Source organism: Pedobacter heparinus, assembly GCF_032678725.1.
GTDB classification, from domain to species: Bacteria; Bacteroidota; Bacteroidia; order Sphingobacteriales; family Sphingobacteriaceae; genus Pedobacter; species Pedobacter heparinus_A.
In genome coordinates this window covers 1-57,671 of sequence record NZ_JAVTSC010000001.1, presented here as the reverse complement: position 1 = coordinate 57,671, position 57,671 = coordinate 1, and the positions used below count along the sequence as shown (strand labels likewise).

The following is a 57,671-nucleotide window of genomic DNA, read 5'->3' as shown; positions in this document are numbered from 1 at the left end:
TGCAAAACCCAGGGTCAATGAAGTGAACAGTAAAAAGAAGAGGCTATAACCCAATGTTTTTTCTATTGCAAATATCTTAACCTTGAACAACAGCCGGTAACCGATTACAAAAAAGACGAAAATGAACAGGAATGAGGCTAAACCAAACCATTCATAAATGAACTGGTGCGCCAGTAAAGCGCCTATTTTTCCCAGCCAGTTTTGCACAACCGGAGGAATATTTACCTGCTGAAGCTCTTCATAAGTTTTAAAAAGATTTTTCCAGCCGCCATTTGCATCAATAACATAGCTGTAATCCTCCTGCCAGGTAAATAAATAAGACGTAAAGGCAATCAAAAAGTATAAGGACAGGACGATAAACAACAGGCCTATGATCTTAAATAACCTGCCATCCTGAAAATTAAACCGGGGCAGAATTTCTGTTCTTTCCTTGAAGGGCCTGGTAGCAGATGATCTTGTGCTTTGCTTATCTCCTGGTTCATTTTTGAATGAATTGGACTTAAATTGGTTTCCCCTTACCGACATCTTTCGTTACTAATATTAATAATTAACAAACTTAGATAAATTTGTTTTATATACAATTTGCATCCTGCATATAAAACAAATTTATCGATCTAAGTTATCATAAATTCGCTCCTGAAAAAACTTTTATAACGAATAACTTTCCCATCACTGATTTGCCATTATTAAATAATTTAACCAATTTTAACCGAAATTTAACATTAAAAATGGCGGATCTTGAGACACTAATCGAAACAGGTAACAAACCGGAGATCTTTGACCTTTTGACCAAAGACCCCGCGCTGGCCAGTAAAACTACCAGCCACGGCATATCGCCCGTCTTGTTGGCTTGCTATTACAGGAAACCTGAGATTGCTGCCCTGATAGCTAATTTTTCTACCTCAATCGATCTTTTTGAGGCTAGTGCTTTAGGTAAACTGCCCGAAGCCACTTTATTAGCTGAAAAAAATCCTGAACTAGTCAACTCTTTTTCCAGGGACGGCTTTACCGCATTGGGTTTGGCCGCCTATTTTGGGAATGAAGAAATAGCCAGATTATTGATCTCAAAAGGCGCTGAAGTAAACATCCCTGCCAATAACGGATTTAATGTGTTTCCGATCCACTCGGCGGTTGCCGCTAAAAACTATAACATTACCAAAATGCTGATCAATGCCGGGGCCAAGGTAAACGTGACGCAGCAGGCGGGTTTTACACCTTTACATGCGGCTGCACAACTGGGTGAAATTGAGCTGATCATCTTATTACTTGAAAATGGTGCGGAGGTAGACATGCGAATGGAAGGTGGCAAGCTACCTGCAGATTTAGCAAAGGAAAAAGGTTTTATGGAAATTGCAGACATCCTTGGCATCAATTAAACATCCCAGATCCGCATCCTGATCTTCTTAACGTAATGCCGCACATCAAGTACCAGTGCTGCCAGTACATAAAATACAATTGGAAAACCTACTGCCAAAAAAGAGGAATAGATAAAAAACAGCCTGATTTTACTAATGGATATATTTAGCCGCTCTGCTAAGTAAGTACATACACCAAAGCTCCGTTTTTCAAAAAAAGTAATGATCCGCTGAAACATGTTATGTTTTAAAGATTATCATACTACAATTTAAGCATTTTTTTTGACTTGCGGTGCAACAATCTATATATCTTTAAATTAAGCTGGCAGATGCAAGTATTTGTTCCATTTCCTGCTGCAATTTCAAAGCTTCAGCACGTGCCTTTTCGGCAAAGTCTTCATCCTTGCCGGCATAGATAATTGATCTGGCCGAGTTGACGAGTAAGCCGCATGTTGCATTTAATCCATATTCGCAAACATCTGCAAGGCTTCCGCCCTGCGCACCAACACCGGGCACCAATAAAAAATTATCTGGTGCAAGCCTCCTGATGTTTTTAAACTCTGCCCCTCTTGTAGCGCCTACCACATACATCAGCTGCTCGCTATCAGCCCATTGCGAGGAGATGCGGATGACTTCTTCATATAATTTCCCATCGGGAGTTTGATGCAGCTGAAAATCACTATGCCCGGCGTTTGAGGTTAAGGCTAAAAGAATGACCCATTTGTCTTTATGGTTTAAAAATGGCCCTACAGAATCTTTACCCATATAGGGAGCAACGGTAATGGCGTCAAAACTCATTCCCGATTTTTCCTGGTTGAAAAATGCATCGGCATACATAGCTGAAGTATTGCCGATATCCCCTCGTTTTGCATCAGCAATGGTAAAGATATCTTTAGGAATATATGCCCAGGTCCTGATCAGGGTTTCCCAGCCCTTTAATCCCATTGATTCAAAAAAAGCAGTATTGGGTTTATAAGCAACACACAGATCTTTTGTAGCATCAATGATTTGTTTGTTAAATTCCAGTACCGGGTTATCGTACCTGAGCAGGTGTTTTGGAATCTGGTCCATAACGGGGTCGAGGCCAACACATAAAAAAGATTTCTTGGTTTTGATTTGCTCAAATAGTTGTTTCTTATTCATCTGGGGGTAATTTTGGACACAAAGATGTTAATTTTCAGCCTGATTTAAGCTGGTGTTTAAAAGTTTTAATGTAAATTATTACAAACAATTTTAACTTTTTCTTGGAGATTAGATTTCAAATACATACAATTGCACCATAATTCTCTAAAGTTTATCTGACCATTCCAGAAAATCTCATAAAATTTTGTGCTATAACACCTTTTATAATTGCATTTTTTGCACTGTTCAGTTGGTATCATTCTGTGCTATCAATCATAAAAATTTAGAAAAACAACACATTTAAAATTTCTCTACATCCATATAATGTTTAATAAAACAGAATTAAATGAAAAACTCACTGCTGAATTGCGTGAGATAGCAAAAACTCAGGGCATTCTAAATGCAGACGAATTGCGTAAGGCTGAACTGGTTGAAATCATTGCCCAGATAACTGAGCAGCAAGCAGAAGCGGAAGCTGAAACTACACCAAAAGCAGCTCCTGTAAAAGCTGCAAAAACAAAAGCTGTAAAGGAAAGTGCTGTAAAGAACAGTCCTGCTAAAGAAAACACCCATAAAGAGCGCATTGGTAAAGAGCGTAAAGCACCGGTAGCCAAAGAACAACCGGATCTGGAAAGCGAATTGTCCGGGAATCCGGTAAAGGAAGCACGCTCAGACGATAGTTCTGCAAAAGATATCCAAGGCGATAAACCAGCCAGGAAAAGAATCCGCATTTCTCCTAAAGAAGCTGCTGAAGAGAAAATGCAAAGACCTTTTAACAGGGCTTCTTTGTTTGAGCCTAAGCCTGCTGGCGAAGCTTATAAGCAGGAAACCTTTTTTGAAGCACCTGCAGAAGTTTTAACGGAAGAGGCACCGGCAGCAGTACCAGCTGAAGTAGCATCACCTTCTTTTCCGAATGAGCCTAAAAGCCCTGCTGCCCCTTTGAACCCGGATCAAAAAAAGCAGAGGCCACAACAGGAAAACAAACCAAAAAACCAAAATGCCAACGGCAACCATAAACAAAACGAAAACAGTTACTCCAATCTTGATTTTGACAATACCATCACCAATGAAGGGGTATTGGAAATTATGCCCGATGGATACGGCTTTTTAAGGTCTGCAGACTACAATTACCTGTCCTCACCAGATGATATTTATGTATCGCAGTCACAGATCAAATTGTTTGGCCTGAAAACAGGTGATACCGTAAAGGGAAGCATCCGTCCACCAAAAGAAGGCGAAAAATATTTCCCTTTAGTAAGGGTTGAAACCATTAACGGCCGTTTACCTGCCGATGTCCGGGATCGTGTGCCTTTTGATTACCTGACTCCGTTATTCCCTACCGAAAGATTAAATCTTTTTACAGAAACCAATAACTATTCTACCCGTATTATAGACTTGTTTACCCCTATTGGTAAAGGTCAGCGTGGTCTAATTGTTGCACAACCTAAAACCGGTAAAACCAATTTGCTGAAAGAGGTAGCCAATGCTATTGCTAAAAATCATCCTGAAGTTTACCTGATCATTTTATTGATTGATGAACGTCCGGAAGAGGTAACTGATATGGCCAGGAGCGTAAGGGCTGAAGTAATTGCCTCTACTTTTGATGAGCCGGCAGAACGCCATGTTAAAATAGCCAATATTGTTCTGGAAAAAGCCAAACGTTTAGTAGAATGTGGACACGATGTAGTCATTCTGTTAGATTCCATTACCAGGCTGGCCAGAGCTTATAATACGACTGCCCCAGCTTCCGGGAAGATCTTATCTGGTGGTGTTGATGCCAATGCCCTGCATAAGCCTAAGCGTTTCTTTGGTGCAGCACGTAACATTGAAAGAGGCGGATCCTTAACTATTCTGGCTACTGCATTAACAGACACCGGATCAAAAATGGATGAGGTGATCTTTGAAGAGTTTAAAGGAACCGGTAACATGGAACTGCAGTTAGACCGTAAATTATCTAACAAACGTATCTTCCCTGCGATCGATATTACTGCTTCAAGCACACGGAGAGACGACCTCCTGCATGACAGAGATACCTTACAACGTGTATGGATCCTGCGTAACCACCTGGCAGACATGAACGCCCAGGAAGCCATGGAGTTTGTCCAGGCTCAAATAAAAGGTACTAAATCCAATGAAGAGTTCTTAATTTCAATGAATAGTTAATTGAAAGAAAGGATTTCTTTTCCATGATCAAAAAACATATTCCAAATGCCATTACCTGTGCCAACCTGTTTTCAGGTTGCATAGGTATTGTTTATGCCTTCAATGGCGCGCTGGAAATGGCAGCCTATTTTGTACTGCTTTCGGGAATATTCGATTTTTTTGACGGTTTTGCAGCGAGATTACTACAGGTAAAATCCGACATAGGAAAAGAACTGGATTCTCTGGCTGATATGGTCAGTTTTGGTTTTTTGCCGGGAGTGGTCATGTTTCAATTGCTGGCAAAGAGCAACCCTGCTGCTACGTATTTGCCTTACCTGGGATTTATCATCACTGTGTTTTCAGCACTGAGGTTGGCTAAATTTAATATTGACAAGCGGCAAACTGAAGATTTTATTGGTTTGAATACACCAATGAATACCATATTCATCGTAGCCTTACCATTTATCCAAAAAGACTATCCGTTAATTATTGGTTCTGCCCCTTTACTGATCGGGCTTACCTTTTTACTCAGCTGGCTACTGGTTAGTGAAATAAAGATCTTCTCGCTTAAATTCAATTCAGCCGCCTGGGAAAAGAACCGTGTCAAGTATGTTTTCCTGATCTTGTCGGCATTATTGATCGTTTTTTTGCAGTTTACTGCTGTACCATTGATACTGGTGCTCTACATTGGACTATCTTTTGTCCATTTCAGGAATGTTCCTGAATAAAAGCAATTTACCAATTCAGCCCTAAATCTGCTTCTCCAGGTCTGCTTTAGCCTCATCAAGCTGGGTATATAAATGTTCTACAAAAGCACTGATCTGCTGAAATGCCAACGGCAGCTCGGCTATGTTTTTAAGGTCTCTCGCATTGTTTTCCATCATTTGCATGTGTTCTTTTGCATCCTCACGGCCAACGTAGGCAAATGTGGGCTTTATTTTATGGGCACAGTTTGATGCTCTCGGCCAATCCTCATCTGCAATTGCCTGCCCAAGATCAGAGATATACAAAGGCGTTTGAAGCTTAAACATATCTATCATCTCTATGATAAATTCCGCGCTGTCTCCAGACATATCTCTTAAATAAGACAGGTCCAAAGGATCATTATTTTTCTGTAAGTTTATCATCATAGACAAAAATAACGAATTTATACTTTTGATACATTCAAATTATCACTTAATCTTTCTAATATTTCAGATACAGTGCGTTTAAACACCGGATGAACACTATCCGGGGCGATTTCTGCCAGTGGTACCAGCACAAATTTCCGGTGCTCCATCTGCGGATGCGGGATCTGTAACTGCTCACCGGCATCTACAATCTGATCACCAAAAAGTATAATATCAATGTCAATTAACCTGGAACCCCATTTTTCCTTTCTTACCCTTCCCATATCAAGTTCAATCTGCAAAACCCTTTCTAATACCTGCAAAGGATCGAGAACCGTAGTAACAGCAACGGCAACATTAAGAAAACCAGGCTGATCTTCTTTTCCCCATGCTGCTGTCTCATAAAAAGACGAGGTCAGCAATATTTTCCCTATCCGGTTTCCGATCTGCTCCAGCGCTTCGTTTATCAGCAACTTTCTATCCCCTAAATTACTTCCCAGTAACAAATAAACATTTTCACTATCCAATTGCATATAAAGATCCGAGGCTTTTTTTTATTTACCTTTACAAATTAAATATTTACCTGGCACATGAGAGAATTTTTTAAATATGTTTTTGCAACAGTTGTAGGCGTAGTTATTTCACTGGCCTTGTTTTTAATATTTATTGTGGTGCTGATCGTTGGGGTGGTTAAAACCTCTCTGAAGGAAGAGAGAGTTAATGTCAGTAACAATTCTGTACTTCTCCTCAACCTGGATCAGGCCATAACTGAACGTACCGCCGAGGATCCTTTGTCCAGATTACCAATAGTTGGCTCTGACGGCGATAAAAGCATCGGTTTTAATGATATGATCCGGGCTTTAAAAAAAGCCAGAACAGATGACAACATCAAATGTATTTACCTCAGTGTAAGTTCTCCCCAGGCTGGCTTTGCTACCATGCGGGAAATCAGGGATGCGCTGATTGATTTTAAAACAAGCAAAAAGAAAATCATCGCTTACAGCGAGGTTTATACGCAGGGTGCTTATTACCTGGCTTCAGTAGCCGATAAAGTCTATTTAAATCCCGAAGGTGCATTAGAGTTTAAAGGATTAAAATCTGAGACCATGTTTTTTAAAGGTGCCCTGGATAAATTAGGCATTGAAGCTCAGATTGTAAGAGTTGGCAATTATAAAAGTGCTGTTGAACCTTTCTTTGCAGAGAAAATGAGCGACAAAAACCGCGAACAGGTAACCGCTTATCTGCATGGTTTATACTCTACCTTTTTAGATGGCATAGCCAAAAGCAGGAACATCAGTACCGAAACGCTTTTCCAGATCGCAGATGACTATAAGATTCAGCAGCCCAAAGATGCGCTTGCTTATAAAATGGTAGACGAACTGAAGTATAAAGACCAGATTATAGAAGAACTGAAAGCCCTTAGCGGAACAGTTAAAAAAAATAACCTGACTACCATTTCCATTAACGATTATGCCAGAAATGTGGCGAAAGATCAAAACACCTCAGGTGACCGCAAGGTGGCTGTAATTTATGCCAACGGCGACATTACAGGAGGAGAAGGCTCTGATGAGCAGATTGGTTCAGAGCGCATCTCCAAAGCAATCCGGAAAGCACGCCTGGATGAAAACATCAAGGCCATTGTTTTACGGGTAAATTCCCCGGGGGGCAGCGCGCTTGCCTCTGATGTGATCTGGCGGGAAATTGTACTTACTAAAAAAGTAAAACCTGTGATTGCTTCTTTTGGAGATGTAGCAGCCTCTGGTGGATATTACATTGCCTGTGCGGCCGACTCTATATTTGTCCAGCCAAATACCATAACCGGTTCTATTGGTGTGTTTGGAGTCATCCCAAATTTCCAAAAGTTGTTTAACGATAAACTCGGGATTACCTTTGACGGTGTTAAAACCGGGAAATATGCGGATATCATGAGTGTAGACCGGCCCATGACAGCCGGCGAAAGGCTTATTGTTCAGAATGACGTGAACCGGGTATACGATAGCTTCATTACCCGGGTAGCAGATGGACGTAAGAAAACAAAAGCTTATATTGACAGCATTGGCGGCGGCCGGGTTTGGGTTGGCACTGATGCCGTCAGGATCGGGCTGGCTGATAGAACAGGTAGCTTTAACGATGCCATAACTGCTGCTGCTAAAAAAGCGAAAATCAAAGATTACACTGTAGTTGAGTACCCTGAAATGCGCGATCCTTTTAAATCATTGATGGAAAACACGACTGACAAAGTAAGAACCTATTATACCAAACAGGAACTTGGTGCCAGTTACCAGGTTTTTCAGCAAATAAAATCGGCGATATCCAGATCTGGTATTCAGACCAGGATGCCATTTGAAATTAAAGTTCAATAAAACTTCCTGATTAAATGGAAAATAAAACCATTGCCCGCAACCTGCGACTGCTTTCTCAATTGATGGAATTACACAATGAGAATCCTTTTAAAATCAAATCTGTTGCCAATGCCGCATTTAAAGTGGACAAACTCCCCTATGCAGTGTCTGGAAAAACTTTGGAGGAGATTGCCCAGATTGATGGCCTGGGAAAAAGCATTTCAGCCAAGGTCTGTGAACTCCTGGAAACGGGTTCAATGATCGAACTGCAGCAAATCCTTTCCCAAACACCAGACGGGATTGTGGAAATGCTGGGCATTAAAGGCATAGGGCCAAAAAAAATTGCAGTCATCTGGAAAGACCTGGCTATAGAGCACATCGGTGAACTTTACTATGCCTGTAATGAAAACAGACTGATCGAAGCCAAAGGTTTCGGGTTAAAAACCCAGGAAGAGATCAAAAAGATCATTGAATTTAAAATGGCCGCCCAGGGTAAGTTCTTATATGCACAAACTGAAAACCTGGTCAATACACTCTATGCAGACCTGGCCATATGGTTAAATACAGTCAGTGGAGAACCTTTGCTGGGCATTGCCGGGGCCTACCGGCGATGCGCTGAGATCGTAGAGGAAATTGAACTGCTTATCGGTGCTGAAGATCAGGCAGAAATACAAGACAAGATCAGCGCTTTCGAGGCCTTGTTGTTTGAACAACAGGCCGATGGAAATTACCTGGCCAACAGCCCGTTTGGCTTAAAAATAAAGCTTTACGTAACTCCAAAATCAAATTTTTACCTGGACTGGTTTAAGCGCACAGGTAATGAACAACATGTAAATGAGGTACTCAAACTGGCAGGTCCGGGCCCATTTGAAAGCGAAATCGAAATCTATCAAAAAGCGGGATTGGCGTTTGTGGAACCCGAATTGAGAGAGGGGCTCAACGAAATCCAGCTGGCAAAAGAAAATAAGCTGCCATTGCTGATTACTGATGCTGATCTGAAAGGCAGCCTGCACAACCACTCTACCTGGAGCGATGGAGTGCACAGCCTCGAAGAAATGGCTGTTTTCTGTAAAGAGCAGCTGCAACTCGAATACCTCGGTATCTGCGACCACTCCCGGTCAGCATTTTATGCAAACGGACTAAATGAACAGCGCGTATATGCCCAGCATCAGGAAATTGAAGCCTTAAATGTCAAGCTTGCCCCTTTCCGGATTTTCAAAGGGATAGAAAGTGATATCCTGAATGATGGATCCCTGGATTACAGTGAAGAGATCCTGAAAACATTCGACTTTGTAGTGGCCTCTGTACACAGCAATCTCCGCATGGACGAGGAGAAAGCCACTGCCCGTCTGATCAAAGCTATAGAAAATCCTTATACCACCATTTTAGGCCATCCCACAGGCAGGTTGCTGCTCAGCAGAAAAGGCTACCCCATTAACTATACCAAAGTTATTGATGCCTGTGCTGCCAATAACGTGGTGATCGAGATCAACGCCAATCCACTACGTCTTGATCTCGACTGGCGCTGGCACCACTACGCCCTGGAAAAAGGTGTATTGCTTTCTGTAAATCCCGATGCCCATAGAAAAGAGGGTTTTCATGACATGCACTACGGAATTCTGGTAGGCAGAAAAGGTGGTTTAAGCGCGAAGCAATGTTTGAATGCGTTATCCTTAGCAAATATCTCCCAATACTTCGGTAATAAAAAATAGTTATCCTTACCTTTGAGTTATGATTAGTAAGCTTTGCAACAAAATATTCGGAGAGGCAATTAATGATTATCACATCCACAACAATATAGATCAACCCATAGCAAATCCATACCGCATCAGTTCTATTGAGCACCTGCTCTATTTAAAATGCTGGATAGATACGGTGCAATGGCATATGGAAGATGTGGTCCGGAATCCGGAGATCAATCCTGTTGAAGGCTTGCAATGGAAAAGACGGATTGATGCCTCCAACCAGGAAAGGACAGATGTTGTGGAATACATAGACAGTTATTTCCTGGAAGAATATAAAAATGTTCAGGCCAGACCTGATGCCAGGATCAATTCTGAAAGCCCGGCATGGGTAATTGACCGCCTATCGATCCTGGCCTTAAAGGTATACCACATGGCAGCCGAAACCGTAAGGACGGATGCTACTGAAGAACATCAAAACCTTTGTAAACAAAAACTTAACATCTTGCTAAACCAGAGAACCGATCTTTCCAATAGCTTAGATGAATTGATACGGGATATTGAAAACGGTTCAAAGTATATGAAAGTATACAAGCAGATGAAAATGTATAACGACCCGAATCTTAACCCGGTACTCTACAATACAAATAATGAATGAGGGGCAGCAATAAAATACTGGTGATTCGTTTCTCTGCCATGGGAGATGTAGCGATGACTGCCCCGGTATTAAAAGAGCTGATGCGGAATTATCCGGATACAGCATTGGTGGTAGTGAGCCGTACTTTATTTAAACCTTTCTTTAATGACATTGCCAATCTAAGTTTTCACCCATTTGAACCCGGGCATCAGCACAAAGGCTTTTGGGGTCTGATCAAACTTTTTCTGGAACTCAGAAAGCATCAGATTACGGCCGTTGCCGATCTGCACAATAACCTCAGGAGCAAAATATTGTGCCTGTTGTTTTTTCTTACAGGCATAAAAACTGCCAAGATAGATAAGGGCAGGCAGGAAAAAGCAGCGTTAACCCGCAAACACCATAAAATACTCAGGCCTATTCAACTAACTGTGGTGCGCTACGCAGCAGTATTTAAAGCATTAGGCTTCCCATTTGAACTTAAAAATACCATAAAAGAAAGGCAACCTGAAACATTAAAACCCGAGCGCTTTCCCTTTATCCCTTTACCCAAAACAAAAAAATGGATTGGGGTCAGTCCATTTGCACAGCATAAACAGAAAGTATATCCCCTGCAAAAAACAGAGATCGTATTGCTTGCCCTGGCCAATTCCGGACATCAGCTCTTTATATTTGGCGGTTCGGCAGGGGAAGCCGAAACAGCCAGGCAATGGGAACAAAAACATGAAAATATCATTTCCGCAGTTGGCAAAATCAACCTGGAAGAAGAATTAAAACTCATTTCAAATCTGGATGTAATGCTGAGTATGGATTCATCCGGTATGCACCTTGCCTCCTTAAAAAACGTACCGGTAGTTTCTGTATGGGGTGCAACCCATCCTTATGCCGGTTTTTTAGGCTATGGGCAATCCATAAATGATGCAGTACAAACAGATCTCTATTGCCGTCCCTGCGCTGTCTACGGCAATGTTCCATGCTACCGGGGAGACTTTGCCTGTATGAACAATTTACAAGAATCAGTTGTTATAAATAGTGTACTCAATAAAATCAGCGATGGGGAAAAAAATACTATTAGTCAGACACGGTAAATCAGAATGGGGAAATGCACATCTTGCAGATTTTGACAGACCACTGAATCCAAGGGGGCATAGAAATGCACCCGAAATGGCAGCCAGGTTACTTCAAAAAGACCTGGTTCCACAACAGATCGTCAGCAGTCCGGCGCTGAGGGCAATAACTACGGCCAAACATTTTGTACAAGCCTGGAAAAAATCAGTGGCACAGATCAGGGAAGAACCTTTAATCTATGAAGCAAATGTCAAAACCCTGATGAAGGTGGTCAACAACCTCGACAACAAATACGATTACATTGCAATTTTTGGGCACAATCCCGGATTTACAGACCTGGCCAACTACCTCAGTGATGCCGACATTTACAACATCCCTACCTGTGGTACTGTATTGATCAGCTTCCCTGATGACAATTGGGAACTGATCAGTCACCATACCGGCAGGTTACTCCAGTTTGACTATCCTAAAAGTCTTAACGACGATTAAAAATGCAGGTGCTTAACCGTAAGCCCATTATTGATCAGTTGTTTCAAGGAATCGATCCCTATCCTGAGGTGGGTCTCCACATAGTTCGAAGTCACTTTACTATCACTTTCTGACGTTTTTACCCCTTCAGGGATCATGGGCTGATCTGAAACCAGCAATAAAGCACCTGTCGGTATCTTATTGGCAAAGCCTGTGGTAAAGATCGTTGCTGTTTCCATATCTACAGCCATCGCCCTTAGCGTTTTCAGGTATTTTTTAAAGGCCTTATCGTGCTCCCAAACCCTGCGGTTGGTGGTATAACAGGTCCCTGTCCAATAATCTCTGGAATAATCACGTATCGTGGTTGATATGGCTTTCTGCAGCGCAAAAGCCGGTAAAGCCGGTACCTCAGCAGGTAAATAATCGTTAGATGTTCCCTCCCCTCTTATGGCCGCAATAGGCAGGATCAGGTCGCCAAGCTGGCTCTTCTTTTTCAATCCGCCACATTTTCCCAAAAATAAAACAGCCTTTGGGCTGATTGCCGTTAACAAATCCATCATCGTTGCAGCCATTGGACTGCCCATGCCAAAATTTATAATGGTAATTCCGTTGGCTGTTACACTTTGCATCGGTTTATCCAGTCCCATGATCGGAGCGTTGTCGTTCCAATCCGAAAACATCTGTACGTACTGGCTAAAGTTAGTCAGCAATATATACTGGCCAAATGCTTCCAGTGGCCTTCCTGTATACCTCGGCAGCCAGTTTTGTACAATATCTCCCTTTGATTTCAAACCCGATTTTACCGGAGATTCCACTTCTTTTACCTTCTTCGCCCTTCCAGTTTTTACTTCCTCTTTTTTTACATCTTTTTCTTCGTTCATGGCTATTCTCCTTTTTAGGTTAAAAAAAAATCCCCGGTTAACCGGGGATTAAATTTCTAAGCAGCTTTTAACTTTTTAAAGTCGGCCTTTTCAAATTTCTCCACCGCATAATCGAGTGTAATGCTCAATTCCTTGACACTCGTATCAGATGGGATCTCAAACATGGCATCCAGCATAATGGCCTCGCAAATGGAGCGTAAGCCCCTTGCACCAAGCTTATATTCCATCGCCTTGTCTACTATAAAATCCAAAACCTCATTGTCGAAGGTCAGTTTTACATTTTCCAGTTCAAACAGTTTGACATACTGACGGAACAAAGAGTTTTTAGGCTCCGTGAGGATATTCCGCAAAGCCTGCTTGTCAAGGGGGTTAAGATGCGTTAAAACCGGCACACGGCCAATCAATTCAGGTATCAGCCCGAAAGATTTTAAATCCTGGGGAGTGATGTATTTATAAAGGTTTTTAAGATCCAGTTCAGCATCATCTTTTTTAACCTTATAACCTACTGCCTGCGTGCGTAGCCTGTTGGCTATTTTACGTTCTATGCCATCAAAAGCACCACCGCAGATGAACAGGATGTTATTCGTGTTCACCGGGATCATTTTCTGGTCCGGATGTTTACGTCCTCCCTGAGGCGGAACATTAACTACCGTACCCTCCAGTATCTTTAGCAGGGCCTGTTGTACACCTTCGCCTGACACATCCCGGGTAATAGAAGGATTATCACTTTTGCGGGCCACCTTATCTACCTCATCAATGTATACAATTCCACGTTCTGCAGAAGCCACATCATAGTCCGCTGCCTGCAGCAAACGCGTGAGGATACTTTCCACGTCTTCACCTACATAACCTGCCTCAGTAAGCACGGTCGCATCGCAAATACAAAAAGGAACATGCAATATTTTAGCTATCGTTTTAGCCAGTAAAGTTTTACCTGTACCGGTTTCTCCTACCAGCATAATATTGGATTTTTCAATCTCCACTTCATCCCCTTTATCTACTTTCTGGCTTAACCTTTTATAATGGTTATATACCGCTACAGAAAGTACCTTCTTGGCATCATCCTGACCAATTACATATTGGTCAATATGCGCCTTAATTTCAAGGGGCTTTAGCAAGGTGATCGAGGTATCCAATGCTTTCGATTTTTTACTCCCAAGCTCCTGTACCAGCAACTGATTGGCCTGGGTTACACATTTATCACAAATAAATGCATCCAGTCCTTCGATAAGCATTAAGGTATCCTGCTTACCTGAGCCGCAAAAAGAGCAACGGGATTCTTTGTTTTGTTTAGCCATCTTTTAGTCTTTGTTGCTGGCACCCAGCACTTCATCAATCATTCCGAAGCTTTTTGCTTCATCGGCCTTCATCCAGTAATCACGGTCTGAAGCCTTTTCTACCCACTCATAGGATTGTCCTGAATGGCTAGAAATAATATCGTACAATTCTTTCTTCAATTTAAGCATCTCCCTCAGGTTGATCTCCATATCTGAAGCCACACCTTGTGCGCCCCCTGAAGGCTGGTGAATCATCACACGGGAATGTGGCAACGCTGCACGCTTTCCTTTGGCACCGGCTACCAGCAATACTGCACCCATTGATGCTGCCATACCGGTACAGATCGTAGCTACGTCAGGTGAGATGTACTGCATGGTATCGTAGATGCCCAAACCAGCATATACCGACCCACCTGGTGAATTGATGTAGATCTGAATGTCCCTGTTGTTGTCTGTTGACTGTAAAAATAACAGCTGTGCCTGGATGATGTTTGCATTTCCATCATAAATGGCATCACCTAAAAAGATGATACGGTCCATCATCAAACGGGAAAACACATCCATTTGCGCAACATTTAACTGACGTTCCTCAATGATATAAGGTGTCATTGCTTTTGGTGAATTATTGGTAGCACCGATATAACGATCTACACTTAAACCATTTATACGGTGATGTTTAACTGCGTATTTTCTAAATTCGTCTTTATCTATCTTCATGATTTCTAATTGTTACTGTCATCATTCTGAAGTATTTCTTCAGTCTAAAACTTTAATTCTCTTTTGCTTCACCAATAGTAATAAAACTAAATTGGTAATTTATTGTGGTATTGTAAAATTTGAATTCGTTTTTATATAAATAAGGCGGCCTTTTATAAAGCCGCCTTATCCATTATATGCTATTATTAAAACTTTTTTTGCGAAAAACTCGTTTTATTTCAATTCTATAAACTTATTATAAGCTATTTCTTTTTGGTCCAAAGTAGCAACCGACTGAATATATTCAAAAACCTTAAGGGCTTTAACTTCATCAAAAATGCGGTTTGCATTGTCTTTCTCTTTCAGGAAGGTAGCCGTGTATTGCGCCAGCTGGTCTTCAGGCATCGGGCTAGGGCTATACATTCTGAACTGTGCGTCTAAACGTTGCTTTGCGGTCTGAAAAACATCTTCATATTTAATTTCGATGCTGTTGTCTTTAATCAGTTTATTTTCGATTAAAGTCCATTTCAGGTTTTTGGCAAAATCATCATAACCTTCTGCCAGTTCCTCCTCAGTTAATTTTTCGTTGGTAGCTTTTAACCACTTCCGTAAAAATTCATCAGGCAGCTCCATTTTTACACTTTCAATCAGCTTGGTATAGATGTCGTTCTGCAGTTTGCGGTCAGCATCCTGCTTAAACATACTTTCAATTTCCTCAGTGATTTTAGCAGTAAATCCAGCCTCATCAGTTACTACACCTGCACCAAACAATTTATCAAAGAACTCCTGGTTTAAATCAGCTTCGGCTAAACGGTTCACATTTTTAACCGTTACCTGGAATTTAGACTGTAAATCTTTCGCATCCTCTTCACTAATATTTAACAATTTGGCAACAATTACCTCATTCTTATCAAAAGCTTTTTGAACATCCAGCTCTACAACATCATCTTTCTTTAAACCGATTAAAGATTTTAATATCTTTTTATCAGTAACCTGATCTAAACGAATAGATCCGGTTGCAGTAATACCTCCTTCAAAAACTGAACCATCTACCGAAAGTTGTGCTAATTCGGCATAAAGTACATCATCACCTGCCGAAACTTCAGGATTTGTCATTTTGCCATAGCTTTTGCGGATATTTTTGATCCTCGCAGCCAGCGTTTCCTCATCAGCCTTTACCACATACTGTGTAAATTTATCTTTTGAAGTGATGGCTACATCAATCGCCGGCGCAAGCCCCAGTTCGTAATCAAACTCAAATTCATCTGTATAGTCCCATTTGAATTCTTTGGTATCATCCATTACAGGTAAAGGCTGGCCAAGAATTTCTACTTTATTATCAGTAAGGTGCTTATTTAAGGTTTCACTTAACAAATTATTGATCTCTTCTACAAGAATGCTTCTGCCATACATCTTTTTAATGTGGGCTGCAGGAACCATTCCCTTACGAAAACCCGGAAGGTTAGCCTTTTTAGCTTGTTCTTTTATAGATTTATCAACCTTTTCAGTATAATCTTCAGGCGCAATCTTAATTTTTACAACTGCATTTAAGTCGTTAATTTTTTCCTGTGTAATGTTCATCTTTCTGAATCAATATTTGTATTAATGTCTTTATATAAAAATTCCCCCGTGTTGCGGGGGAATCTTTGTTGTGCGGAAGAAGGGACTCGAACCCCCACGCCGTGAAGCGCCAGATCCTAAGTCTGGTGCGGCTACCAATTACGCCACTTCCGCAGTTAGGATTTATTAAGGACTGCAAAGATAGAGATTGTTATCAAAAGTCAAAAGGGTTTTTAAATTATTTTACGACGCTTCGGTTAACCTACTGGTTTACAGCAAAAACATTTTCAATTCCATCGGTCTGAATTTTCAGCGTTGTATCGGTATAGTTTCATCCGTTTGCTAACTGATATTGACCAGCTCTTGTTCGGATATTGACCAGATACTACCAGATACTATAGGAATATTGCAGGGGTAATTTCCCCGAACATCCGTTGAGCAGCCGCACGATTGCCAAAAAATAACCAAACGCAAGTCCAGATCTTAGAGTCTTAATCAACGAAAAGCCGTATAAATAGCTAAAAACAGCAAATTCGGTTACATAATTTAATTATAACAATATTATACATATAATTTTGTTAATTATTTATATTTGACATCATGGATAACGACAAATATTTAATAAGTACCAAAGGTATCTTTGAAAGTTACAGCGAAGAAGAAATGAGGGCGCTGCTTTGGGATATGTATAAAGGTTGGTTCTTGCACAATGCTACAGAAGTTGACAGCGACAGAATGATCGACATGCTCTTGTTTTACGATGAGCTAAAAGACTTAATTGCTCAAATTAACCATCCGCAAATTACACCTTCTCTAGATTCCGAATAAACAACCGATCAGTAAAGTTCCTGTTGAAGCTGGAACAGATACTGTACAGCTTTTACCAAACGGCTTCCATACCAGGAAAACATCTCGCCGTCTACCAGCATAACTTTGGCAGCGGGAATTGCAGCGCTGATCTCTTCAACATGCTTTTCTCTGAAAGGATAAGGTTCAGAAGAAAGAAAAACCAGATCTGGCTTTAATGAAGTCAGGCCTTCTAAATCAATTTCAGGATACCTGCTTTGTTTAACCACGTTCCGCAATCCATTCAGGGTTAACATACGGTCTATAAAAGTATGCGGACCTGCCAGCATATAAGGTTCCCGCCAGATCAGGTATGCAACAGATTTATCGATACCATGCTGCAATGCCAAGGTCTGCAGGTCATTAAATCCAGCACTGATCAGATGCACCAGGTAAGCCGCTTCCGGTTCCCTGTTTACCAGTTCTCCTATCTGTACAATGGTTTTACAGGCATCTTCCAAAGTGTAAATATCGCTCATCCACACCGGAAATTCCGCCATCAGCACTTCGATCTGCCCGCGTTCATTTTCCTCTTTGTTTCCAATAATCAGGTCCGGCCTCAGCTCCCGGATCAATTCAAGGTTTAGCTTTTTAGTTCCTCCAACCTTGGCCAGGGAAGCAAACTTATCGATTGGATGAATACAAAATTTAGTAATTCCAACAACTTCAGCATCCAGGCCAAGATCAAACAATAATTCTGTTTGCGAAGGCACCAATGAAATGATTCTTCTTGGTGGATAGTTGATTTCAATATCCCGGTTAAGCTGGTCGGTAAAACTGCGCTGCACCTAAATCACGGTTCCGTTTGGTATCACTGCTCCTTTTTTAACCACTACAATTCCATCTTTAACGGTATATAAAGGATGGTCACCATCGGGCAAATGATCGCCCCCAATGATCTGTACATCATTACCTATCCTGCAGTTCTTATCGACCAGCGCATTTACAATTTTACACCTGTCTCCAATACCGATCAGCGGTTTTTGTTTTTCCGTTTCCTCAGCTATCTCCGTTAGGGTCTGGTATCTGTCGCTGCCCATCACATATACGTTTTCAATAACAGTACCTATCCCGATTCTCGAACGTATACCAATCACCGAATGTGAGATCTCCGCGGCCTGCAGAATACAGCCTTCAGCAATTACCGCCTTATTTAAGGTAGTACCTAGTATTTTAGAAGGTGGCAGCATCCTGGCCCTGGTAAATATGCTTTGATGGCTATCAAACAGGTTAAACTTCGGAATGTCATCAGTCAGGCCCAGGTTAGCCTCAAAGAATGAAGAGATGTTACCTATATCCGTCCAGTAGCCTTCATACTGAAAACTCAGCACCTTATTGTGCGCCATAGCCCTTGGGATGATCTCCTTGCCAAAATCCTTTTCTTCAGGATTATCGATCAGGATTTTCACCAGCAAATCCCTGTTAAAAATATAAATACCCATAGAAGCCAGGTAATCCCTGCCTTCTGCCTGCATCTCCTCACCGGTATCTGAAGACCAGTCTGGTAATAAGCCCGCAGCAGGTTTTTCAATAAACGAAGTGATGAAACTATCCTCGTTCACCTTTAAAATTCCAAAATCAGTAGCATCTTTGGCTGTTACCGGAATGGTGGCAATACTTACCTCAGCTCCTTTTTCCACATGGGCTTGCACCATTTTATTAAAATCCATCTGATACAGCTGGTCTCCTGACAGGATCAGTGCGTATTCAAACTCATGGTTTAACAGATGATGCATCGTTTGCCTAACCGCATCTGCCGTTCCCTGAAACCAGGTCGGGTTCTCAGGTGTTTGTTCAGCAGCAAGAATATCTACAAACGCCGCACTGAAATGACTAAAATGGTAGGTGTTTTTAATGTGTTTATTTAAGGATGCCGAATTGAACTGTGTTAAAACGAACATCCTGTGTATCCCCGAATTCAGGCAGTTAGAGATTGGAATATCTACTAAACGGTATTTCCCTCCTATCGGTACCGCTGGTTTAGAGCGTGTTTGCGTTAATGGTGCCAGCCTTGAACCCTGGCCACCGCCAAGGATCACTCCCAATACTTTGTCAGTCATGTTCATTCCTATTTAAATTTGGTATAGATCAATATATTCCTGCGCTGCCCTATCCCATGAGTGGTCCAGCTGCATTATAAACTTACGTATTTCTTTTACACTTTTTTCATTTCCGTACAAGTCATGTGCACGTCCGATGGCATGCCCAACATCCCATACACTGGTCTGGTCGTGACAAATACCAAAACCACCATCACCAATGTCAATCACCGTATCTTTAAGCCCGCCAATTCTTCTTACAATCGGAATGGTACCATACCTTAAAGCATACATCTGGTTTAAACCACAAGGCTCTACCCTGCTTGGCATCAGCAAAAAGTCTGCCGCAGCATAAATCTGATGCGACAATTGTTCATTATAACCAATGTAAGCATTATAATTCCCGGGAAAAGCTTCCTTTAAATGTGATAACCGGCCTTCCACCTGCGGATCTCCCGAGCCCAGCACCAATATATTAATTTCTCCAGGAAAGGTGATCAGCGCATTATAAAAGATATCAGGCAACAGATCTGCACCTTTTTCTCCTACCAGGCGGCCTATAAAAGTAAACAGGGGCTTGGCCGGATCCAAGTTGAATACCGCACAAAGTGCCGCCTTGTTTGCCTTTTTACCGGCATCAACTGTACGCAAGGTGAATTTCTTCTCCAACATCGGATCCGTTTGCGGATTCCAGACCTCATTGTCAATTCCATTTAAGATACCTGCAGATTTACCACGCTCCTGCGCCAGCAGGTCTTCCAGGCCATTGGCTTTGAAACTGATCTCGTCCAGGTAGCTGGGTGAAACCGTAGTTACCCTCCATGCGCATTTTATGGCTGATGCCAAAGGATTGATGGCACCCTTCCAATCCAGCTGTCCGGATTTCCAGATGTCAAAAGCAGGAATATAATACAATTTGTCCCAGCCAAATTGTCCCTGGTACTGCGCGTTGTGTATGGTTAAAACGGTTGGAATCTGACTAAGCGATCTGAATTGCTGGCAATAAGCCATCATAAAAGGTACCAGACCAGTATGATGATCGTGACAATGCACTACATCAGGACGATGCTCCCATTGGGCGACCCAGTCCAATACGGCAATCTGGTAGGCCAGGAAACGTTCCGTATCGTCAGTATATCCATACACATTTGGCCTGTCCAGCAAGCCTGCAATATGAACCAGAAACAGATCGAAGCCCAGTTTATTGGTTTTTTCCCTGAATATCCTTACCGTAAAATCCTGAAAACCCAGTTTACCCCATCCATCATAAACTACTTCAAACTCATTCTCCTGCATAAACTTCGTCTGGTACGCAGGCATCACTACCTTAGCAACATGGCCGAGCTTATTCTGATACTTCGGCAAGGCACCTACAACGTCGCCCAAACCGCCAACTTTGGCAATAGGATAACATTCCGCACTAAGGTGTATAATCTCCATAATCTGAGGGTTTAAAAGTATCTCAAAATAGGGATTAAGAAACGTAAAGCAAATATTTGAGCAGAAAATAATTTACAAGCCGCTTAGTTTTAAAAAAAAGCAGGCTATTCCTAAACTGGCTCAAGATTATTGGCACCATACAGGTATGCGCCCAACAAAAAAGGATATCCTATGAAGCGGCCTAGGATTAACTCATAGAATCTATTGCTTTTAATGAATTCGTTGAACTCGCAAGCTCGGTTCATTTACTTTTCCCAAAAGGGAAAAGTAAATTATTCCAGCCGCAGAATAGGGTATCCTTTTTTGTAGAAAATATAAAAATATCTTTCTTATAAAAAACTATTCCGCAATAGCCCTGAACATCAAAGCCGCTGCTGTCAGATTGGTCCTGCTATCTATCAGTATTGCCGCACCATTTGCCTTATTATCCGTATAAAAATCAAACGCAAGTTCATCAGCAGTCTTCAAAATCACCCTGCCTATGTCATTCAAGCGGAAATCATGAGCTTCCTGTTTTTCCAGTGTATTGATATCCACTTTGTAAACAATTTCGCGAATCTTACATTTGGTGATCTTGCTGTTGTGCTGTAGCAAATAAGTAATATTCTCATCAAGCGGACGCGCATCCATCCAGCAAACATCGGCTTCAATTAACTTAGCGTTCTGTGGCAAATGGTCTGAATTCACCAAAACGTCGCCCCTGCTGATGTCAATATTATCTTTCAGGTGAAGCGTTACCGACTGTCCCGCATAGGCTACCGCCGGATGCTGGTCAAATATTTCTATTCTTTCAATTACAGAACTACTGCCTGATGGCAATACGGTAACCTTATCGTTCACATTAAATTCGCCACTCAAAATCCTGCCGGCATAACCCCTGTAATCGTGCAGTTCATCCGTTTGCGGCCTTACTACCCATTGCACCGGCATACGGGCCAGGTCAGATTCAGCACCTGTTTCCACATCTACCGTTTCCAGGAAATGCAATAAGCTACGCCCTTTATACCAGGCCATATTTTCAGACTCGTTCACCACGTTGTCGCCTTTCAAGGCACTTACAGGGATGAAGTTCACATCCTTCAGGTTCAATTCAGCAGCAAGTGCTTTATATTTATCCGTAATGGCAGTAAATACAGTTTCGCTATAGCCAACCATATCCATTTTGTTTAAGCAAACTACCACATGCTCAATACCCAATAACGAAACCAGGTAAGAATGACGGATCGTTTGCTCTACTACACCATTTCTGGCATCAATTAAAATGATGGCCAGTTTAGCGGTAGAAGCACCAGTAACCATATTACGGGTATATTGAATATGTCCAGGGGTATCCGCAATGATAAATTTACGTTTATCCGTCTGGAAATATTTATAAGCCACGTCAATGGTAATTCCCTGTTCACGTTCCGCCCTTAAACCATCCGTTAAAATGGCCAGATCAATTGATCCATCGTCATTTTTGCGGTTGCTTTGCTGTAAAGCTTCCAACTGATCGGCAAGAATGGAATCCGTATCGTATAACAACCGTCCAATAAGTGTGCTTTTACCATCATCAACACTACCAGCTGTAAAAAATTTAAGTATATTCATTAAAAGTATCCTCCCTTTTTGCGGTCTTCCATAGCAGCTTCCGACACCTTGTCGTCCATACGGGCACCACGTTCACTAATTTTTGATGCACTGATCTCTGCAATGATGTTATCCAGCTCGTCAGCATCCGACTCCACAGCTGCAGTACAACTCATATCGCCTACTGTACGGAACCTCACCTTTTTGTGTTCAACCACATCCTCATCGTCCATATTTAAAAACGGTGAAGCAGCCATCAGCTGCCCGTTACGGGTAATCACATCCCTGTAATGCGCAAAATAAATAGAAGGCAAGCTGATATTTTCTCTTTTGATGTAGTTCCAGACATCCAGTTCCGTCCAGTTGCTGATCGGAAATACCCTTACATTTTCACCTTTATGAATCTTACCATTATAAATGTTCCACAATTCCGGGCGCTGACGCTTAGGGTCCCATTGTCCAAACTCATCCCTTACAGAAAAAATACGCTCTTTGGCACGAGCCTTTTCTTCATCCCTTCTGGCTCCGCCTATACAGGCATCAAAACCATGTAAAGCAATGGTATCCAACAAAGTAACCGTTTGCAAAGAATTTCTGCTTGCATTTTTACCGGTCTGTTCCACTACCTTTCCCTGATCAATGGACTCCTGAACGCTGCCCACAATCAGCTTTTCGCCCAGGCGTTCCACCATCTGGTCACGATATACTATCGTTTCTTCAAAATTATGCCCCGTATCAATGTGTACCAGCGGAAAAGGGAACTTACCTGGTCTGAAGGCTTTTTCAGCCAGCCTAACCAGTGTAATGGAGTCTTTACCGCCTGAAAACAATAAGGCAGGCTTTTCAAATTGCCCTGCCACCTCACGTAAAATGTGAATGGCCTCGGCCTCTAATTCGTCTAAATAATCTAAATTATATTTACTCATATGCTGTTGCAGTTATTGAGTGGCATGCAAACCACATTCCTTTTTCGATTGATCTTCCCACCACCATCTTCCGGCCCTGAAATCTTCGCCTTCGCGCACCGCCCTTGTACAAGGGGCGCAGCCTATGCTTGGAAAACCTTTATCATGCAGTGTATTGTAAACAATATTATTTTTTTTGATGTATTCCTTCACTTCCTCCAAAGACCAGAAAAAGATAGGATGAAATTTGATCATCTGGTTTTGCTCGTCCCATTCCAGGTTAGCCATATCATGCCTGTTTACAGATTGTTCAGACCTGATTCCTGTAACCCATAGATCATTCCCCTTTAAAGCCCTTCTTAATGGCTCCACTTTCCTGATTCCGCAGCATTCCTTCCTGTTTTCAACTGATTCATAAAAACTGCTCGGCCCTTTTTTATCCACCATTTCCTGTAAGGCCTGTGCCTGTGGGAAATAAGCGTGAATTGGCTTTTTATAAATTTCCAGCGTGCGGTTCCATACATAATAGGTCTCGGGAAATAAACGGCCCGTTTCCAGGGTAAAAACCTTTATAGGAATATCATTGGCAAAGATCATGTGTGTAATCACCTGGTCTTCCCATCCAAAACTGGTCGAAAAAACAATTTTCCCCGGAAACTGATCCGCAAAGTACCTCAGCGCTTCAACCGGGTCAAGCTCCTTTATTCTTTCTGCTATTTCTGTTAATTTTTCCTTCATGACTATACTAATTCGAGAATAAATTTGATGATGCTGCGCAGACTCACTAAAACCACCAGGATACCTACAGATACCATAATCGTTTTGGCAGAGATCTTATTGGAAACTCTGGCAGCTATGGGCGAGGCCAGCGCACTGCCAATTACCAAACCTGCAACTGCCTCCCAATGCGCACCATTCAGCATCGTGATAAAAGTAAGCGAGCTCATCAGCGCGATAAAAAAGCGGGTAATTTTTACCGTACCTAAGGAGAAGCGCGCATTTCTTCCCCCCGCAATTAAGCTGGACAATACAATAGAACCCCAACCGCCGCCACCTACCGCATCGATAAAACCACCAAAAAGCCCAAGTAAACCAATCTTTTTAATCTTATTTTTTTTGACTGCACTTTTTCGGTTAGCCTGATAGGCTTTTGACAAAATTACGCAACCTAATATTAAAGTATACAAAGAAACGATCGGCTTGGTATAATGGCTGTAATGCTCCAGCGAGGACAACAGATAAGCTCCTGTTACTGCACCAATAATACCCGGTATCAGCAAAAGCTTAAACAATTTCCAGTTCACATTGCCAAAACGGTAATGCATCCATCCTGCAATACCGTTACTTAAAATTTCCGACAGATGCACCCCCATACTTGCTGATGCGGGTGGCACGCCCAGGGCCAGAGAGAAGGAAGTAGAAGTTACCCCATACGACATCCCAATAGCGCCATCTATCATGGCAAATACAAAGCCTCCCAGCAAAAACCAATAAAACATAGGATTGATATTGGCTGCGAAAGCCTGAAATTCAGGTTCCTTATGCCAGAAAGCGGTAACGACAATGGTAAAAGCAAATACAATGGCCAGCCATATCAGCCATTTCATTTTACTTATTTTTGGTTTTCCTTCAGCAGGTACCTCTTCTTCATCCGCAGCTTTTCCCTCAACAAGGGCCGAAGTTACTTCATTCAGTTTTTTAACTTTTGCCGCAAAATCGCCGTTCAGCGTGTTTCTGAGGGCCTGCATATTTTGCAAAGTATCGTTCAGCTCTGCAGGCAAACCATTGTTCAGTACCTCTTTTAAACGTTTTGCCATGGTTGGCGATTTTCCATTGGTAGAAATGGCTATTTTCAGGTCCCCCTTTTTAACCACCGAGCCCAGGTAAAAATCACAGAGTTCCGGTTTATCAGCAAAATTGACCAGCAAATTACGCTGAGTGGCCTGTATCCTGATCTCCTGATTTAACAATTCGTTATTGGTAGCCGCGATCACCAGGTCTGCACCATTTAAATCGCCGGGTTCAAAAGACTTTTGCAATACATTTACCCCAGCATACCCATCAGCCAGGGTCTGTAAATCGGGCAAAACATCAATTCCAATAACGGTAACCCTGGCCTCCGGACTGTTGTCCAGCAGGGCCGAAAGCTTTTCCAGGCCGATAGGACCAGCCCCTACCAACACCGTATGAATGGTATTCAATTTGATGAAGACAGGAAATAACTGGTTGCCTTCCATTAACTTATATTTCTTCTTTTAAAGCCTGGTAAAAATCCCTGATCGGCTGAAATGAAGGGTGCAAAGAAACCACTTCACCAAACACAAGTAATGCAGGTGCTTTGATCTTTTTTTCTTTCACCAGTTCTACGATGGTATCTACTATACCTACCGCCAGTTTTTCATTTGCTGTTGAACCGCTTTGTATCGCGGCAACAGGTAACTGATTTTTACCTTCGTTCTGGAATAGTTTCACGATTTCCGGTAGCTTTCCCAATCCCATCAATACCACTACAGTAGCTTTAGACCTTGCGGCTTCATACAGGTCATTGGAAATCAGCCCTGAAGCTGTTGTGCCAGTCACTACCCAAAAACTCTCACTTAATCCCCTATGCGTTACCGGAATTTGCTGCAATCCAGGTACAGAGATGGAACTCGATAAACCAGGTATCACCGAAACCGGGACGCTATAGCCCGCCGCGTAGTCCAGTTCTTCATAACCCCTCCCAAAAACAAAAGGATCACCGCCTTTCAGGCGAACCACATGCCCATAGTTAAGGGCATAATCTACCATCAGTTTATTAATGGCATCCTGTCCGTAAGAATGTTCCCCGGATCTTTTGCCCACATATACTTTAATCGCATCAGGATTGGCATAATCCAGGATACCTTCATTAACCAATGCATCGTATAAAATTACATCAGCTGTTTTAAGTGCATTGGCACCTTTTATGGTCAGCAGTTCGGGATCACCAGGACCAGCACCTACCAGCGTGATCCTTGGTTCCCTGCTGTATATATTTTTCACTTTAATCATGACACTTTTTCCGCTCTCGCATTTTTAACACCTGCATAAAAATCTTCCAGCGACTTCAAATAAGCAGTTGCAAAAGTTTCCGTAGGTTCGTGTTTGTTGATTTCTAATACCAGGTCATTAAACGATCCATTCAGTTGTACTTCCCCTGTTTGTACATAGTGATTGTCAAATTCCCTGATCACGCCGATCTGTGTACTGCTATTTACCCCTTTATCCAGTAACAAAGCTTTTGCCGCACTTACATATACGGCATAAGTATGATAAATGGCATCAGCCCAGGCACCCGCAGCATACGAAGCCCTTGCCCATTCCAGTTTCTCATCAGATTCCAGCAGCAAAGTGGCTACCAGGTCAATCACTACACCGGCACATTCTCCAACACCAATGGCAGTTACAAAAGTTTCTTCATGGCCCCAGTCTACAAACTCTTCATCTTTCAGATTGCTCAGGTCGGCCAGTGGTTTCAACAACTGGTAAAAGTAATCTTTGGTCTGTCTGTCGTAATACGCATGGAAACTTTCGTTTTCCTGGCTATTGGCCGCAAAATTGTTTAGCAACCACCTCAATACATCAGTAGCACGTTTAGAAGGGGCTTTGATCACCCTTTCCGCTACGCGGCCTTCGCCATTGCCTACTGTACCACCACCCAGCATCACCTGAACTGCAGGCACTACCTTTCCATTGGCTTTTACAGAACTGCCGTGGAAGCCGATATGCGCCAGGCCATGCTGACCGCATGAATTCATACAGCCGCTTATTTTTATTTTAATGTCTTTTTCATAGATCAGCTCCGGATATTCGTCGTAGATCACCTCTTCCAGCGCCACAGAAAGCGACATAGAATTTGAAATACCCAGGTTACAGGTATCCGTTCCAGGGCAGGTAGTGACATCGGCAACACTGTCAAAACCAGGCTTTGCAAAGCCAAGTTCTTTTAAAGCCACGTATAAGCCTGGTAACGCAGCTTCCCGGGCAAACTTCAGCATCAGCCCCTGGTTTTGTGTAATCCTGATCTCATCGGCCACATACGGACGGATGGCTTCTATTAATTTACGGGCATCTTCCGTAGGAATATCACCCTTGGTAACCTTAATATATACGGCAAAAAAACCTTCCTGTTTTTGAGGGGTTACATTGGTTGCTTTCCAGTGCTTATAATCCAGGCTCTCTGTTACCTCATCCAATACCGGATAATCTATCAGTTCAGGCGCATTGGTTGGAGGTACCGCATCCCGGTCTATCTTAAAGGATTTTACCTTATTGGCAGTACGTTCCTCTTCTATTAACCTTAACACCTCTTCTAATCCCAGTTTCTGCACCAGGTATTTAAGGCGTGCCTTGTTGCGGTTGGTACGTTCGCCATAACGGTCAAACACCCTCAACATGGCTTCAGCATAAGGAATGATCTGATCCTCATGTAAAAACTCATGTACCAGTTCGGCCAGAAAAGGCTGTGCGCCCAAACCTCCACCTAACAATACCTTAAAGCCACGTTCTCCTTTTTCATTTATTTTAGGAATAAAACCAAGGTCATGGATATAACTGAAGGCAGTATCCCTGTCATCAGAAGAAAAGGAAAATTTAATTTTCCTGCCCATTTCCTGACAAATCGGGTTACGCAAAAAGTAGCTGAAAAAAGCGTGCGCATAAGGCGACACGTCAAAAGGTTCATTCGGACTGATTCCTGCATCAGGTGAGGAAGTTACGTTCCTTACCGTATTACCGCAGGCTTCGCGGATGGTGACATCATCCTGTTCCAGCTCTTCCCAAAGCTCTGGTGTTCTGTCTAAACTCACATAGTGGATCTGAATGTCCTGACGGGTAGTCAGGTGCAGGTTCCTGCTTGCATATTTATCAGACACATCAGATATCCGTAGGATCTGTTTAAAAGTCACCTTACCAAAAGGCAACTTAATGCGGATCATTTGAACTCCCGGCTGTCTTTGTCCGTAAATTCCACGTGCAAGACGCAGACTTCTGAATTTTTCATCATGGATTTTACCTTCGCGAAACGCCCTGATCTTTTTTTCCAGATCAATGATGTCTTTTTCGACAATAGGATTCTCTAACTCTGTCCTAAAACTTTGCATACTAATTGGTCTTATTTAAAAAAAGCCTCTCTGTCCGGTTAAGACTGGAGAAGCTTCAATATCTTATCTCAACAGTCCATATTTTTACCTAAACATGCAAGGCATATTCAGGCAAATGGGGCTGTTGTCAGTCTTGTTCATAAAGCAAATATATAAAGTATACAGGAATAGTAGTACATACTTTTGTAAAAAACTTGTAATAAACTAATTTACAGCTATTTATTTTATATTGCAAATACAATGCTTTTTTCTAAATCTTACTCCCATTTTGTACCCATTCTCGTAATTTGGAAACCAATCTTCCTATAAGAAAGTATGCAAACTTATCGCGGTATAGGACAAGCTGGTGGTGCGCTGATGATGTGCCTATGGTTGGTTAGGGGTTGGATAGGGATTGGATAGGGGTTGGCTACCCCTTGGTATACCCTTTAACCTAATCAACCCCCACTGAAGCCCTAGTCAATACTGGTGCAGCCGTAGCCATACCCCGGTTACAGTGCGACTAAACTCATATGCAGCCACCCAGCTTTACAAAAAATATGCCTTCTGCGAAGAGGCATAGGCTTCATTGAGATTTTTAACATAAAAAATCTCTATTATGCCAGCCTCAGAGTAGAATGGCTTATTTTTACTTTTATTTTCTTAATGTCATGAATTGTAACACAACAAACACTTTACCATCCAAGCTGTAATTATATACTTAATATTGATAGATGAAACGAAAAATCAGCCTGTTACCCATTGCCATTATAGCCATATTATTTTTCATTTTAAACTGGTACGTTTTATCCGGCCTGCTCATTTATACGCTTAACCCGCTTTTAAGTTTAGCCTTCTGGCTAACTGTTTCCATAATTACGCTGGCGTTAATTGCTGCTGTAAACAGGATCAATACCATGGGCATGGGGCTGCTTTTTAAAATTGCCACCCATGCATTTGTGATCTGGCTTACTGCAGCCCTGCTTTTTGCAATGGTATTGCTGGCCGGCGATATTTATCGGCTCTTTTCCGGCACAGCAAGAAATTTATATTGGGTTGAATTTGCCACAGCTGTTTTTATCCTGACCATACTGGTATTTCTATACGGAATGATCAGGGGAAAATATGCTTACCGGGTAATTAAACATACTTTGTTTTTTGACGACCTGCCCGAAAGTTTTGATGGGTTTACCATTACCCAGATTTCCGATGTACACGCCGGCAGCTTCCAGAATCCCAAAGCAGTGCAAAAAGGTATTGACCTGATCAAGGCGCAAAAATCAGATCTTTTTGTTTTTACAGGAGATCTGGTGAATAATAAGGCTGAAGAAATTAAACCCTGGATTGGTCATTTTTCGCAAATTAAAGCACCATACGGTCAATTCTCTGTACTAGGGAACCATGATTATGGCGATTATGTGAAATGGGAAAGCGAACAGGCAAAACGGGCTAACTTACAGCAGTTAAAAGATTACCATGCTGAACTGGGCTTCAGGTTGCTGCTGGATGAGCATGTAGAATTATATAAACATGGAGAAAAGATCACACTTGCCGGGGTAGAGAACTGGGGCCTGGGCTTTGGCGAGCGCGGCGACCTGGAAAAAGCAATGGCCAAAGTAAACCCTAACGATTTTAAGGTGCTGCTTTCCCATGATCCCACGCACTGGGACGCTGAAGTAAAAAAATATCCCTCAAAAGTTCATTTGACTTTATCAGGCCATACCCATGGCATGCAGTTCGGCATTGAAGCTTTTGGCATCAAATGGAGCCCTGTTAAATACCGCTACGCCCACTGGGCGGGCATCACCAGCGAACAAGGCAGGTTTTTGAACATCAACAGAGGCTTCGGGTTTCTGGGCTTTTCGGGCCGTGTGGGTATCTGGCCGGAAATTACCGTCATTGAATTGAAGAAAACCAGGACTTAATTTTATCACAGAAAGGTTGTTTTCCAACAAAAAGGAATTTGAATTGTTTAAATTCTATACTTTTGCAAGGTATACTTAAAAGTATATTGATAGCCCCTTAATGGAAGAAAATAAATTGAGACAAGAAACTTTGATCGCATCTGCTGATACTGACGATTTAAAAAGAGTATTTCAGGATAGAAAAAGAACCAATATTTTAAACGCGGCAGAACAAAAGACGATCTCTTTTCTCGTTACGAGGGTTCCCAGTTACATCTCTTCAAACATGCTCACATTTATGGGCACTTTTGGTTCTGTACTGGTTTTGGCTGGTTTTATGCTGGCTACCTATATGAGCCGGAATTACCTTTTACTGGGTGTACTGGGATTGGCTATTAATTGGTTTGGCGACTCCCTGGACGGCCGCATCGCCTATTATCGGAACATTCCGCGCAAATGGTACGGCTTTTCACTGGATATCATTATGGATTGGGTAAGTACCGTACTGATCGGTTTAGGCTATATGGTATATGCGCGCAGCATTTACGAACTGATTGCTTTTGTATTTGTGGTATTGTATGGATGGGCCATGATCATTTCTCAGTTAAGGTATAAAATTACAGACATTTACAGTATAGATTCAGGTTTGGTCGGGCCAACGGAAATCAGGGTAATTCTGGCGCTGATCCTGATTCTGGAAGTGACATTTGGTCACCTGATCGAATATTTTGCCGGCGGTATCTGTATCACCCTGTTCATCATCAATGTTGTCGATACCCGGAAACTTTTAAAACTTGGAGACATCAGGGATGACCTGGAACGAAAAGCTAAGAAGAATGCAGCTTAATGAATAAAAAGAAATCTGTTTTTGTATTTGCCAAGGCACAGGTTTCAGCATTTACCGGCGGGCTGATTGACTACGCAGTGATGATACTTTGTACAGAACTGCTGCACATTCATTATACCATTTCTATTGTTATCGGCGGTATCATCGGCGCTGTATGGAATTTCAGCTTAAACCGGTACTGGACATTTAAGGATAACCAGGCCAGCAATGCCCCTGTAGGTGTGCAATTGGTTAAATTCATCTTTGTAGTGGCAGGAAGTATTGCCCTGAAATCATCAGGAACTTATTTATTTACCAACTGGCTGCATATAGACTATAAGATCAGCCGGATCATGATAGACATTATCGTTTCGCTGGGGTTCAACTATGTACTCCAAACCTATTGGGTATTTAAAAAACGACCTGTGAAAGAAATGGAAGAACTGGATTGAGCTGCCTATTTTTTTAACAGATAGGGCTCCAGTACTTTTTGCCAGATCAGGTATCCTTTTGCCTTCATGTGCAGGTTGTCTTTTAAAAAGATATCCTGGAATACCACGCCGTCTTTATCCAGCATTGGTGTCCATACATCAGCAAAGGCAGTCAGCTTCTCTTTTGATGCATACTTTTTCAACATTTTATTGAGTTCAATGTATTTATCTTTAAGGTGCCATTTGGATATGCTTGGTTTTGCAGAAATAAAAACCACCGGAACATCAGGAAAGGCGGCAGCAATCTTTTTTCTTAAGGTTCTGGCCTGTTTAAATATGGTATCTGTAGGCACACCAAATGAGATGTCATTGTCCCCCTCATAGATAAATATCTTAGCTGGTTGGTATGGCACAATGGCCCGGTCTGCATAATGCAGCAGGTCTGCAAAGGTAGAACCTCCAAAAGCACGGTTGATGACATATGCACCCGGGAAATAATCAGCAATATCTTTCCAAAGCCTTACCGAGGAACTACCTACAAACAAGTTTGAACCAGGCCTTACCTGCTCCAGGCTATCGAGACGATCGAAATTTTTCACTTCTTTCTCAAACCTTTCCGGTTTGGGAGCCTGCGCATACAGGCAGGTTGAAAATACAACAAAACAAGCAACCAAGCTAAGTTTTAAGCCTGCGAAAGAAATTTTAAAGACGTTCATTTGCTAATATTTTAATAAATTATGCCGTAAATTAAACAAATTCATGTCAATTGCCAATCCTGTTTTTTTCCTCCTCGTTACTTTGCTCTATTTTTTTGTTGCTGAATTTCTTCCCGGAACTAAAATTATAGGTTAACGTTAAACTAAAGGTACGTGTAGGTCTTTTCTGGTAAAAATCGATTCTTGTGCCGGCATACTCTGTATAATCCTTCTCCCGGAAGGTATTGAACAGATCCGAAACATATACACGGAGCAGTAAACTTTTATTCACGAATCTTCTTGACATTCCCATATCTGCAATAAACACCTCCGCAACATTTGAATTGGCGCTTACATAAGGTGAACGATAGTCAAAAGAAAGATCCACATCCACTATATTTTTAAACAAAAAATTGTGCTGAGACCTGGCATAAAAAGTAGTTTGCCGGATACGATAATCATCCAATGCGTACCGAAGGTTATAGGCTGAAAATGAATTATTTGCAGACCACCATTTTAAGAACTTGACTGGCGCATTCAAAGAAAATCCGTATTCATTACTGCTGTTAAAATTTCTGCGCTGGTATTCAATAATGTTATTGGCAACGGGACTCGCCAGCTGGGCGATCTTATCAGTGGTCAGAGAATAATATACCTCAGCCGAAATTCCTTTCCAGAGCATTGTTCCAAGTTCGAGCTTATGGGTATACTCCGGCAGCAGGTTGGCATTGCCCAATTGGGTAAGATAATTGTCAAACTGCAGGCGGTAAGGATTCAGATCGGCAAAAGAAGGCCGCTGCAGCCTCCTGGAATAGCTAAAATAAACCACATGGTTCTTTTCTATATTTAATTTCCGGGAGAGGAAAACCGAAGGAAAAAAACTGAGATAATTTCTTTCAAACTGCTCATTTCCTGTTACCGAATTCCCGTTCATAGTAGTGTGCTCTGCCCTGAGCCCGGCCTTGATGCTCAACTTGTCCCAGCTCTTTTCCAGCGAGGCGTAAGCCATGGAAAGGTATTCCTTGTAAATGAAGCGGTTGCTCAGGTTTGTATTGATCTGCCAGGTCCCATCAATATAATTCTCGTTCAGTACTTCATTGTCCCTTTTGGTAGCTGCAAACTTCAATCCTGTTTTAAAGGAAAATGCTTTGCGAAGAATTTTGGTATAATCAGTCTGCACACTATATAAGTTGGTTGTATTTGGTGTATTGTTGCGGTATACCGAGTTCTTTTCAGCAAGTGTGTACACTGAAGAAAAATCATTCCGCTCGGTTTTGGTACTGTAAACGTAATCAGCAATGATCTTCAGACCAGAGCCAAGGCTATCTGTTTTTAATGAATAGTTAACTGTTGTACCATTCAGAGACGGCTTTCTGAACCATTCAGACCTGGCTACCCCAGTCAAAGACTGCATCCCGGTAAAATCAATGTATGTATCAAAATACTGGTTCAATTTACCAAGTGTTTGTATCGATTGTATGCCAATGGATTGGTTGGCACTAAGGTCATAAGCCAGGCCAAGTCTGTACATTAATCTTCCGTTGTTGTTGTACCTGTCCGTATTGCTAGAATAATAATCCTGATTGGGATAGCTGATCCTGTTGGTTGCAATATATTCACTTTCATCTTTCCCTGCCGACAGGCTTCCAGAAAGGTATAGGTTTTTAACCTTATAGTTCAGACTGGTGGATGCACCATAGGCCGGACGTTCTACCTGCTGCCGGTATTGTGCAGACGCCGAACCTAACAATCCGTCCTTTCTGGTTTTTTTCAACACGATATGGATAATGCCTCCAGAACCAGCTGCTTCAAATTCTGAAGGGGGGCTGGAAATGATCTCGATCTTACTGATATCCTCCGATCTCAAAGTACGCAGGTATTCTGCCAGGTCGCTCTCCGACATGCGTTGTACCACATCATTGATCATTACCATTACCGATTGGTTTCCCCTGATTTTGATAGACCCATCTCCGCTAACCCATACGCCCGGAGACTTCTGTAATACTTCCAGCCCCGTATTTCCATCTGCCAGCGCACTCCCCTCTACATTTACAATGTAGCGGTCGGTTTTCCTTTCTATCAATGGCCTGGCCGTAGTGATGCTGACCGTTTTTAAGGTATTCTGTTCTTCTTTCAAAAGGATATTGCGTAAAGCGCTGGTGTCGGGATATATAAAATCAACAGCCAGCGATTGATAACCTACGGAGGAAACCTTGACCGAATATTTCAGCTGATCTTTAAACGCATAGCTGAACTGAAAATATCCATTTTCATCGCTGATGCTCCCCCCTACGTAAGCATGGTCCTGCATCAGACCAAGTGAGGCAAAAGGCAAGCCATTTTTTTTCTGATCAAGCACCCGTCCCGATAAGTAGATTTTTTTTTCTGCCCCGCCGGCCGGAAGTTTCCCTATGCGAGTGCTGCCAATCACCATCAGGTTATCGGACATCATTTTATAAAAGAGCTGTTTTTCCGGCAGAATTTTAGCCATCAGTTCGGCAACGGAGATTCTTTGTACGTTAATGGTTACCAGCATGGTATCCGGCACCACCTCATTGCTGTAAACAATCTGATAACCACAGCTTTGTTCAATCTGTTCTAAAATCCGGGTCAGTGGTTGTTTGCTGGCGGACACAGAAAGTTTACGATTTTGTGCTGCTACATTAAAATAACTGAATACCATCAGCACGGCAATCATTTGGAGATATCTCTTCATCTTGGCTTATTTAATGATTACCAGTTTATTATTGATGGTGTAAGTAAAGGGATAAGAGAGCTTCAGTGCCTCAAGCGCTTCTTTCAGACCTTCTGCGGCAAAGCTGCCGCTAAACCTTTTGTCTTTCAATTCCTCTTTCTGAATGTCGATTTTAATGACGTATTTCTTTTCTAACCGGATGACCAGGTCTTTTAGTTTCTCCTTTTTAAATACCAGCGAGTCCTGTGTCCAGTTTATTTCCTGCAATTGCCTTGCTGTAGCCATAGGAAGCACCATAAAAGCCATACCAGATCCTCCATCCTGCGCAGCTGCAATCAGTTTTTCGTTCGGTTTCAGTAAAAGCCTGTCCCCCTTGTCCAGGTTGCTGGTAATTTCTACCAGCCCCCTGAACAGAGAAACCTCAATATTAGGCTTTTCTCTATAGGCGTTTACATTAAAAGCCGTCCCTTTTACTTCAATATTGAGGTTACGTGCATGTATGTAAAGCGGGATTTCCTTATTTTTAGCTACATCAAAAAAAGCTTCTCCCTCGAGGAAAATCTCCCTTTTATCCGCTCCAAAATTGGAATTGAACCGGATCGATGAACCCCGGTTTAAACAAACCTTAGTGCCATCGTCAAGTGTTTTATACAGCTTATCAATTGTGGTATTTAAGGTGTCAAACTTTACAGTTTTCTCCCTGTTCCAATAGTTAAAGGTAATGACTGCGCAGCACAGCGTCACTAAAAAAACAGCTGCTATTTTTAGCAGATAGGCACGGGAAAATCCTGATTTTACAGGTTCAGTATGGTTATATTTCGGCACAAAGTTTTGCTGCCCGGCCAGGGCAATTGTTTTCCAGACGCGTTGCAATTTTTCAGCAGCGTTCCTGCTATTTGCATTATCCTTTTTGCTTTGAAAATAGGCTTCCAGCTCATGGGCTATCTGCCTTAACTCCTCATCCTGCTCCATAGCTTCTTGTAATTGCAGGTTTTCTGCTGAGGATATTTCCCCGCTCCAACTTTTAGCTAACAGGTCCAGAAAGTATTGCTTATTCATAATCAATGGTATTATACCTACAGGACACCCTGATGTTGAAAACTACTTACTTCCTTATAAAAAAAATAAAACAGATAGTTTGGAGAGCACCTGTTTTTTGCCGGACCGTTTCTGTGGATGATAGCCCAGGTAGGGACTTATTGCGTCGGCAAGTGTTTTCACTGCTTTATATAGCTGATTTTCAACTGTACGAACAGAGATGTTCAGAATGCCGGCAACTTCCCTGCATTTCAGCTCTTCTTCTTTGATCAACCTGAATATGATCCTGCGCTGTTCGGGTAAAGCTGCAATGGCTTCATCCAGTTTCCGGCTCAGTTCTTTGGTTTCCAGTTCAGTTTTGTCCTGCCCGGACTCTTGCATAAGGGTGTTTTCCTCATCATCTATCCATAGCCGGGTACTTTTTTTGTGACCACGAAGGTGGTTCAGGGCCGCATTTTTAACAGCGATATACAGGTAAACTTCCGGCTTTAAAATGCCCGTCAGGGTATCCCTTTTTAGCCAGAGTTTTACAAACAACTCCGAGGTCAGTTCTTCCGCATGTTCCTGTTGTTTTACATAGGTCATGGAAAAGCTGACCAGCCGATCGTAATAAGCTAAAAAAAGTTCATTGAAAGCCAGTTCATTTCCTTCATGAATCTCTTTGAACAGCAGAACAATTGATCTCTTTGGCTTCAGCATCGGGTACCTTTTTAACCCTTGTAAAAGGGATGGTGTCATTAACAATGACACCAAAGATTGAAGATATACTTATTCAAAGACAAATTTATGCAGAATAAATATTTTAAAGCAAGTTGTGCTGCTTCATAAAGTTTTGTTCTTCAGGAGTAAGGTGATCATCATCAATGGCTGGTGCAGCCGTAATCTTTGCAATGTGCAACTCGTCCATCGCATCTACAAAATTCTTATAACTGGCCCCTGAAGTTGGCTTTACAATCACAAAAAGTGTTTTTTTCGCATCCTGATTGTTGTTCAGTGCTACCAGGTCCCTGTTCCTGATCAGGGCAGTTCTCAGCTGGCTGACTCCTTCGATATGCGGGCTGCTTTTACCGGGTTCGCCCATATACCAGGCTACTTTATTATTTTTTCCCAGCAAGATGGTCATCGTCCTGGAGGCTGGAACAGGCTCACGTATATTGTCAATTTCATCGGGTTTGGCAATATCCATTACTTTGGATTTGGAAAGTGAAGTGGTCAGCATAAAAAACGTAATGAGCAGGAAAGCCAGATCTACCATTGCGGTTAAATCTACTTTAGGAGCTGCTTTTCTGGAGGTGCTTAAATCTGCCATGATTTTTTGTTTAACATCGCTGGAGCGAATCGGGTTTATAATTGATGATTTAAACAGATGATGCCAGTCTTACCACATTTCCATATCGTTTAAAAGCTTATTTTTACGATTTGATACATTGCACAGCCCTAAAGTTATGACTGCCTATAAAGATTACCTTTTAATTCAACAGCTCAGGCTGCAATACTTTGAACAGTACACATCAACGCCCCTGTACAACATCCTGCTGATCAATGGGGAAGGAACCATTTTTATTGATGCGGTCAGCTTTGATTTTAGCGGAAAAATCGCATTGTTTACTACGCCTTACCAGCAGTTAAAAATTAGTGGAGAAAGCTGTATACCTGTTGAAAAACTGGCTTTTCATGGGGATTTTTACTGCATTGAATACCACAAACAGGAGGTTGCCTGCAATGGATTGCTGTTTAACAACATTTACCAGCAACCTTTCATTTATTTACCAGACGATGAACTGCAACACATTTTTACAAAGCTCCTGTTGGAAACAGAAAAGAAACAAGCCTTTACAGAACCGATTTTAAAAAGTTACCTGCAGCTGGTTTTAGCGATTGCCTCCAGGATAAAAAAAACAGTGCAGGATATTCCGGACGAGGATAATGGTAGCCCGGTTGCCGGTTTTCAGCAATTGCTGGAGCAGCATTTCCTTAGTCAGCGCAGTCCGTTGTTTTATGCAAATGAGCTGGGCTTGCCAGCCAACAGCTTTACCAAATATTGTACAAAACATTTCGGAAAATCCCCTTCCAAACTGATCCAGGAAAGAGTGGTGCTGGAAGCGAAAAAACAACTCCATTTAACACATCAAAGCAGCAAGGAAATTGCAGCATTGATGAATTTTGATGATCAGCATTATTTCAGCCGCTATTTTAAAAATCACACCGGTGTATCTCCTTCGCAGTTCAGGGCAGAAGTTGGGATCTCTATTGTAGCAGATCTGTCCATTAATTAGCAGTTTTGTCCATTTCAGCACATCCCTTCAAACCCCAATTTTGTGTTATGGAAAAATTTCTTCAACTACTGGCATCTGCGCAGCACGGATTCGTCAATTTCAGCAGGCTTTCAATTTTTATTGTAATGGTCTGGATTGGTGGTTTAAAAGTCTTCCCTTACGAGGCTGAGGGTATCATTCCATTTGTGGCCAACAGTCCGGTGATGAGTTTTTTACTAAATAAACCTGCCCCAGAATACAAACAACACAAAAACATGGAGGGGCAGCTGGTTCCTGAAAATGTAGCCTGGCATAAAGCAAACGGAACTTATATTTTTTCCTACGCCCTGGGTACGGTAATTGTAATGATCGGTGCTTTAACCCTGGCCGGAATATGGAATGAAAAACTGGGTTTACTCGGTGGTCTGTTCACATTTATCATGTCGCTGGTTACCTTGAGTTTTCTGATCACCACTCCTCAAGTTTATGTACCGGCATTAGGCGGGCCCCATCACGGCTTCCCCTATTTAAGCGGGGCCGGAAGACTGGTGATCAAAGATGTGATCATGATGACGGCAGGCCTGATTGTCGCTTCAGATGCTGCAAAAAGAATCTTAAAAAATCAAAAATAAATGCCCTGTTTAATTTAATAATGCGGGTATGCCGGCCGGTTAATAACCCCTTCGTCAGATAACAATCCATGACGCTCATCTGACTTCAATATTTTTTTGATGGTGGTTTTACGGCCATTCAGGTATACTTGATCTTGTATCAGTCTGATGCCATGACTATAATCAACCCAGTCGTATTTGTGACCGTTATAAAGGGGCTGAATGGCTTTCCCATCTGGCTTATGCCATCCGTAAATGACTACTCTTGGTATTCCGTCACTGGCAATGATCTTATTGGACAGCACTACATCTTTTTTGTTTCCTGCAATAAGTTTACCTGGCTTTGCCCCTATCCTTTCCAGTTGTTGATGCACCAGCTTGTTGTGGTCTTCAAATACCGGAACTGTGATCATCCGCATAGAGGGTGGAATGGGTTCCGGTGTCAATTTAAAACTGGCCGATTGATAGATGCGGTCAGCCATTTTCCGGGTAGGGAGCGTACATTTGAGTTGATCCGCGATCTTTTGTGCAGCCGATGCGGTTAAAGGGCAATAGAAATAATCGCTGTCTGAACCAATGACCAGGTAGTCTGGTGCTGCAAAATATTTAACCACAAACAGTTTACCATCAACGATGAGGCTATCTGTAACTGGCAAAAAATTGCGGTAAAAAGCTGGGACATTGCCGCTTTCTACTTCTGTTAATATGCGCTGTTCACGTGCTGCAGGAGAAAGTGAAGAATCACGGATCGCAGCCGAAAATTCGGATCCGGATAAAGCATTTATTGGACGTTGCGGCAGATTTAGACGCTGGGCATTGCTCAAAAAACCGCTTGCCATCAAAAAAAAGAACAGTATAGGGATCAGTTGTTTCATCTTAATATGTGAATCTAAACAAAATCAGGAGATTTTTCAATTCAATCTCATAATTATAGAAAGATGATGGGGCCTGCACAGATCCCCCTTACCTTTGTACCTATGAAAGTTGACATCTGGTCGGACGTACGTTGTCCATTCTGTTATATTGGAAAAAGAAAATTTGAAGCCGCTTTAAATCAGTTTGCACATAAAGACAAGGTGGAGGTGGAATGGCACAGTTTTGAACTGGATCCCCATGCGGAAACCTTACCTGATGCAGATCCGGCACAGCATCTGGCCAACAAATATGGCAGATCTCTGGAATGGGCCACAGAAATGCAGGAAAATGTAACAAAAACCGCAGCAGAAGTTGGCTTAACTTTTCACCTGGAAAAATCTGTTATTGCAAATTCCTTTGATGCGCACCGTTTAATTCAGCTTGCGAAAACAGAAGGACTGGGCGATGAGGTAGAAGAACAGCTTTTTTTGGCCTATTTTACACACAGCAAGAACATCAGTGACCATCAAACACTTATTGAAATCGGCGTCAAAATTGGATTGGACAGGTTAACTGTGCAGACCATGCTGAACGGAACAGACTTTACAGATGAAGTGCGCTATGATGAACAGACTGCCCAAAACATAGGTGTAAGAGGGGTTCCATTTTTTGTATTTGATCAAAAACTTGCGGTATCTGGCGCTCAGCCACCAGAAAGCTTTTTAGGAGCGATGGAACAGGCATTCGGGAACACTTAATTCGATTCATAATGTTTCCATAGTAAGGCGGAAACCTTACGTATCAATTGTTCAGCTTCATTATCCGGCGTCCAGCTCTGGTCCTTTATGTTTTTTGTGCCTACATAAAAAACATATTCTCCATGCGGTGCATTTACCAGCAGCACTTCAGAACGGGATTCATTTACGGAACCGCTTTTTGCTGCTGCCTGCACGTAGGGAGGTATTTGCGACAAGGCATTTTCATCGTAATAACCTTTCGTCATCAGCCGGTACATCCTTTCGCTGGCCGCTTTACTAATGAGCTCACCCCTACGGATCTTTACCAGTATAGTCGCCATTTCCCGGGGTGTGGTTTGCCCCCAGCCATATACTTTCCATATGGCTTCGCGCCCTTTGGTACGGGAATTTACCCGCGTATCTTTAAATCCGTATTGTTCCAGGAGCGCATTGATCTGAGCCCCGCCACCAGCCAGACGCTGGTTCCATAAGGAAGTGGTGTTGTCACTGTAGGTCATCATTAAATTGGCCAGCACACTCAGCTCGGTCGCCGAACTGTCTTTAAAGAACTGCATAATTCCAGAGCCACCATACTTAATAGAATCCCGGTACATCAGCGGCTGATGATAACTGAGTTCCCCTTTTTCTATTTTATCAAACAAGCCCAGCAAAATGGGCACTTTAACAATGCTGGCTGTGGGAAAAATACTATCAGCATTGATACCTGCCTGTTTACCCGTTTTAAGATTCATGGCATATATACCTACCGTTCCTTTAAAGCCACTAATTAGTGTGCCTAGTTCTTTTTCCAGTTTATGGTCTGTTTTTATTTGCTGAGCGAAAGTAAGCACAGGGAATAGCAGTAACGCAAGGAGTAGTCTTTTCATTTGGACCGGAGCTTTAAACAGGTTTATTATAAAAAAATATGACGGAAATATACGAGAATAGTTTTTTACTTCACTACTAAAATCTCATACCGGATCTCCTGTTTAAAACTACCTGCAACAGGCTTAACTTCCAGTTCCAAAGGAAAAGCCTTTAAAGCGGGATATGGTGCCCAGTAATGTTCAGCATCTCGTCCCAGATGAATCACCGCATTGCCAGAAAGCAGTTTAAACCTAAATTGCTTCACTCCTGCATCAATTAAAACCGTATGCGCATCAATTTTGGTAAATACAGTCCCTTTATAATTGATCATCGGCTCAATGATCCTGATCACCGGCCAGGCATCATGGTAAACCAGGCTGATGGTTTTGAGCAAAGCACTATCCGAAAACAGGTACTTCAAACCATACCCAACGCCGGCTGCCAGCCAGTTTTTATCTTTTAACTCCCCCGCAACGCTAACTTCAAATTTGTTCTTTCCAACCTGACCAGCCTCTATCCTGCTGTCAAATTCAAACAGGTTGGTAAAATAGCCCAGGCTATCCGTAAATTCTATTCTCGGTGTTAAAGATTTAATTCCTGGCGCCTCAGGAAAACTCATGGGCTCCGGTCTGGAATACGCTGTTACACTCGATGCCGTTAAATAACCATGATCCTTAACCCAGAGGCTGGAAATGGCACCACCAGCCGGACGGTACATATACTTACTTTTTGCAGCCGCCTTATAATCTTTGTAACCATAAGCCGTAATGGTAGCCATAAAATTTGCGGTACGCACCTGTGTTACATTTACCGTTTTAAATTGCTTGAACCAGCCCGTAGCCTCGGTTGGCAGTTTAGCCGTTATCCTGCTTTGTTTTGTTTCCAGTTCGTAAGCCATTGCCAGATTTTTGGCTTTGGTAAATGTCGGGTAAATACAAGGTGCATGCTGCATTACCTCCTCATGCTGGGGGCCATAGGCGATCAAGCCATTCGACAGGATATTCTTTTGCAGGTATTCCAGATTTTTCAGTGCAGCGCTGGCATACCTGGGGTCTTCATCGGCATACAAAGAAAATAAAACCTGGCAGCCATCAGAAGTAGCCCCCCCGTAAGTAGTCCATTTGTTAGACCTGATGCCCCAGGAATTGTCGAGCGAACCATCCGGATAAATGAAATAAAGATGGCTTTTCAGTGCATGTTTAACCGCCTCATTGACCAAAGTATCACCTGTCAGTTTCGCATAATAGCCCAATCCCCATAAAGACATCTCCATACTGTAACCCAGATCAACCCCCAGCTTATTGGCATGCGTACGTCCCCCTTCCCCATTTAAAAAACCATCCTCATCCATTTTAGAAACCGTACGGTGCGCCAGCTCTGCTGCTTTTTTCAGGTACCTTTCCTCCTTAAAAAAATGGCCGGCTTTAGCCAGTGCAGAACAGGTTGTCGCCACGTAATTGATACTCGCAAACTCAGGTGTCATCACCTGGTATAAATAATCAACCGCTTTGTGAATGGCCAATTTCCAGCTGTTTTTTTCTGCGGCATTGAGTTTTACAGACAAATATTCATAGGACAACATCATCATTAAAACCTGATCGGTGGTGGTCCCCGTCCATTCCTCGGGCGTTTCTTTCCAACTCCCGTTCTTTTCCTGCTGCCGGATCAGCCAGTTGCCGGTACGGATGGCCGCCAGCAAATACTTTTGCTGACCGGTAATTTCATGGGCAACAGCAAAGGGATATACCGCCTCCGATGCCCGGGTATGCAACACCTCATCATAATCACACCTAAGTGCTCCAAAATTTTCCTGCCCTTTATCTTTTAACTGATGGTCCAGCAACACATCGGCTAATTTGATCAGGGTTTCTGCGTAAGCTTTTTTAGGGTCAATAACTTGTGCCCTGACTGCTGAAGACGAAAAGAACAGCAGCCATACCGTAACAAACAACTGGAATTTATCACTTTTCATACCCATATCATTAGTTTTTGAGCGGATAAGACAGGCTATTATTTAAGGTAGTAATTTCAGGTTGACCGGTAAATACCTTTATCTTGATTTCCTTTCCCATTTTACCTGCCGGAAGTTCAAAATTTACCGTTTTCCATCGCGGAACAAGGTCATTTGGCGCATCAATACCAGCTATTTTGCCCAAGGCCATCCTTTCTTTTCCATCCCAAAGTTCTGCAGTAATATTTTTAGCCCTAACATTTCCCACATTGTGGACTTTCACCGTAACCGTATTATTGGCCACGGAAACATCACGCGCAGCAAAGGCAAGATCCGCGGCCTGATCTGATTTTTTTCCTGCTGTTACCTGTTCAATAATCACTGCCTGGAGTTTTTTTGAAGGCACAGGTATGGTGATCTGGTTTACCCTTTCCTTCAACACCATCATGCGCTTCGTTTCATCAGCATCAATTGTTCCGTCATCGTTCGTATCGCTGCCCAGGGTTAACCTGTAAACACCCGGTTCAAGCAACCAGGTCTGCATGGTTATGGTACGTGCATCTCCAAAATTATAAAGAGAAACTACAGCTGATCTGGCATTGCCTCCGCGAACAAATATTCCCATATCGGGCCCTGTATTTTTCCAGGTGGCCACCGCTGCAGGATATTCGTAACCTGAGCCGAAATGTCCCGTATACATACCAAACAACAGATCGCTGCCCGGCACATAGACCCTGTCGGTATATTTAACCTCGCTGGTTAAAAGCGGCAGGTTATACCTTAATGAGTTCAGTACTTCATCAAACCCCTTATTAATGACTGCCGTATCCTTGCTGATCAGGTATTTATTGTAAGGATTTCCATGAGCGGCAATGAGCTGGTCATAGGCCTTACTGCCCCTGATCTGTCCGGCCATAGCAAATACATCAGCCATTGGATTATCAGAAGCGCCTTTATCTACGCCGCCGTCCAGCAATACCTTTTTTGCCCAGTTCAAGGAACCGGGTTCCGGTTTTTCGGGTAGCTGTTCTTTCCTGGCAGCAAGCATCAGGTCGTAGCAAAAATTAACAGGTTTCAGAAAAGCAGTATTTTTAGTGAGTCCATACATACCGATCAGTTGCGCATGCATTTCATTGATATGGCCAAGACTTTCCCATTTGTAATAGTCGTAGGCCAGCCCGGGATCGTACCACTTGCCGGTATGCGCCCCTATCCCATCATTTGCGAATGCGATTGCGGCAGGCATGATCCCGGCTGGCTTGCCATTCCCGGCACGTTCGGCATCTGCCAGCCAGGCTTTCCCCCATTCGCTGAACAAACGGATCAGGGTCGGGTTCCGGTTATACCAGGCAGCCCATAAGCCCGGCAATACCGCTCTTGCATTTAAAGGCACGTCAACATTCATCGGCGCCTGTTCCAATACCTCGGTGGCAGACAGGTAACAGGATCTAAAATGACGGTGGCCCATAGGCGTAATGCCCGTCCAGACCTTTTCAAAATTCTGCATGCTGATCAGACAGCGCTCAATGTATTCCGGATCACCATAATTGATCATGAACATAGACGGATGGGTATCCCTGAACAGCTCAGCTGAATGTTCCACATCATCTACTTTCTTCGCAAAACCACGTTCCAGTATGCCGCTGTTCCAAACTCCATCGGCCAGCCGTACATAACCTTTTTTTGCAGTTGCATCGTCGGCACCTAAAATTGCAGGCAGCCACCAGCGCAAAATCTCTACATCATCACCGTATTTACCGCCCAGCTCGCCATTGGCCTCCTGCTTTTCATTTACCCACCAGTGGATAATCTTTAGCATCCTTTGCATGGCTTCATGCTGTTTGGCAGCCCATTGCGGTGCGCCTGTCAGATCAGTGGTATTTTCCACATCAAATGGAATCTTCTCACCCAGGTACATGTTGATCATTTCTGCATCCGGATATTTTTTTTTCAGGATGGCAAAGTATTTTTTATAAGCCGCATCATGGTAAGGGTCATAATCTTCCCGGTTTATCCAATAATGGATTTTAGCCAGCAGATAAACCGCCCTATCATACAGGGGGTCATTTTCAACTGCGGCAATCTGTTCCAGCATATCTGCAGCAAGGTACATGCGCAAACTGAAATTTCCGGCAGCTTTGACCGATCTGGACCATGCACCCAAATCGTAATAGCGGGCGGCCAGCAGGTATCTGGCCGCAAAATCGCCCCCAATTTGTTTCACTGCTACAGTATCTTGCTCAAAGCCGGTTACCGAACCAATGGCCTGCCGGTTAACTGCTCTGAATTCAATATCCTGAACCGCAATCAGTGACCTGGAGCTAATTTTGACCAGGGCCTTTCCATTGCGGACACTTACCATTTTGTTTACACTTTTAATGGGGATGCGGTACCATGGGGTAATCACCGAATCTGCGATGAGCTCGCCATTGAAATAAACAGCCTGATTTAAGACATTTGTGCTGTTGTTGCCAAGCGTAACCGTTAAAAGATATGTTCCATCTGGCAGGTCTGTTCTGAAAACCAGACTGTCTTTAGCCAATACTCCATCACGGTTCAGGTTCGTATTCCATTTTCCGGCAAGGGTATCAAAAGCACCTTCAGGCCTGTTTAACCAACCATAGCCCCTTTCATCCCGGTATAGGGTACCCGGATGAACAGCAGTATAACCATCGGCCACCGGGGAGCGTTCTGTACCCATATCATACAAATAGCTGGCTTTACCGGCATTGGTACCACATGCCGAAAAGCCAATGGCAATGCCTGCTAAAAATAACAGCTGGTAAATCAGATTTAATTTCCTTCGCTTTATCATCATTGCAGCTTTGAAATTTCTACACCCGCGGTAATGACTGCACCCATGCCCCGCGGATCGTTATCAATCGTTTTTCTTTTTTTGTAAAATTCCTCGTCGTAACCAATATCAGTTCCCTGGCAAATGCCATGAACCACTCCATTTTCATCAATCTTTGTCCGTACTGCTGCCCAGCCAGCAAGTGCAGGTTTTTTATAAGCAGCGCTTAGCCAGCCTTGCCGTACGCCACGGGCCAGCGCCAGGGTAAACAGCGCTGTACAGGAAGTTTCTTCATACGAATCAGTTCTGTCCAGTACCTGGTGCCAGAAGCCATGCGGGTTCTGATAGCTGACCAGTACCTTCATCTGCGCCCGGAAATTGTGGAGCACCTGCTTATAGGCCGGATGTGTTTTAGGCAGTTTGGCCAGCAGCTCTACCGTAGCCCAGGCTACCCAACCATTGGCGCGGCCCCAGCAGGCAGCTGATCGTTGCTGCGTATGGTCAAACCAGGCATGTTTGTATAAACCTGTTTTAGGATCTGCCAGGTATTTCCTAAAGTTCAGTACCTGTTTTGCAGCATCATCATAATAGGAATGGTTGCCTGTAATTTTCGCCATTTGCAGCAGAAAAGGTACACTCATAAACAGATCGTCAGCCCAGACGGTTGATTCGACCGGCTCCGGGCGGCAAAAAGTACCATCTTTCAACCTTAGTTGTTCTTTACTAACATATTCGGCTATCGGCAATACCAGTGCTTTCAGGTTTTCCTCTTTTTCTTTCAGGTACAGTTCTGCAAAAGGCAAAACTGGTGCACCCGTATCATCCAGCATGGTCCGTCTGAAAATACGGTGATAGCTGCCCCTCCAGGCAAAAAGAGTGTGGTATTGATAACTGAAATATGACAGTTGTTGCAAGGTAAAATCTATATACTGCTTTGCAAATGCAGCATATTTCCCCGCATCGTCCAGGGCCATCATACTCCATACCATTGCCCCGTGCGAATAATGCCAGTCGGTATATGGATCGCGCTGATAGGCTGCTGTTACAGGTGTTTCCAGTTCCGGAATATACCTTTGCGGAGATTTAATCCAGGTAATGGCTTTTGAATCTTCCATCAGGTACAGGGGCAGTCCGGTTTCCGGACCAGCTTGCTGCATTTTACCCAGCGGTCCTAAAAGCATCCAGGTGGTATTTTGAACATCATCTTTGATCCCTGAACTGAATTTCACAGCAAAATCCAGATCGCCCGCTTTGGTAACCGGCATCAGAAACACAACCGGCAGTGTATTTGCCTGTGCAGTATAACGGATCATGAGCTCATGATCTCCCTTTTTCAAAGCCAGCGAAAAATGCCTGTTAAAAGTAAAACGGTTGTAGGAAATCTCTTTGGGGATCCGGATAACTGAATTTTCTTCACTGAATACCTGTTTCCGGTTAAGCCATATGCTGATGGCACCGGCATAACTTAAACCAAAACTCAGGATAGTATCACTGCTGGCGCTAAGCTGGCTTTTGGCGTATGCCTGCTGACCGGTTTGTACTTGCAGGCTCCTGAAATCTATCACCTGCATACCCAGCACTTCTTTCTGGGGCAACAGGGTAAAACCAAAACGCGTATCGGCAATGACCTTATCTGCTACTTTTTTAACTACAGACAGGGCATCACCAGATTGCGCCAGTACCGGTACAACTGCGCTCAGTATAATTGAAGTACCTGTTATATTTAAAAATAACCTGCTGAATAAGTTCATTTCTGGCTTAAGTTTAAAGGATTAAGGATGCGCTGTCCTGATCTAAAAACAAAATCGCATCGGGATGATTTCTCAAGGATGTGGAGGGATATTTTGCGCTGACCGCTTCATTTAAGGTATGCTTTACTGCCAGGGCCTTATTTTTACCAGGTACCATGCAGAAAATGTGTTTAGACTGCAGTAAAGCCGGGATGGTTAAGGTATAGGCATAAGATGGCACCTCTGCTACGGAAGGGAAGCAGCCATCGTGTACCTGTTGCACTTTACAAGGCTCATCGAGGTCAATGATTTTGACCAGCACGGGATCATTAAAATCTGCCACATGCGGATCGTTAAAGGCCAGGTGTGTGTTTTCACCTATGCCCATAAAGGTAACATCGGGTGGCATCTTTTCCAGTAGGGCTGCATAGCGCGTACTTTCTACTTCCGTATCGTTTCCGTCCTCATTCAGGTAATACACCTTTTTAAGGGGCAGTTTTGAAAAGATCTTTTGGTTTAGAAAATTTCCGAAACGCTGGGGATGCGTTACCGGCAGGCCGGTGTATTCATCCATGTGGAAAGCATTGACGCGTGCCCAGGCAATGTCCTGCTCTTCGGCAATGGCCTCCAGGAATTCATTTTGAGATGCTGCCGCAGCAAAGATGATGTTTACTTCATCTTTGTGCTGCAACAAATTCCTGAGGCATTGCGCTGCCAAATTAGCAGCGCTTTTCCCCATTTCCTTCCTGGTATTATAAATTTTAACTTTTAACTTGTCTTTTAAAAATTCTTTAGTCATCATCTTGATTTAGTAACGGTATTTTAATCCGGCACGGGCCGAATAATCATAAAATGTTTTCGTATAGATACGGGAACGATCACCAAAATATTCTACCTGTGGTTCATTGGTTAAATTTACACCCTCGGCATAAATGGTCAGGTTTTTGGTAATGCGGTAAGAGGCGTTCACATCCACCTGGTAACGCGCGGCCCTGATTACATCACTGGCATCATCCGTACCCAAAGTTGAAGTATAGGCGCCATTATAATTCAGGTTCCCCTGTAAAGTAAAGCCTTTTAAGGTATAAGAAACGGAACCGTTAGCGCTGTGATCGGCTTGTCCCGGTAACCTCAGTTTTTTCCTGTCCTGCGCATCTGCCTCCGATTTGGTGAAGGTATAATTGGCATATAAAGAGATGCCTTTCAAAATGCCAGGTAAGAATGTTAAATTGGTTTGCGCATTTACCTCCACACCCAACACTTTCGCAACATCACCGTTATAAGTTTTATAATACAGGTAATCCTTGTAATTGGCAGCATCAGGGAATTCAGTACCGGTAAGCCTGATTACGCTGTTGTATTGAAATTTATCTATGTTTTTATAAAAACCACCAATAGAAAGAATACCAAGGTTACTGAGATACTGTTCAATGGACAGATCATAATTGGTGGCAAATGCAGGTTGCAGGTCTGGGTTACCATCTGTAAGTGTGGTATTCAAAATACTAATTACACGACTGGGTACCAGATCATTAAAATTCGGTCTGGAATACCCGAAAGAAACGGCCCCACGCATTACAGTATTTTTAGCCAGGTCGTATTTACCCTGCAGGTTAGGAAGGAACTTTGTATAGCTGTAATTGGAGTTGGTAGGTACTGAAGAGGTCAGGTTACCGGCAAGATCCTGATTTACCAGTCTGGCATCATAATCTACGCCTGTCCTTTCCATACGTAAACCACCCAGCAACATGAATTTATTAAACTGGATGCGGTTCATAATATAACCTGAGGTTACATTTTCAGTAGCATCATAAAAGTAAGAATCAATAGACACCTGGGTCAGGTTGGTACTGGTATTAAAAAGCTTTGGATTGTTGGCATAGAAATTCAGGGTGGCATCTTTGCTTACGCCTAAACCAAAATTGATGTTATCATCCAGAAAATCGGCAGATACTTCTTCTGCGCCCCTAAAATTATTGAGGTTACCAACAGCTGCTGTACCAGAGTAAGTAGCTACAAAAGTGCTGTTTACAGGCCGGAAACGCTCATTGTGCATACGTTTCATTTTGGCACCCATTTTAAAATAAGCATCATTTTTACCTATTTTATAGGGTAGGGTAAGATTTAAACGACCAACAAAATTACTTCCTTCTGTATTGAAGTTATTGGCTTCAATGGTATTATAAGTGTATAAGGCAGCATTGTTTTTGGGATCCGTTGCTCCAACGGCCTGAATGTAATCACCGGAGATCTGTGAAATCGTCATTGGCACGTTTCCGGTAACGTAATTGTAGGCATAGGCCTGCTGGTCAAAATTAGATGCGGTATAAAAAACACCTCCATCCAGCTTTGCCTTACCCAACAACGTTTCACCTTCCAGGCTTAAGTTAATGTTGTTATTGCCCATTTTCCTGTCCAGCACCTCATTGTAACCTCTGCCGCGTGTGGTAGTATAAACACCATTTGCAAACGTAGTATTGGCTGTTTGCATACGCGTACGCTTGCGATACCGTGTGGCATCGTTATCCAGACTATTGAAAGTTAAATTGGCGACAATAGAAGTAGTAGGGTTAAAACTGTAATCTATTGTGGTGGTTGCCCCCATGCGGGTACGTTCGTTTTCCAGATAAACCAGACGGATATCCGTTGGGAAGTAAATGCTTCCCTTTCCATCAGCAAAATCCTTTAACTGCCATTGCTGTGCATTGATCTCATCATAGCCATTGTTGGTTTTGTAATAGCTGCCAGATACAGTTACCCCAAGTTTACCATTTGGCAACTCCTCTGTAGCATTATAGCGCCGGCCAAAACTGATGTTGCCAATGCCATTAGAATTGTCACGCAATTTATTATAACCCCCACCCAGATCTACAGACAATTGTGGTTTTAAACTGATGGCAGTTGGCGTTTTTAAGTTAATTGCTCCTGCAATGGCATCACCGTCCAGATCGGGAGTTAAGGTTTTGATCACTTCCATAGAAGCCAGAACATTAGCTGGAACAAGATCCAGCTGTGCATTGCGTTGTCCCTGTTCCTGGGTACCCATGATCTGTTCCCCATTGATATTGATATTGGTATAACCACCCGGCGTACCACGCAACTGCACAGTTGACCCTTCGCCCTGCTCCCGGCCTATGGTTACCCCAGGAAGCCTTTGCAGTGATTCTGCTACGTTAAGATCCGGAAAACGCCCCATCAGGTCGGCAGAAATCACCTGCTTGATGTTATCGGCATTTCTTTGCTGGTTCAGCGCTTTCTGCTGTCCTTCAATTACTCCTGACACCGTCACGCCCTGTAAAGCAACACTGCTGGTTACCAGCCTGATATTTTGTACCAGGGTTTGCCCGGCTTTAAGTTGAATGTTGGTTTCAACCGGGCTAAAGCCCATATAAAATACGGTCACTACGTAACTCCCTGGCTGCAGGTCATTTAGCTGAAAATCACCGGTGGTACTGGTAGAAACACCTTTATTGGTGCCCTTGATTTTTACGGAAGCACCGGGTAAAGCGCCGCCCTGGTCATCAATCACTTTACCCCTGATGTTGCCCACTGTTTGGGCGTATGCAGGAAGACTCATCCCTGCAGCGGAAATGATGACCGCGAATATCCACGTGAGATAGGATTTAAAAATAGATTTTTTCATGACAAGTTTTGTTTTTGAGTTTGGTTGTTGGTTGATATATTGGTTAGTTCTAGAATGATTTAAACCGGTAGTAATCGCTTAAAAAGCGGAGCGCGAAACTGGTCCCGATATCGCGGTTGACCAGCCAGACCTTGCCCTTCGACCGCGTTCGGGTTTCAATCACCTGGCCCCGGAGGTTTTTATCCGGATGGTCTTCAGCAAAACGGTTGTGTACCAGCCAGTAGGCTGATTTTTCGATATTGGCATCAAATTCTTTATAGCCCTCTTTAGCGAGTTCCATCCATACAATACCCGAAAGGGCAACCTCTGAACCGGTTACAGACCCCTTATCCGGCGCTTTTCCATCGGTGTAATTTTCGTAATACATGGTACCATCCTTTTGCTGGGCTTTGGCATGGGTACGTGCAGTTTTGGCAGCCGCTTCGAGGTATTTCTTATCTTTGGTGAGCTTAAAGGCCTCGATCAGTGATTCAGCATACCAGAGGTTAAAGCGGGGATGAAAGGAATGTACATCTTTAAAATTGGGCATAAAATCTGACCAGATCCCGTGCTCATCCTGCAGCTTCAGCAGGCTGTTGCACAGATTGATAAAAGCATCCTTAAAAGCTTTATTTCCCGAAAAGCCGTAGGCATCCTTAAACAGGGAACCTTCTGTATTTGGGCGGGAAACATCGAATAAAGTTTGCGTTCCCAGCTTTTTATCTTTCCAAAAAGGACTGTATTCTTTCTGTACCTCACCGGTTTTGAGGTCTACATTATCGTAACACACCCCTTTCTCTGCATCGTACATGTTTTTTAGCATCCAGCCTGCAGCTTCTGTAGCCACTTTTGCATACTGCTGATCCCTGGTTACCCGGCTCAGTTCATAAATGCCTGGCGTACCATCGGATATGGTAGCAAACACAATCACATCATCCCCGATAAAATCGCCGTGGGTAGCGCCAAGCATTCCTTTTAACTTAGGATGGTCCTTGATCTGCAGGCTTATCCAGTAATTACCTGCTTTCTTAGCTGCATTTAACCAGGCTTCATTGCCCCTGACCTTGTAGCCAGCCAGCAAAGCATTAATGGCCTGGCCGGTATGCCAGGGCACTTCATAGGGATACCATTTTCCTTCTGTTAAATTGTAATCACAACGTGATTTACCCTGCTCATCCAGGATCACGTTTACAATGCAATTGGCCGTCTGATCAATTGCGCTTACAATTTCTTCCTTTTTAACCTGGGAAAAGGCAAGGTTGGAGAGGCTAAAACTAGAGACCAGGATTAAACTGGCCAGGATCTTAATCTGCTTCATGACTGTTCTGGTTTGCATTAATGGTATATTTGTGTTTATGGTTGGTTACAGGTTCAGTGGTCTCCAGTCTGAAAGTAAAGGCCGCACCGGCATTGCTGCTTTTAACTTTTAGCAGGATGTAATTGGTGCCTGCTTTTAAAGAAAGGTGATAAGGTTTTTCTTTGGGCAGGGCCGGATTACCTGAGCCAGCAGCAGCGGCTTCAGCAATGCGGCCAGCGTTACAAAACAGTTCTACGGCGGCGTCATTTCCTATCCAGGCAGGTAGTTGTTTTGGCGTTTCGGTGGTAATGGTACAAAATGCGTACACATAGGTATCATCAGCAAGCTGTTTAAATTTGTTGATGATCCCCCCATTGTCCGTGTTGTATTTCATCCAGCGAAACTGCTTTCCCTTATACTGTGCAAAATCACCAGGCTTAGGCGGATGGTTGGCAGCCGGATCTTCTGAATACATAAATGCGGGAAAAGAGGCTCCAGTACCATTAAAAGGCCCGGTTAACAACCAGTAATTGAAATAGGTCTGATCGCTTTCTACTACATTTAAGCCGACAACAGCTGCCTGAGGTAACCGCGTACCTGTTTTATTCAGGGCCAGCAACTTATGTTCAAGATCTGCCAAAGCAGTGATACGGGTTTTGTAAGGTTTTAAGGCATAATCCAGGGTGTAGGGCTGGTTTTCCTGGTTCCATTTGTGCTGAAAATCAGCTGCCATTAGCTCATACCGGTTTTTCAAAACTTTTAAAGCAGCCATACGCTCGTTTAAACCACTGCTGATCTTCCCCTCGTTTTGCTGATACCATTTTGCCAGTTCAGCGATCTGGATCCTAGTGTCAAAAAGCAATATGTACCGGTCTGCAATGTATTTGATGGTGGCCAGATCGGAAAGATGATGTTTAGGGTTTGCGGTTTGAAGCAGTTCCAAAGCCTCTTTAACCACTTTTAGGCCTTCGGCCACATCCTTATTGTTTAAAATGAGCGTTTCCCCGTTTTGTGGTAAAATGTGCTGCCACCAGATTTCGTGTGTCAGGTTATAGGTAAGCGGAAGATCTCTCAGCTCCATCAGCTTAGCGACCGCCTTTACATAAGCTCCGTTTGCTGTTCCGTAGGCTGTTTGTTCATAACGCTGGTCAAATCTGTCATTAAAAAATGATTGCACATTCCAGCTTTTTTCTGCAGCCATGTACACACCATACCAGTCTTCGGAAAACAGCTGGTCACCACCTTCATCCCAAATGGTGGTATAGGCACCTATAGTGCCTTTTGCATAACCTTCATTGATGAAACCATTGATATTGGCTTTGGCAATCGCCAGGTCGGGGAAAAGCCGGTTGGTATTTAAAATACCCGGACATACCATAAAAGTAAGGTTGCGTTTCACAAAAGGATCGATCCACTTGCTATAGGATTGCGGATCGCCATATTCCCAGGTCATGTAAACAATATCCTTTGGCAACATGTCCAGGATTTCCTCATGCTGCAGGGCGATATCTCCCCACATCATCAGTTTCTTACCGTTCTTTTTGACCACATCATAAAGAAATTTGAGGTGGTCGGCGTAAAATTTCGCAACACCCACACTATCGGTATATTTTTTAGATTTACCCTTACCCAGATCAAAGGTCTCATCACAATTGACATTGAAATAAGGAGAACTGAAAGCAGCACACATTTCAGTAATTACACTTTCCAGAAAATGCCTGGCTTTAGGGTCAAGCGGCGAGATCATGGTAGAAGTTTCGCCCATTGACTGGTACTGTGGCAAGGACAAGATGTTACTGAAATGTCCGAATGACTGAAAACTGCCCACAAGCTCCATGTGATATCTGGCAGCATAGGCATCCAGTTCTTTCACATCGGCTATGGTCAGCTTGCCATCTGCAGGCGCAAAATCTGGATAGGCATTGGTTTGAATGACGTGTTCAATGTAAAACGAGAGCCCGTTTACTTTTAAGGAGGCCATCCTTTCGATCTGCTGTTTGATATAGGCTACCTTAGAAATGGGTCCCCGGCTGATGTCGTCAAACACTACTCTGTGCGCCAGTGATGGCCAGTCGGCAATGACCAGTTCTGTATTCCAGCCTGCATCAAGCAGTTGTTTTAAGGTTTGCAGACCGTAAAATAAACCCGCTTCTGTATTCGCAATCAATAAACGTTGCTTTTTATTCAGCACCAGCACATAACCTTCTTTTCCTATCTGTGTTTTCCAGTCCTTTTTTAGCTGGGAGCCATAGACGGGTATCAGTGCATCAATATGTTTATTGCGTCCTGTTAAGCTGAGGGTTAAACCTTGAGCAACAGGTCCGTTTACATTCAGCGAAAGTTTGGTTACTGCAGCTAAGCGTTTTAACATCTCCTGGTCTATGCCTCCAGCGCCAAGCGAAATTTCTTTACTTAAGCTGATGGCAAGCCGCCCCTGCTGTACCTGCTGTGGATAAGGCAATACAGGCACATCAACAGCTAAAATTGTCTTGCTTAGCAATAAGAACAGGGTCAATATGTGGATACGGCTGCTCATTTTTTCTGGCTTTGATTGCTGCTGGATTTAATTTTAGGATGCTGGTTATTGCTAACAGAAACCGCAGTTACGCTTCCTTCTTTCCAGATAAAATGCTTTGCATAGGTATATAAGGAATTTGCAGTAATCAAACCATTGGCAACATTTTTCAGATAAATTGCTGCGTTTGCATTTGCTGTACTGGCCATGGTAAGGCCCTTAAGAACGAAATCACTGGTGTTTTCTAGCGCTACCGCTGGCCGCTCATCCTTGCCTGTAAAGGTAAATCTGATGTCATTCAATTGGATCCCTTTTACATTTTTCACAAACAATCCGTAGGCAGGGAGTGGTCCGAACATCGTAGCCTCAGGATAATGGTCATCCAGTGATTCCAGTTTCCTGAACATTGCATCGGCCGTTGCGCCGCCAGAAGTAGAAATGGAAATGTTGTTCAGGGAAACGTTCTCAATGATGGCATTGTCAAGCCCTATTACCGAGCTTCCGGTAATATCTGCTCCCGTAGCGGTTACATTAGAGATGTGAATGTTCCTGGCTATGCCTGTTCCAGGCGCAGCTGCATCATCGGTATGCTTTCTTGCCCTGTTACCCAGGCGGATAAACAAAGGCACTTGCGGGCCATCAATCACCACATTGCTGATGCTGATGTTTTCCATAATACCCCCATCTACCATTTCCAGTGAAATGCCGCTGTTGCCTGCCGGCTTGCCATAAATGGTATTGAGCTGTGCAGAAGGCTTGATCACGATATTACTGATGGTCACATTTCTGAAACCACCGGTAGATTCTGTTCCGAACTTCAGGCCGTTGCAGTGGCTGCTGAACACGCAATTATTGATCACAATATTCTCTGAAATAAGTTTAGAAGTACTTTTTAAGGTCAGGCCATCATCATCCGAATCACCCGTTACATTGGTAATCCGCACGTTTTTACAACCATCAATGTCAATCATGTCATTGTTCTTGTTGGAATGGTTCCATATGGAAATGCCATCAATCACCAGGTCTTCACAACCCAGGTAATGCTGCATCCAGAAGGCTGAATTACGCAGGTGGACCTGTTTGACACTTATTTTTTTACAGGCTATAAACCAGATCAGGTAGGGCCTGTCTTTGTAACGATCTGGTTTTTTAATCGTGTTGACCTCAAAACTGCCCCCTTGTCCATCTATTGTTCCGGCACCTTCAATGCCAATATTTTCGGCTTTATTGGCATAGATCAGGGCCTGCTTCGCCCAGTTTTCTCCGTAAAAAGGTATTCCTGCCTGTTGATAAGGATAATTGGAAGCACCCTTAATGCCGGTTAGGGTACATCCTTCACTAAGGTAAAGGGTAACATTACTCTTTAACACCAGAGTTGCACTTATAAAATTGCCTGCAGGAAAGATAACCTTTCCCCCTCCCGAAGCGGCACAGGCATCGATGCTTTTTTGTATGGCTAAGGTATTTACCGTATTTCCATCGCCTTTGGCTCCATAAGTACTTATTGTTACGTCAGCAGCCAGGGCATGGATGGTAAAACTTGTCAATAAGAGGAATAAGAATCTTCGCATAATTAAAATTGGGTTAGTGAATGATCTACTGTTTTTTTGGTCCTGGAAATTTGGTAATACACATTAAAAAGGTAACAAGGGATGAGCAGCAGGTAAGCGAGCTGGTTATTGGAAATATGTGAAAGCCAGCTGTACACCAATGGTAAAATGGCACCGCCGGCGATACCCATGATGAGTATGGCCGATCCGCGGTTGAGCAAAGCACCGCTCAGCCCTCTTAAAGCAAGCGGCCAGATGGCTGGCCACAACATGGCATTGGCAAAACCCAGTAAGGCAATGAAAATAATAGAAGCTTCGCCAGGTACAAACACGGCAAGCAGGGTTAACAATATCCCCAGCAGGGAAGAGTATAAAAATGCCTTTTCCTGGGTGATGAGTTTAGGGATAAATAAAGCCCCTAAAACATAACCAGTAAGCATGGATGCCAGTGTATAGGAAGTTAAGCTTTTGGCTACATCCAATCTGACGCCATGATAAATTCCATAATTGCCGATCGTATCGCCGGCGATAACTTCTACACCTACCGTTACAAATATGGCTGTAAAACCCAGCATAAATACACCATTGTAACTTTTACCTGCATTGGTCAGCTCTTCCTTTTCATTAACAGCCAGTTCATCTGCTGAGGGTGTAATTTCGGGCAGGTGTGCATATTTAATACCAAAAGCGATTACACACAACACCAGGGTTAAAACCATATAAGGCATGATCACATCATGGGCCAGCTCATCCAGACGTATGGTTTTTGCTCCGGGAGCCAGGCTTTCCAGTTCGGCCAGCAAACCATCAGAATTTTTAAGGATAATGGCACCTAATATCATCGGGGCCAGAATGCCAGCAAATTTATTGCAGATCCCCATTATGCTGATGCGTTGGGCAGCCCTGGCCGGATCGCCCAATTTGGTGATATAGGGGTTTACAGCAGTTTGCAGCAAAGTAGTTCCTGTACCCACTACAAATAAGCCCAGCAGGAAAAGTGGATAATACCGCAGCATTGCGGCAGGAACAAATAACAGGCAGCCGGCAGCCATAATGAGCAA

Annotated in this window: 49 protein-coding genes and 1 tRNA gene (1 of these 50 running past the window's edge); 15 read left to right on the top strand and 35 right to left on the bottom strand. The window is 43.0% G+C overall.

What is annotated here, in order from left to right:
- On the bottom strand, positions 1-525 hold the 5' end (the start) of the coding sequence (locus R2Q85_RS00250; RefSeq protein WP_316809728.1) for a DNA translocase FtsK. Its footprint begins 2,022 nt before the window's first position; only the first 525 of its 2,547 coding nucleotides appear in the window; the start codon lies at positions 523-525; its stop codon lies beyond the left edge, outside the window.
- 203 nt (positions 526-728) lie between these two features.
- Here R2Q85_RS00250 and R2Q85_RS00245 point away from each other — a divergent pair, with 203 nt between their 5' ends.
- Complete coding sequence (locus R2Q85_RS00245; protein WP_316809727.1) at positions 729-1,376, top strand: ankyrin repeat domain-containing protein; 648 nt, start codon at positions 729-731, stop codon at positions 1,374-1,376.
- Here the strand turns inward: R2Q85_RS00245 and R2Q85_RS00240 are convergent.
- On the bottom strand, positions 1,373-1,594 hold the full coding sequence (locus R2Q85_RS00240; RefSeq protein ID WP_316809726.1) for a PspC domain-containing protein: 222 nt from the start codon (positions 1,592-1,594) through the stop codon (positions 1,373-1,375). The two genes, R2Q85_RS00245 and R2Q85_RS00240, sit on opposite strands and share 4 nt — an antisense overlap.
- Before the next feature lie 73 nt (positions 1,595-1,667).
- Entirely contained in the window at positions 1,668-2,498 is an 831-nt protein-coding gene (gene pyrF, locus R2Q85_RS00235) for an orotidine-5'-phosphate decarboxylase (RefSeq protein WP_316809725.1), read from the bottom strand.
- A 303-nt stretch (positions 2,499-2,801) separates the two neighbouring features.
- Between pyrF and rho the strand changes: the two genes are divergently transcribed.
- The gene (gene rho, locus R2Q85_RS00230; RefSeq protein WP_316809724.1) at positions 2,802-4,640 is read left to right on the top strand and encodes a transcription termination factor Rho; all 1,839 of its coding nucleotides are present in this window, start codon (positions 2,802-2,804) and stop codon (positions 4,638-4,640) included.
- 23 nt (positions 4,641-4,663) lie between these two features.
- On the top strand, positions 4,664-5,347 hold the full coding sequence (gene pssA / locus R2Q85_RS00225; RefSeq protein ID WP_316809723.1) for a CDP-diacylglycerol--serine O-phosphatidyltransferase: 684 nt from the start codon (positions 4,664-4,666) through the stop codon (positions 5,345-5,347).
- Between the two features lie 21 nt (positions 5,348-5,368).
- Here the strand turns inward: pssA and R2Q85_RS00220 are convergent, their stop codons facing one another.
- Positions 5,369-5,749, bottom strand: coding sequence for an Hpt domain-containing protein (locus R2Q85_RS00220; protein WP_316809722.1), 381 nt, complete (start codon positions 5,747-5,749; stop codon positions 5,369-5,371).
- Positions 5,750-5,766: 17 nt separating this feature from the next.
- Positions 5,767-6,261: a 2-amino-4-hydroxy-6-hydroxymethyldihydropteridine diphosphokinase gene (folK, locus tag R2Q85_RS00215; protein WP_316809721.1), complete on the bottom strand. Its 495-nt coding sequence runs from the start codon at positions 6,259-6,261 to the stop codon at positions 5,767-5,769.
- Between the two features lie 57 nt (positions 6,262-6,318).
- Between folK and sppA the strand changes: the two genes are divergently transcribed.
- Genes sppA through R2Q85_RS00190 form a run of 5 tightly spaced genes read left to right on the top strand, consistent with a single transcriptional unit; the run spans position 6,319 to position 11,943 of the window.
- A complete protein-coding gene (sppA, locus tag R2Q85_RS00210) occupies positions 6,319-8,091 on the top strand; it encodes a signal peptide peptidase SppA (protein ID WP_316809720.1) in 1,773 nt (590 codons plus the stop codon).
- A gap of 14 nt (positions 8,092-8,105) precedes the next feature.
- Entirely contained in the window at positions 8,106-9,782 is a 1,677-nt protein-coding gene (locus R2Q85_RS00205; RefSeq protein ID WP_316809719.1) for a DNA polymerase/3'-5' exonuclease PolX, read from the top strand.
- Positions 9,783-9,801: 19 nt separating this feature from the next.
- Positions 9,802-10,410, top strand: coding sequence for a DUF4254 domain-containing protein (locus R2Q85_RS00200; protein WP_316809718.1), 609 nt, complete (start codon positions 9,802-9,804; stop codon positions 10,408-10,410).
- Positions 10,407-11,474: a glycosyltransferase family 9 protein gene (locus R2Q85_RS00195; protein ID WP_316809717.1), complete on the top strand. Its 1,068-nt coding sequence runs from the start codon at positions 10,407-10,409 to the stop codon at positions 11,472-11,474. Before R2Q85_RS00200 ends, R2Q85_RS00195 begins: the two co-directional genes overlap by 4 nt.
- On the top strand, positions 11,440-11,943 hold the full coding sequence (locus R2Q85_RS00190) for a SixA phosphatase family protein (RefSeq protein WP_316809716.1): 504 nt from the start codon (positions 11,440-11,442) through the stop codon (positions 11,941-11,943). Before R2Q85_RS00195 ends, R2Q85_RS00190 begins: the two co-directional genes overlap by 35 nt.
- Here the strand turns inward: R2Q85_RS00190 and R2Q85_RS00185 are convergent.
- From R2Q85_RS00185 to R2Q85_RS00165, 5 genes are all read right to left on the bottom strand, one after another.
- Positions 11,940-12,803 carry an AMP nucleosidase gene (locus tag R2Q85_RS00185; RefSeq protein WP_316809715.1) on the bottom strand — a complete coding sequence of 288 codons (864 nt, stop codon included), beginning with the start codon at positions 12,801-12,803 and terminating at the stop codon, positions 11,940-11,942. The two genes, R2Q85_RS00190 and R2Q85_RS00185, sit on opposite strands and share 4 nt — an antisense overlap.
- Before the next feature lie 56 nt (positions 12,804-12,859).
- Positions 12,860-14,101, bottom strand: a complete 1,242-nt coding sequence (gene clpX, locus R2Q85_RS00180) for an ATP-dependent Clp protease ATP-binding subunit ClpX (protein WP_316809714.1) — start codon at positions 14,099-14,101, stop codon at positions 12,860-12,862.
- A gap of 3 nt (positions 14,102-14,104) precedes the next feature.
- Entirely contained in the window at positions 14,105-14,797 is a 693-nt protein-coding gene (gene clpP, locus R2Q85_RS00175) for an ATP-dependent Clp endopeptidase proteolytic subunit ClpP (RefSeq protein WP_316809713.1), read from the bottom strand.
- Between the two features lie 213 nt (positions 14,798-15,010).
- Complete coding sequence (tig, locus tag R2Q85_RS00170) at positions 15,011-16,357, bottom strand: trigger factor (protein WP_316809712.1); 1,347 nt, start codon at positions 16,355-16,357, stop codon at positions 15,011-15,013.
- 71 nt (positions 16,358-16,428) lie between these two features.
- Positions 16,429-16,510: transfer RNA gene (locus R2Q85_RS00165), tRNA-Leu, on the bottom strand.
- A gap of 426 nt (positions 16,511-16,936) precedes the next feature.
- On the opposite strand from R2Q85_RS00165, the gene R2Q85_RS00160 reads away from it, so the two are divergent.
- Positions 16,937-17,164, top strand: coding sequence for a hypothetical protein (locus R2Q85_RS00160; protein ID WP_316809711.1), 228 nt, complete (start codon positions 16,937-16,939; stop codon positions 17,162-17,164).
- Positions 17,165-17,172: 8 nt separating this feature from the next.
- On the opposite strand, the gene R2Q85_RS00155 is transcribed toward R2Q85_RS00160, so the two are convergent.
- The 9 genes from R2Q85_RS00155 to R2Q85_RS00115 all read right to left on the bottom strand — a co-directional run bounded on the left by R2Q85_RS00155 (position 17,173) and on the right by R2Q85_RS00115 (position 28,258).
- On the bottom strand, positions 17,173-17,970 hold the full coding sequence (locus tag R2Q85_RS00155; protein ID WP_316809710.1) for a helical backbone metal receptor: 798 nt from the start codon (positions 17,968-17,970) through the stop codon (positions 17,173-17,175).
- Positions 17,971-19,242, bottom strand: a complete 1,272-nt coding sequence (locus R2Q85_RS00150; RefSeq protein ID WP_316809709.1) for a glucose-1-phosphate adenylyltransferase — start codon at positions 19,240-19,242, stop codon at positions 17,971-17,973. It lies immediately after the preceding gene.
- A 12-nt stretch (positions 19,243-19,254) separates the two neighbouring features.
- Entirely contained in the window at positions 19,255-20,661 is a 1,407-nt protein-coding gene (locus R2Q85_RS00145; protein WP_316809708.1) for a glycogen synthase, read from the bottom strand.
- A 339-nt stretch (positions 20,662-21,000) separates the two neighbouring features.
- Entirely contained in the window at positions 21,001-22,251 is a 1,251-nt protein-coding gene (locus tag R2Q85_RS00140; protein WP_316809707.1) for a sulfate adenylyltransferase subunit 1, read from the bottom strand.
- Positions 22,251-23,156 (bottom strand): sulfate adenylyltransferase subunit CysD, encoded by a 906-nt coding sequence (gene cysD, locus R2Q85_RS00135; protein ID WP_316809706.1) that lies wholly within the window; start codon positions 23,154-23,156, stop codon positions 22,251-22,253. The genes R2Q85_RS00140 and cysD overlap by 1 nt, the downstream gene beginning before the upstream one ends.
- A gap of 12 nt (positions 23,157-23,168) precedes the next feature.
- Complete coding sequence (locus tag R2Q85_RS00130) at positions 23,169-23,873, bottom strand: phosphoadenylyl-sulfate reductase (RefSeq protein WP_316809705.1); 705 nt, start codon at positions 23,871-23,873, stop codon at positions 23,169-23,171.
- Positions 23,874-23,875: 2 nt separating this feature from the next.
- Complete coding sequence (locus R2Q85_RS00125) at positions 23,876-25,372, bottom strand: TSUP family transporter (protein ID WP_316809704.1); 1,497 nt, start codon at positions 25,370-25,372, stop codon at positions 23,876-23,878.
- A gap of 4 nt (positions 25,373-25,376) precedes the next feature.
- The gene (cobA, locus tag R2Q85_RS00120; RefSeq protein ID WP_316809703.1) at positions 25,377-26,168 is read right to left on the bottom strand and encodes a uroporphyrinogen-III C-methyltransferase; all 792 of its coding nucleotides are present in this window, start codon (positions 26,166-26,168) and stop codon (positions 25,377-25,379) included.
- The gene (locus R2Q85_RS00115; protein WP_316809702.1) at positions 26,165-28,258 is read right to left on the bottom strand and encodes a nitrite reductase; all 2,094 of its coding nucleotides are present in this window, start codon (positions 28,256-28,258) and stop codon (positions 26,165-26,167) included. Before R2Q85_RS00115 ends, cobA begins: the two co-directional genes overlap by 4 nt.
- Before the next feature lie 713 nt (positions 28,259-28,971).
- Here R2Q85_RS00115 and R2Q85_RS00110 point away from each other — a divergent pair.
- The 3 genes from R2Q85_RS00110 to R2Q85_RS00100 all read left to right on the top strand — a co-directional run bounded on the left by R2Q85_RS00110 (position 28,972) and on the right by R2Q85_RS00100 (position 31,419).
- Entirely contained in the window at positions 28,972-30,162 is a 1,191-nt protein-coding gene (locus R2Q85_RS00110; RefSeq protein WP_316809701.1) for a metallophosphoesterase, read from the top strand.
- Between the two features lie 100 nt (positions 30,163-30,262).
- The gene (locus R2Q85_RS00105) at positions 30,263-30,988 is read left to right on the top strand and encodes a CDP-alcohol phosphatidyltransferase family protein (RefSeq protein WP_316809700.1); all 726 of its coding nucleotides are present in this window, start codon (positions 30,263-30,265) and stop codon (positions 30,986-30,988) included.
- The gene (locus R2Q85_RS00100) at positions 30,988-31,419 is read left to right on the top strand and encodes a GtrA family protein (protein ID WP_316809699.1); all 432 of its coding nucleotides are present in this window, start codon (positions 30,988-30,990) and stop codon (positions 31,417-31,419) included. The genes R2Q85_RS00105 and R2Q85_RS00100 overlap by 1 nt, the downstream gene beginning before the upstream one ends.
- Positions 31,420-31,424: 5 nt before the next feature.
- On the opposite strand, the gene R2Q85_RS00095 is transcribed toward R2Q85_RS00100, so the two are convergent.
- The 5 genes from R2Q85_RS00095 to R2Q85_RS00075 form a co-directional block, all read right to left on the bottom strand.
- Entirely contained in the window at positions 31,425-32,114 is a 690-nt protein-coding gene (locus R2Q85_RS00095) for an SGNH/GDSL hydrolase family protein (protein WP_316809698.1), read from the bottom strand.
- Between the two features lie 46 nt (positions 32,115-32,160).
- Entirely contained in the window at positions 32,161-34,809 is a 2,649-nt protein-coding gene (locus tag R2Q85_RS00090; protein ID WP_316809697.1) for an outer membrane beta-barrel family protein, read from the bottom strand.
- A 6-nt stretch (positions 34,810-34,815) separates the two neighbouring features.
- Positions 34,816-35,847, bottom strand: a complete 1,032-nt coding sequence (locus R2Q85_RS00085) for a FecR family protein (RefSeq protein WP_316809696.1) — start codon at positions 35,845-35,847, stop codon at positions 34,816-34,818.
- Positions 35,848-35,901: 54 nt separating this feature from the next.
- Positions 35,902-36,525 carry an RNA polymerase sigma-70 factor gene (locus R2Q85_RS00080; protein WP_316809695.1) on the bottom strand — a complete coding sequence of 208 codons (624 nt, stop codon included), beginning with the start codon at positions 36,523-36,525 and terminating at the stop codon, positions 35,902-35,904.
- Positions 36,526-36,628: 103 nt separating this feature from the next.
- Positions 36,629-37,135, bottom strand: a complete 507-nt coding sequence (locus R2Q85_RS00075; RefSeq protein WP_316809694.1) for a biopolymer transporter ExbD — start codon at positions 37,133-37,135, stop codon at positions 36,629-36,631.
- Between the two features lie 136 nt (positions 37,136-37,271).
- On the opposite strand from R2Q85_RS00075, the gene R2Q85_RS00070 reads away from it, so the two are divergent.
- Together R2Q85_RS00070 and rclC are read left to right on the top strand one after the other, a co-directional pair.
- Positions 37,272-38,102 carry a helix-turn-helix domain-containing protein gene (locus R2Q85_RS00070; protein ID WP_316809693.1) on the top strand — a complete coding sequence of 277 codons (831 nt, stop codon included), beginning with the start codon at positions 37,272-37,274 and terminating at the stop codon, positions 38,100-38,102.
- A gap of 47 nt (positions 38,103-38,149) precedes the next feature.
- Positions 38,150-38,713, top strand: a complete 564-nt coding sequence (gene rclC, locus R2Q85_RS00065; RefSeq protein WP_316809692.1) for a reactive chlorine resistance membrane protein RclC — start codon at positions 38,150-38,152, stop codon at positions 38,711-38,713.
- 14 nt (positions 38,714-38,727) lie between these two features.
- Here the strand turns inward: rclC and R2Q85_RS00060 are convergent, their stop codons facing one another.
- On the bottom strand, positions 38,728-39,567 hold the full coding sequence (locus tag R2Q85_RS00060; protein WP_316809691.1) for a hypothetical protein: 840 nt from the start codon (positions 39,565-39,567) through the stop codon (positions 38,728-38,730).
- Between the two features lie 63 nt (positions 39,568-39,630).
- On the opposite strand from R2Q85_RS00060, the gene R2Q85_RS00055 reads away from it, so the two are divergent.
- Positions 39,631-40,305 (top strand): DsbA family oxidoreductase, encoded by a 675-nt coding sequence (locus R2Q85_RS00055; RefSeq protein ID WP_316809690.1) that lies wholly within the window; start codon positions 39,631-39,633, stop codon positions 40,303-40,305.
- On the opposite strand, the gene R2Q85_RS00050 is transcribed toward R2Q85_RS00055, so the two are convergent.
- From R2Q85_RS00050 to gluP, 10 genes are all read right to left on the bottom strand, one after another.
- On the bottom strand, positions 40,302-41,171 hold the full coding sequence (locus R2Q85_RS00050) for a serine hydrolase (protein WP_316809689.1): 870 nt from the start codon (positions 41,169-41,171) through the stop codon (positions 40,302-40,304). The two genes, R2Q85_RS00055 and R2Q85_RS00050, sit on opposite strands and share 4 nt — an antisense overlap.
- Before the next feature lie 65 nt (positions 41,172-41,236).
- A complete protein-coding gene (locus R2Q85_RS00045; RefSeq protein ID WP_316809688.1) occupies positions 41,237-43,123 on the bottom strand; it encodes a hypothetical protein in 1,887 nt (628 codons plus the stop codon).
- Positions 43,124-43,133: 10 nt separating this feature from the next.
- On the bottom strand, positions 43,134-45,920 hold the full coding sequence (locus R2Q85_RS00040) for a hypothetical protein (RefSeq protein WP_316809687.1): 2,787 nt from the start codon (positions 45,918-45,920) through the stop codon (positions 43,134-43,136).
- Positions 45,917-47,647 (bottom strand): glycoside hydrolase family 88 protein, encoded by a 1,731-nt coding sequence (locus tag R2Q85_RS00035; RefSeq protein ID WP_316809686.1) that lies wholly within the window; start codon positions 47,645-47,647, stop codon positions 45,917-45,919. The genes R2Q85_RS00040 and R2Q85_RS00035 overlap by 4 nt, the downstream gene beginning before the upstream one ends.
- Positions 47,648-47,660: 13 nt before the next feature.
- Positions 47,661-48,428, bottom strand: coding sequence for a glucosamine-6-phosphate deaminase (locus tag R2Q85_RS00030; RefSeq protein ID WP_316809685.1), 768 nt, complete (start codon positions 48,426-48,428; stop codon positions 47,661-47,663).
- 6 nt (positions 48,429-48,434) lie between these two features.
- On the bottom strand, positions 48,435-51,269 hold the full coding sequence (locus R2Q85_RS00025) for a TonB-dependent receptor (protein ID WP_316809684.1): 2,835 nt from the start codon (positions 51,267-51,269) through the stop codon (positions 48,435-48,437).
- Positions 51,270-51,318: 49 nt separating this feature from the next.
- Positions 51,319-52,566 carry a hypothetical protein gene (locus R2Q85_RS00020; RefSeq protein WP_316809683.1) on the bottom strand — a complete coding sequence of 416 codons (1,248 nt, stop codon included), beginning with the start codon at positions 52,564-52,566 and terminating at the stop codon, positions 51,319-51,321.
- Positions 52,553-55,081, bottom strand: coding sequence for a glycoside hydrolase family 20 zincin-like fold domain-containing protein (locus R2Q85_RS00015; RefSeq protein WP_316809682.1), 2,529 nt, complete (start codon positions 55,079-55,081; stop codon positions 52,553-52,555). Before R2Q85_RS00015 ends, R2Q85_RS00020 begins: the two co-directional genes overlap by 14 nt.
- Positions 55,078-56,631: a glycoside hydrolase family 28 protein gene (locus tag R2Q85_RS00010; RefSeq protein WP_316809681.1), complete on the bottom strand. Its 1,554-nt coding sequence runs from the start codon at positions 56,629-56,631 to the stop codon at positions 55,078-55,080. The genes R2Q85_RS00015 and R2Q85_RS00010 overlap by 4 nt, the downstream gene beginning before the upstream one ends.
- A gap of 2 nt (positions 56,632-56,633) precedes the next feature.
- Positions 56,634-57,671, bottom strand: a 1,038-nt coding sequence (gluP, locus tag R2Q85_RS00005; RefSeq protein ID WP_316809680.1) for a glucose/galactose MFS transporter, incomplete at its 5' end; no start/stop codon positions are given.

What these genes read in the sequence shown, in the direction of transcription:
- R2Q85_RS00015 (WP_316809682.1), bottom strand. Translation starts at nt 55,081, where the DNA reads ATGAGCAGCCGTATCCACATATTGACCCTGTTCTTATTGCTAAGCAAG.
- R2Q85_RS00125 (WP_316809704.1), bottom strand. Translation starts at nt 25,372, where the DNA reads ATGGAAGGCAACCAGTTATTTCCTGTCTTCATCAAATTGAATACCATT.
- R2Q85_RS00040 (WP_316809687.1), bottom strand. Translation starts at nt 45,920, where the DNA reads ATGATGATAAAGCGAAGGAAATTAAATCTGATTTACCAGCTGTTATTT.
- R2Q85_RS00140 (WP_316809707.1), bottom strand. Translation starts at nt 22,251, where the DNA reads ATGAATATACTTAAATTTTTTACAGCTGGTAGTGTTGATGATGGTAAA.
- R2Q85_RS00025 (WP_316809684.1), bottom strand. Translation starts at nt 51,269, where the DNA reads ATGAAAAAATCTATTTTTAAATCCTATCTCACGTGGATATTCGCGGTC.
- clpP (WP_316809713.1), bottom strand. Translation starts at nt 14,797, where the DNA reads ATGAAGATAGATAAAGACGAATTTAGAAAATACGCAGTTAAACATCAC.
- clpX (WP_316809714.1), bottom strand. Translation starts at nt 14,101, where the DNA reads ATGGCTAAACAAAACAAAGAATCCCGTTGCTCTTTTTGCGGCTCAGGT.
- sppA (WP_316809720.1), top strand. Translation starts at nt 6,319, where the DNA reads ATGAGAGAATTTTTTAAATATGTTTTTGCAACAGTTGTAGGCGTAGTT.
- R2Q85_RS00220 (WP_316809722.1), bottom strand. Translation starts at nt 5,749, where the DNA reads ATGATGATAAACTTACAGAAAAATAATGATCCTTTGGACCTGTCTTAT.
- R2Q85_RS00190 (WP_316809716.1), top strand. Translation starts at nt 11,440, where the DNA reads ATGGGGAAAAAAATACTATTAGTCAGACACGGTAAATCAGAATGGGGA.
- R2Q85_RS00020 (WP_316809683.1), bottom strand. Translation starts at nt 52,566, where the DNA reads ATGAAGCAGATTAAGATCCTGGCCAGTTTAATCCTGGTCTCTAGTTTT.
- R2Q85_RS00145 (WP_316809708.1), bottom strand. Translation starts at nt 20,661, where the DNA reads ATGGAGATTATACACCTTAGTGCGGAATGTTATCCTATTGCCAAAGTT.
- R2Q85_RS00090 (WP_316809697.1), bottom strand. Translation starts at nt 34,809, where the DNA reads ATGAAGAGATATCTCCAAATGATTGCCGTGCTGATGGTATTCAGTTAT.
- R2Q85_RS00240 (WP_316809726.1), bottom strand. Translation starts at nt 1,594, where the DNA reads ATGTTTCAGCGGATCATTACTTTTTTTGAAAAACGGAGCTTTGGTGTA.
- rclC (WP_316809692.1), top strand. Translation starts at nt 38,150, where the DNA reads ATGGAAAAATTTCTTCAACTACTGGCATCTGCGCAGCACGGATTCGTC.
- R2Q85_RS00205 (WP_316809719.1), top strand. Translation starts at nt 8,106, where the DNA reads ATGGAAAATAAAACCATTGCCCGCAACCTGCGACTGCTTTCTCAATTG.
- R2Q85_RS00195 (WP_316809717.1), top strand. Translation starts at nt 10,407, where the DNA reads ATGAGGGGCAGCAATAAAATACTGGTGATTCGTTTCTCTGCCATGGGA.
- R2Q85_RS00035 (WP_316809686.1), bottom strand. Translation starts at nt 47,647, where the DNA reads ATGAACTTATTCAGCAGGTTATTTTTAAATATAACAGGTACTTCAATT.
- R2Q85_RS00030 (WP_316809685.1), bottom strand. Translation starts at nt 48,428, where the DNA reads ATGATGACTAAAGAATTTTTAAAAGACAAGTTAAAAGTTAAAATTTAT.
- R2Q85_RS00050 (WP_316809689.1), bottom strand. Translation starts at nt 41,171, where the DNA reads ATGAAAAGACTACTCCTTGCGTTACTGCTATTCCCTGTGCTTACTTTC.
- folK (WP_316809721.1), bottom strand. Translation starts at nt 6,261, where the DNA reads ATGCAATTGGATAGTGAAAATGTTTATTTGTTACTGGGAAGTAATTTA.
- R2Q85_RS00185 (WP_316809715.1), bottom strand. Translation starts at nt 12,803, where the DNA reads ATGAACGAAGAAAAAGATGTAAAAAAAGAGGAAGTAAAAACTGGAAGG.
- pyrF (WP_316809725.1), bottom strand. Translation starts at nt 2,498, where the DNA reads ATGAATAAGAAACAACTATTTGAGCAAATCAAAACCAAGAAATCTTTT.
- rho (WP_316809724.1), top strand. Translation starts at nt 2,802, where the DNA reads ATGTTTAATAAAACAGAATTAAATGAAAAACTCACTGCTGAATTGCGT.
- R2Q85_RS00095 (WP_316809698.1), bottom strand. Translation starts at nt 32,114, where the DNA reads ATGAACGTCTTTAAAATTTCTTTCGCAGGCTTAAAACTTAGCTTGGTT.
- tig (WP_316809712.1), bottom strand. Translation starts at nt 16,357, where the DNA reads ATGAACATTACACAGGAAAAAATTAACGACTTAAATGCAGTTGTAAAA.
- R2Q85_RS00060 (WP_316809691.1), bottom strand. Translation starts at nt 39,567, where the DNA reads ATGAAACAACTGATCCCTATACTGTTCTTTTTTTTGATGGCAAGCGGT.
- R2Q85_RS00130 (WP_316809705.1), bottom strand. Translation starts at nt 23,873, where the DNA reads ATGAAGGAAAAATTAACAGAAATAGCAGAAAGAATAAAGGAGCTTGAC.
- R2Q85_RS00080 (WP_316809695.1), bottom strand. Translation starts at nt 36,525, where the DNA reads ATGCTGAAGCCAAAGAGATCAATTGTTCTGCTGTTCAAAGAGATTCAT.
- R2Q85_RS00085 (WP_316809696.1), bottom strand. Translation starts at nt 35,847, where the DNA reads ATGAATAAGCAATACTTTCTGGACCTGTTAGCTAAAAGTTGGAGCGGG.
- R2Q85_RS00010 (WP_316809681.1), bottom strand. Translation starts at nt 56,631, where the DNA reads ATGCGAAGATTCTTATTCCTCTTATTGACAAGTTTTACCATCCATGCC.
- R2Q85_RS00100 (WP_316809699.1), top strand. Translation starts at nt 30,988, where the DNA reads ATGAATAAAAAGAAATCTGTTTTTGTATTTGCCAAGGCACAGGTTTCA.
- R2Q85_RS00055 (WP_316809690.1), top strand. Translation starts at nt 39,631, where the DNA reads ATGATGGGGCCTGCACAGATCCCCCTTACCTTTGTACCTATGAAAGTT.
- cobA (WP_316809703.1), bottom strand. Translation starts at nt 26,168, where the DNA reads ATGATTAAAGTGAAAAATATATACAGCAGGGAACCAAGGATCACGCTG.
- R2Q85_RS00150 (WP_316809709.1), bottom strand. Translation starts at nt 19,242, where the DNA reads ATGACTGACAAAGTATTGGGAGTGATCCTTGGCGGTGGCCAGGGTTCA.
- R2Q85_RS00115 (WP_316809702.1), bottom strand. Translation starts at nt 28,258, where the DNA reads ATGCAAAGTTTTAGGACAGAGTTAGAGAATCCTATTGTCGAAAAAGAC.
- cysD (WP_316809706.1), bottom strand. Translation starts at nt 23,156, where the DNA reads ATGAGTAAATATAATTTAGATTATTTAGACGAATTAGAGGCCGAGGCC.
- R2Q85_RS00070 (WP_316809693.1), top strand. Translation starts at nt 37,272, where the DNA reads ATGACTGCCTATAAAGATTACCTTTTAATTCAACAGCTCAGGCTGCAA.
- R2Q85_RS00045 (WP_316809688.1), bottom strand. Translation starts at nt 43,123, where the DNA reads ATGAAAAGTGATAAATTCCAGTTGTTTGTTACGGTATGGCTGCTGTTC.
- R2Q85_RS00110 (WP_316809701.1), top strand. Translation starts at nt 28,972, where the DNA reads ATGAAACGAAAAATCAGCCTGTTACCCATTGCCATTATAGCCATATTA.
- R2Q85_RS00200 (WP_316809718.1), top strand. Translation starts at nt 9,802, where the DNA reads ATGATTAGTAAGCTTTGCAACAAAATATTCGGAGAGGCAATTAATGAT.
- R2Q85_RS00160 (WP_316809711.1), top strand. Translation starts at nt 16,937, where the DNA reads ATGGATAACGACAAATATTTAATAAGTACCAAAGGTATCTTTGAAAGT.
- R2Q85_RS00075 (WP_316809694.1), bottom strand. Translation starts at nt 37,135, where the DNA reads ATGGCAGATTTAAGCACCTCCAGAAAAGCAGCTCCTAAAGTAGATTTA.
- R2Q85_RS00105 (WP_316809700.1), top strand. Translation starts at nt 30,263, where the DNA reads ATGGAAGAAAATAAATTGAGACAAGAAACTTTGATCGCATCTGCTGAT.
- R2Q85_RS00245 (WP_316809727.1), top strand. Translation starts at nt 729, where the DNA reads ATGGCGGATCTTGAGACACTAATCGAAACAGGTAACAAACCGGAGATC.
- pssA (WP_316809723.1), top strand. Translation starts at nt 4,664, where the DNA reads ATGATCAAAAAACATATTCCAAATGCCATTACCTGTGCCAACCTGTTT.